Below are 57,671 nucleotides of genomic sequence, written 5' to 3'. Positions count from 1 at the left end.
CGCCAGACCGCCCTCCCGCCCCTACCGTGGGGCAGACACACCCCCATTTACATCTACTTCGGAAGGGCCGGGACATGACCTCCACCCACGCCTTCTGGCTCGCCGGCCGCCAGGCCACCGGCGAGGCCACCTTCGATGTCACCTCCCCCTGGGACGGACGCCTCGTCGGTCAGGTCGCTGTCCCGACCGACGCCCAGATCGAGGAGGCCGTCGCCGCCGCGCACGCCGTGCGGGACGAGTTCGCCGCGACCCCGGCACACGCACGCGCCGCAGCCCTCGACCATGTGTCGCGCCGCCTCGTCGAGCGCACCGAGGAGATCGCCCAGCTGATCTCCGCCGAGAACGGCAAGCCCGTCAAGTGGGCCCGCGGTGAGGTCGGCCGCGCCGTCTCCGTCTTCCGCTTCGCCGCCGAGGAGGCCCGCCGCTTCAACGGTGGCGAGGCACAGCGCCTCGACACCGACGCCGGCGGCGTCGGCCGGCTCGCGCTGACCCGCCGCTTCCCCAAGGGCGCAGTCCTCGGCATCGCGCCGTTCAACTTCCCGCTGAACCTCTGCGCCCACAAGATCGCCCCGGCGATCGCGGTCGGTGCGCCGATCATCCTCAAGCCCGCACCGGCGACGCCGCTGTCCGGCCTGATCATCGGCGAGCTGCTGGCCGAGACCGAGCTGCCCGCGGGCTCCTGGTCCGTGCTCCCGGTCCCGAACGACCGGATGCCCGCCCTCGTCCAGGACGAGCGCCTGCCGGTCATCTCCTTCACCGGCTCCGACAAAGTCGGTTACGCGATCATGGACTCGGTGCCGCGCAAGCACTGCACCCTGGAGCTGGGCGGCAACGGCGCGGCCGTCGTCCTCGGCGACTTCGGATCCGAGCAGGACCTGGACTGGGCGGCGACCCGTATCGCCACCTTCTCCAACTACCAGGGCGGCCAGTCCTGCATCTCCGTGCAGCGCGTGATCGCCGACGCCTCGGTGTACGACCGCCTGCTGCCGAAGATCGTCGCGGCCGTCGAGACCCAGGTCACCGGCGACCCGTCCGACTCCGCCACCGACGTCGGCCCGCTGGTCAGCGAGGACGCGGCCAAGCGCGTCGAGTCCTGGGTCGACGAGGCCGTAGAGGCGGGCGCCAAGCTGCTCGCGGGCGGCAAGCGCGACGGTGCCTCGTACGCGCCCACCGTCCTCGCCGACGTCCCCGCGGACACCACCCTCGCCTGCGAGGAGGTCTTCGGACCGGTCCTCACGGTGAAGAAGGTCGACGGCGAGGCGGAGGCCTTCGCCGCCGTCAACGACTCCAAGTACGGCCTGCAGGCAGGCGTGTTCACGCACGATGTGCAGACCGCCTTCCGCGCTCACCGCGCCCTCGAGGTCGGCGGCGTGATCATCGGCGATGTGCCGTCGTACCGCGCGGACCAGATGCCGTACGGCGGTGCCAAGCAGTCCGGCGTCGGCCGCGAGGGTGTGCGGTACGCGATGGACGACTACACCTACGAGCGGGTCCTGGTCCTCACTGGTCTGGCCCTGTAAAGCCCGTACGCCGAGGACGACGGCCGGAGCCCACTGTGCGGGGGCTCCGGCCGTTTTTCTGTGTTACGGAGTCGCCGCTGTGTGCGCACTGGTGGAGAGGGCAGGAATCGGGTACTACGGACGAGTAGCACCGGTCGGTACGGCGATCTCGCCCCGGCCCATGCCCTTGGATGTCCCCGACTCGCGGCGAGGTGAGCCTCATGTCCGCACCACTCGACAAGACACATGCTCCGAAGGTCAGTGAGCGCGAAGCACGACAGGTCGCCGAGGCCGCGCGCGAACAGGACTGGCGCAAACCCAGCTTCGCCAAGGAACTGTTCCTGGGCCGTTTCCGCCTGGACCTGATCCACCCGCACCCGATGCCCGCCGACGAGGACGCCCAGCGTGGCGAGGAGTTCCTGGCGAAGCTGCGCGACTTCTGCGAGACGCGGATCGACGGCGCCCGTATCGAACGCGAGGCGCGGATCCCGGACGAGGTGATCAACGGGCTCAAGGAGCTCGGCGCGCTCGGCATGAAGATCGACACGAAGTACGGCGGCCTCGGCCTCACCCAGGTGTACTACAACAAGGCGCTGGCCCTGGTCGGCTCGGCGAACCCGGCGATCGGCGCGCTGCTCTCCGCGCATCAGTCGATCGGCGTACCGCAGCCGCTGAAACTTTTCGGCACGCAGGAGCAGAAAGACATCTTCCTGCCGCGCCTCGCCCGTACCGACATCTCTGCCTTCCTGCTCACCGAGCCGGACGTCGGCTCCGACCCGGCCCGCCTCGCCACCACGGCCGTCCCGGACGGCGACTCGTACGTCCTCGACGGTGTGAAGCTCTGGACGACGAACGGCGTCGTCGCCGACCTCCTCGTCGTCATGGCCCGCGTCCCCAAGTCGGACGGCCACAAGGGCGGCATCACCGCGTTCGTCGTCGAGGCCGCGAGCGAGGGCGTCACGGTCGAGAACCGCAACGCCTTCATGGGCCTGCGCGGCCTCGAGAACGGCGTCACCCGCTTCCACCAGGTGCGCGTCCCCGCCGCGAACCGCATCGGCTCCGAGGGCGCCGGTCTCAAGATCGCCCTCACCACCCTCAACACCGGCCGTCTCTCGCTGCCCGCGATGTGCGTCGGCGCCGGAAAGTGGTGTCTGAAAATCGCCCGCGAATGGTCGTCGGTGCGCGAGCAGTGGGGCAAGCCGGTCGCCAGGCACGAGGCCGTCGGCGCCAAGATCTCCTTCATCGCGGCGACCACTTTCGCCCTGGAAGCCGTGGTCGACCTCTCCTCGCAGATGGCCGACGAGGACCGCAACGACATCCGTATCGAGGCGGCGCTGGCCAAACTGTACGGCTCCGAGATGGGCTGGCTGATGGCCGACGAACTGGTCCAGATCCGCGGCGGCCGCGGTTTCGAGACGGCGGACTCGCTGGCGGCCCGCGGTGAACGGGCCGTCCCCGCCGAGCAGATCCTGCGTGACCTGCGCATCAACCGCATCTTCGAGGGCTCGACGGAGATCATGCATCTCCTGATCGCCCGCGAGGCCGTCGACGCCCACCTCGCCGTGGCCGGGGACATCATCGACCCCGACAAACCCCTGTCCGCAAAGGCGAAGGCAGGCGCGAACGCCGCCGGGTTCTATGCCCGCTGGCTCCCGAAACTGGTCACGGGACGGGGCCAACTCCCGCGTACGTACAGCGAGTTCCACCCGTCCGGCCATCCGGACCTCTCCGGGCACCTGCGCTACGTCGAACGCTCGTCCCGCAAGCTGGCCCGCTCCACCTTCTACGCCATGACCCGCTGGCAGGGCCGGATGGAGACCAAACAGGGCTTCCTCGGCAGGATCGTCGACATCGGCGCGGAGCTGTTCGCGATGAGCGCGGCGTGCGTACGCGCGGAACTGTTGCGTACGTCCGAGGATTACGGTCGCGAGGCGTACCAGCTGGCCGACGTCTTCTGCCGGCAGTCCCGCATCCGCGTCGAGGAGCTCTTCACCCGCCTGTGGTCCAACACCGACGACCTCGACCGCAAGGTGGTGGAGGGCGTCCTGTCCGGTACGTACACCTGGCTGGAACAGGGCATCGTCGACCCCAGCGGGGAGGGCCCCTGGATCGCGGACGCGACCCCGGGCCCGGCCGAACGGGACAACGTCCACCGCCCGATCCGCTGAGAGACTCCGGGGCGTCCACGGACGCCCCGGAGCAACGTCCGCGGCGTGATGACTGCCGACGGCGTGCTGTCCGTACGACATGGCGCGGCTGCGCGAGCGCTTCGGCGTCCCCACGCACTTCTGGAACCTTCTCGACCGCACCGGTCCCCGTGCCCGACAATCGACCCTTGATCACGGTCAACACGGAATCGGGGCAGGGATGTTCGGGGCGGGGATGTTCGGGGCGGGGAATCAGGGCGTTCGGCGGCGGGTAGCTGCCCTCCTTGTGGCGGCCGTGCTCAGCGGCGTCGCCGCGTGCGGCAGCGGTGACGACAAGGGCAAGGAGAAGAAGGCCGACGGCAGACCCACCGCCTCCGTCCCCAAAGCCCTCACCGAGGCCCAGCTCAAGGCCGCCTCCTTCACCGACGGCGAGAAGGTCGGCAGCTACACCGCCTCCGAGTTCACCCTCGGGGCGCCGCTCGGCGAGGACTACACCGCCGATCCCGCCACCTGTCAGCCCCTCGTCAGCCTCGCCAAGGGCGCCACCAGCCACGACCCGGCCGCCGAGGTCAACCGCCAGGTCGACGTTCCCGACGAGATGGCCGGGCTCAGCGTCGCCGTACAACTGCGCTCGTACGCGAACGGCGAGGCCGCCGCCGTCATGAAGGCCCTCGGCGCCGCGGGGACCCGGTGCGCCGGCGGGTTCACCGAAGAACGCGCCATCGCGAAGGCCAAATACCTCAAGGTGGAGCCCGCCAAGGCGCCCGCCTTCGGGGACGAGGCGAAGGCGTTCCGCTTCACCATCCTCGATGTGAAGGGGAAGCTGAAGCTCTACGAGTACCTGACCGTCGTCCGCTCAGGCTCCAGCACGCTCTCGTTCCGCGCCGAGATCATCGGCACCAAGGACATCGGAGGAGTGCCCGAAGAGGTCATGAAGGCCCAGTGGGAGAAGTTCCGGGCGGGCTCGAACACCGGCGCGTAGGGACGCACTGTCCGGTCGGACAGGAGTTACGGCCACAATGGGGGGATGAGCGACAGCCCATCCCCCCTCGCCGACCCGCACCTCGTCTTCGACGCGACCGAAGGCCGCCGGGACATCGTCGTCCTCGGCTCCACCGGGTCCATCGGCACTCAGGCCATCGACCTGGTGCTGCGCAACCCCGACCGCTTCCGTGTCACCGCGCTCTCCGCTGCCGGCGGCCGCGTCGGACTCCTCGCCGAGCAGGCACGGCAGTTGCGGGTCGACACGGTCGCGGTGGCCCGCGAGGACGCCGTGCCCGCGCTGCGCGAGGCACTCGCGGAGCAGTACGGGGCCGAGCCCCTGCCCGAGATCCTGGCCGGACCCGACGCCGCCACCCAGCTCGCCGCCTCCGCCTGCCACACCGTGCTCAACGGCATCACCGGATCCATCGGTCTCGCCCCCACCCTCGCCGCCCTCGAAGCCGGCCGGACGCTCGCCCTCGCCAACAAGGAGTCGCTCATCGTCGGCGGGCCGCTGGTCAAGGCCCTCGCCAAGCCCGGCCAGATCATCCCGGTCGACTCCGAGCACGCCGCCCTCTTCCAGGCGCTGGCGGCCGGGACGAGAGCCGACGTACGCAAGCTGGTGGTGACGGCATCCGGCGGGCCGTTCCGTGGCCGTACGCGCGCCGAGCTGGCAGATGTCACCCCCGAGGACGCCCTCGCCCACCCCACCTGGGCCATGGGCCCGGTGATCACGGTGAACAGCGCCACCCTCGTCAACAAGGGGCTCGAGGTCATCGAGGCGCATCTTCTCTACGACATCCCCTTCGACCGCATCGAGGTCGTCGTACACCCCCAGTCCTACGTTCACTCCATGGTGGAGTTCACGGACGGCTCGACCATCGCCCAGGCCACCCCGCCCGATATGCGCGGCCCGATCGCCCTCGGAATCGGCTGGCCCCAGCGGGTGCCCGACGCCGCCCCCGCCTTCGACTGGACCAAGGCCTCGAGCTGGGAGTTCTTCCCGCTCGACACCGAGGCCTTCCCCTCGGTGGGACTCGCCCGGCAGGTGGGGGAGCTGGGCGGAACGGCCCCGGCGGTGTTCAATGCCGCGAATGAGGAGTGCGTGGACGCATTCCTCGCCGGGCGGCTGCCGTTCAACGGAATCATGGATACGGTCACCGGAGTCGTCGCCGAGCACGGCGTTCCCGCCTCGGGAACCTCACTTACGGTGGCAGACGTCCTGGAAGCGGAGACCTGGGCCCGGGCGAGGGCCCGGGAACTGGCAGTGAAGGCGACAGCGGAGGCTCGCGCATGACGATTCTGTTGACGGTCCTCGGCATAGCTCTTTTTGCTGTGGGACTGATGGTCTCGATCGCCTGGCACGAGCTGGGCCATCTGTCGACGGCCAAGCTCTTCGGTATCCGCGTGCCCCAGTACATGGTCGGCTTCGGACCGACCGTCTGGTCCCGGAACAAGGGCGAGACGGAGTACGGCATAAAGGCCATCCCCATGGGTGGCTACATCCGCATGATCGGGATGTTCCCGCCGGGGGAGGACGGCCGGATCGAGGCACGGTCCACCTCGCCCTGGCGCGGGATGATCGAGGACGCCCGCTCGGCGGCCTTCGAGGAGCTGAAGCCCGGCGACGAGAACCGGCTCTTCTACACGCGCAAGCCGTGGAAGCGCGTCATCGTGATGTTCGCGGGACCGTTCATGAACCTGGTCCTCGCCGTCGCGATCTTCCTCGGGGTGTCGATGTCCTTCGGCTTCGCCACCCAGACCACCCAGGTCGCCGGCGTCCAGCAGTGCGTCATCTCGCAGAGCGAGGACCGCGACAAGTGCCAGAAGGGCGACCCTGTCTCGCCCGCCCAGGCCTCGGGCCTGAAGAAGGGCGACAAGATCGTCGCCTTCAACGGCGAGCCCGTCGCCGACTGGTCCGAGCTGTCGAACCACATCCGCGAGACGATCGGCCCCGCCACCATCACCGTCGTGCGGGACGGCCGGCAGCAGGTGCTCAAGGCCACGCTCGCCAAGAACATGGTCGCCAAGAAGGACGCGCAGGGACAGGTCGTTCCCGGCAAGTACATCGCAGCCGGCTATCTCGGCTTCGCCGCGCAGACCGAGATCCAGCCGCTCTCCTTCGGCGCTTCCGTGAACCGCATGGGCGACATGATCGAGAACAGCGTCGATTCGATCGTCGCGCTGCCGTCCAAGATCCCCGACCTGTGGAACGCGGCCTTCAGCGACGGCGAGCGCAAGGCCGACTCCCCGGTGGGTGTCGTCGGCGCGGCGCGCATCAGCGGTGAGGTGCTGAACCTGGATGTCCCGACGCAGAGCATCATCGCGACCTTCCTGATGCTGCTCGCCACCTTCAACCTCTCGCTGTTCCTGTTCAACATGCTGCCGCTGCTGCCGCTGGACGGCGGGCATATCGCAGGCGCGCTCTGGGAGTCCGTACGCCGCAGCATCGCGAAGGTGTTCCGGCGTCCCGACCCCGGTCCCTTCGACGTGGCCAAGCTGATGCCGGTCGCGTACGTCGTGGCGGGAATCTTCATCTGCTTCACGCTGCTCGTGCTGGTCGCCGACATCGTCAATCCGGTCAAGATCAGCTGAGCGGGTCCCTTTCGTGGCGGCCGGACACCCTTTGTGTCCGGCCGCTCACCTTTGAGTGGACTTCGGGCAGCGATGTGCTGGGCCCAACCTCAGTGCCGTAATCTCGGAGGCTGGAGCCCGCCGATCTCGGGACCTCGATCCACACCTTGGGGTTGCACAGCAGATGACTGCAATTTCGCTCGGAATGCCGTCCGTTCCGACCAAGCTCGCCGACCGGAGGGTCAGCCGCAAGATCCAGGTCGGCACCGTGGCCGTCGGCGGGGACGCCCCCGTATCGGTGCAGTCGATGACGACCACGCGCACCTCCGACATCGGCGCGACGCTGCAGCAGATCGCCGAACTGACCGCGTCCGGCTGCCAGATCGTACGAGTCGCCTGCCCCACCCAGGACGACGCGGACGCGCTGGCCACCATCGCGCGCAAGTCCCAGATCCCCGTCATCGCCGACATTCACTTCCAGCCGAAGTACGTCTTCGCTGCGATCGACGCCGGCTGCGCGGCCGTCCGGGTCAACCCGGGCAACATCAAGCAGTTCGACGACAAGGTCAAGGAGATCGCGCGCGCGGCCAACGAGGCCGGTACTCCGATCCGTATCGGAGTCAACGCCGGATCGCTCGATGCCCGGCTCCTCGCCAAGTACGGCAAGGCGACCCCTGAGGCGCTTGTCGAGTCCGCGCTGTGGGAGGCGTCCCTCTTCGAGGAGCACGGCTTCCGCGACATCAAGATCTCGGTCAAGCACAACGACCCGGTCGTGATGGTGGGCGCCTACCGGCAGCTCGCCGCCCAGTGCGACTACCCCCTCCACCTCGGCGTCACCGAGGCAGGCCCCGCGTTCCAGGGCACCATCAAGTCCGCCGTCGCCTTCGGCGCCCTGCTGAGCGAGGGCATCGGCGACACCATCCGGGTCTCGCTCTCAGCCCCGCCCGCCGAAGAGGTCAAGGTCGGCATCCAGATCCTGGAGTCGCTCAACCTCAAGCAGCGCCGCCTGGAGATCGTCTCCTGCCCCTCCTGCGGCCGCGCCCAGGTCGACGTCTACAAGCTCGCCGACCAGGTCAGCGCCGGCCTGGAGGGCATGGAGGTGCCGCTGCGCGTCGCCGTCATGGGCTGCGTCGTCAACGGCCCCGGCGAGGCCCGCGAGGCCGACCTCGGCGTCGCCTCCGGAAACGGCAAGGGACAGATCTTCGTCAAGGGCGAGGTCATCAAGACCGTCCCCGAGTCGAAGATCGTCGAGACCCTCATCGAAGAGGCCCTGAAGATCGCCGAGCAGATGGAGAAGGACGGCATCGCGTCCGGCGAGCCCGAGGTCTCCGTCAGCTGACATATCCGTACCGGCCCCGCCACGCCCCCTGGCGCCTGGCGGGGCCTTGTGCTGGGCTCGGCACCCCGCAGACCTGCCAGGTACAGTGCGGAGATCAGCAGACCGCATGGTGAGGCCCCCTCGTGTTGACGCAGACCACCACCCGGGTCCTCGAACCCAGCGACCTCGGCGCAGCGCTCGCCATCCTCGAGAGCGAGCCCGTAGCGAATGCTTTTGTCACGTCCCGCGTCCAGGCCGCCGGGCTCGACCCCTGGCGCCTCGGCGGCGAGATGTGGGGCTGGTACGCGGGCGGGCGGCTGCGCTCGCTCTGCTATTCCGGCGCCAATCTCGTGCCGATCTGCGCCACCCCCGAAGCCGTACGCGCCTTTGCCGACCGGGCTCGCAGGACCGGGCGCCGCTGCTCCTCCATCGTCGGCCCGGCCGAGCCCACCGCCGAGCTGTGGCGGCTGCTCGAGCCCAGCTGGGGCCCGGCCAGAGACGTACGCGCCCAGCAGCCGCTCATGGTCACCGAGCAGCCGCCCGGCGACATCGAGGCCGATCCGTACGTCCGCCGCATCCGCAAGGACGAGATAGAAGTGATCATGCCGGCGTGCGTGGCGATGTTCACCGAGGAGGTCGGTATCTCGCCGATGGCCGGTGACGGCGGACTGCTCTACCAGGCGCGCGTGGCCGAACTCGTCGGCGCGGGGCGGTCGTTCGCCCGTATCGACGACGGCAAGGTCGTGTTCAAGGCCGAGATCGGCGCGGCCACCGGCCAGGCCTGCCAGATCCAAGGCGTCTGGGTCGCACCGGAGTTCCGCGGCCGCGGGCTGTCCGAGACGGGTATGGCGGCCGTGCTGCGCTATGCCCTGCAGGACGTCGCACCGGTTGTCAGCCTGTACGTGAACGACTACAACACCGCGGCCAGGGCGGCGTACCGGCGGGTCGGCTTCCGTGAGGTCGGCGCCTTCATGAGCGTGCTGTTCTGACTGCGCGCAGCGGGAAGTAGGGTTTCGCGCATGGCTGCACTTTCAGGAGGCGGACCCCAGACCCCCAGCGTTGTGGTCGGGCCGGTCAATCTCGCCGCGCGGATCGACGAAGCCCTCGCGGTGCAGGCCCTCGCCTTCGGGCTCACCGAGGACGAGATCGAGGTGCGCCGTCATATCGTCTACCGGCATCTCCTGCACCCCGGGGCCCGTGCACTCGGTGCGCTGACGAAGTCGGGCAGCCTTGTGGGCTTCGTCTACGGCATGCCCAACGACCGCACGCACTGGTGGTCCACCGTTGTCGAGCCGTATCTGCGCAGCACCGGCTCCGCCGGCTGGCTCGACGACTCGTTCGTGATCACCGAACTTCATGTCCACCCCGGCTTCCAGGGCCGGGGCATCGGCCGCTCGCTGATCACCACGATCACCGACAGTGTCGAGCAGCCGCGCTCCATCCTCTCCGCGATCGACGTCGAGAGCCCGGCCCGCGGGCTGTACCGAGCGCTCGGCTACCAGGACCTCGCGCGGCAGGTCGTTTTCCCCAGCGCACCCAGTCCGTACGCGGTGATGGGCGCCCCGCTGCCGCTGCTGCGCGGGAACTGATTTCCGCCTGCCGGTGCCCCCCGGCTAACCTCCTGCTCATCACACGTTCCGAGCAGGAGTTCACCATGGCCCAGGTCCAGCGCATGTCCCGTCTGATGGTCAAGACACTGCGCGACGACCCGGCGGACGCCGAAACGCTCAACCACAAGCTGCTCGTGCGCGCCGGCTATGTGCGCCGTACGTCCGCCGGCATCTGGAGCTGGCTGCCGCTCGGCAAGAAGGTGCTGGAGAACATCACCCGCGTCGTCCGCGAGGAGATGGACGCCATCGGCGGCCAGGAAGTGCTGCTGCCCGCGCTGCTGCCCAAGGAGGCGTACGACGCGAGCGGGCGCTACGAGGAGTACGGCGACCTGCTCTTCCGCCTCAAGGACCGCAAGGGCGCCGACTACCTTCTCGGCCCCACGCACGAAGAGATCTTCACCCAGATCGTCAAGGACCAGTGCTCGTCCTACAAGAACCTGCCGGTGATCCTCTACCAGATCCAGACGAAGTACCGCGACGAGGCCCGTCCGCGCGCGGGTGTGCTGCGCGGCCGCGAGTTCCAGATGAAGGACTCGTACTCCTTCGACACCACCGACGAGGGTCTCGTCGAGTCGTACCAGCTCCACCGCGACGCGTACATCCGGATCTTCGAGCGACTCGGCCTCGACCACCGCATCGTCTCGGCGGTCTCGGGCGCGATGGGTGGCTCGGCGTCCGAGGAGTTCCTTGCCCCGGCCCCGGCGGGCGAGGACACCTTCGTGGACTGCCCGGCCTGTGAGTACGCGGCCAACACGGAGGCGGTGACCTTCACCGCGGCCGCGGCGGACGCCACATCCCACGGGCCCGTCGAGGAACTGGACACCCCCGACACCCCAACCATCGAGACCCTCGCCGCGCACCTTGGCGTCCCGGCCTCGGCGACCCTGAAGAACCTGCTGGTCAAGGTGGACGGTGAGATCGTCGCGGTCGGTGTCCCCGGTGACCGTGAGGTGGACCTCGGCAAGCTCGGGGAGCACCTGGCCCCGGCGGAGGTCGAGCTGGTCACCGCGGAGGACTTCGTGGACCGCCCCGATCTCGTACGCGGCTATGTCGGCCCGCAGGGCCTCGCCAAGGTCCGCTACATCGCCGACCCGCGCATCGCGCCCGGCACGGCCTGGGTGACCGGCGCGAACAAGCCGGACACGCACGCGAAGAACGTTGTCTGCGGCCGCGACTTCGAGGTCGACGACTACCTCGACGTGGTCGTGGTCGAGGACGGCGACCCCTGCCCGAAATGCGGCACGGGCCTCAAGCTCGACCGCGCGATCGAGATCGGCCACATCTTCCAGCTGGGCCGCAAGTTCGCGGACGCCTTCCAGCTCGACGTCCTGGGCCAGAACGGCAAGCCGGTCCGGGTGACGATGGGCTCGTACGGCATCGGCGTCTCCCGCGCGGTGGCTGCCCTGGCCGAGCAGACGGCTGACGACAAGGGCCTGTGCTGGCCGCGCGAGATCGCCCCGGCGGACGTCCACGTGGTGGCGGCGGGCAAGGCACTCCAGACGGAGCTGGCGCTCGAGGTCGCGGAGAAGCTGTCCGCGGTGGGCCTGCGCGTACTGGTCGACGAGCGCCCCGGAGTCTCGCCGGGCGTGAAGTTCACGGACGCGGAACTGATCGGCGTCCCGAAGATCCTGGTGGCGGGCCGCCGCTCGGCCGAGGGCGTGGTGGAACTGAAGGACCGCCGCACTGGCGAGCGCGAAGAACTGACGGTCGCCGAGGCGATCGCGCGCCTCAGCGCCTGACCTGGGATGGCGCCTTGCGCCGCGAGGCGGCGTGGTGGGCCTGAGCGTCCATGCTGCGGGGCTGGGTTCCTGGGGTGTGGGCCTGAGCGCCTGTGCCGCGGGCCCGGCGCCCTGGGGTGTGGGCCTTGAGGCCCCCACGCCGTGAGGCTGGCGTCTCCGGGTGCAGGGCCTGAGCGCCCACGCCGCGAGGCAGGCATCCCTGGGGCCGTAGGGGCCCGAGCCCCCCTGCGCCGCGAAGCCGGCGTCCCGGGGGTGTGGGCGCGAGCGCCTGTGCAGCGGGGCCGGCGCCCTGCGGATGTGCGGCCTGGCCTCCACGCCGTGAGGATGGCGTCCTGCGGATGTGGGGCCTGAGCGCCCGTGCTGCGGGGCCGGCGCCCTGGGCCGTTGGGGCCCGAGCCCCCGTGCTGCGGCGCTGGGATCCCTGGGGCGGGGGCCCGAGCCCCCTGCTGCCGGGCGGGCGCCCTGCCCCTGCGCGCCTGTGCAGCGGGGCTGGCGCCCTGCGGATGTGCGGCCTGGCCTCCACACCGTGAGGATGGCGTCCTGCGGATGTGGGGCCTGCGCGCCCGTGCTGCAGGGCCGGCGCCCTGGGCCGTTGGGGCCCGAGCCCCCGTGCTGCGGCGCTGGGATCCCTGGGGCGGGGGCCCGAGCCCCCTGCTGCGGGGCGGGCGCCCTGCGAATGTGGGGCCTGAGCGTCCATGCTGCGGGCTTGGGATCCCTGGGGTGTGGCCCGAGCACCCGTGCCGTGAGGCCGGCGCCCTGCGGGTGTGGGGGCCGAGCCCCCTACGCCGCGAAGCCGGCGGCCCTGGGGTGTGGGGGCGTCAGCCTCCACGTATCTCTGCCCCCGGGGCCTTGGGGGCACCGCCCTCAGTTTCGGGAAGGGGCGGGTAGCGGCAAGCGCGCCGCAGGCTGCCCCGGCCCGCGCCCCGGAGCCGGGGCACCGACGGGACCCGCGGGCTACAACAGCCAGCCCGCGAACTCCAGCGCCAGTTCGCCCTCCCCGCGCCGCCCCGCCGCAATCGCCCGCGTGCCCGACTCCACCGCCCGGAACAACGTCCAGCCGCGCAGGCGTTCCCGGTCCACCTCCAGCGAGTCCGCCAGCTTGTTCACCCGGCGGCGGGCCGCAGACGCACCCGACGACGCCGCGATCAGGTCCTCGACCCGGTCGCGGACCATGCGCGCCAGGTCGTAGGCGCGTTCACCCACCAGCGGCTCCGGGCCGACCGAGAGCCACGGCGTGCGGTCGCCCGCGAGGACCTTGCCCTGGCGGAAGTTGCCGTGCAGCAGCAGGAGTTCGGGCGACAGGGCCGTGAGCTCGTCGCGCGCGTCAAGCGCCGCGGCGACCACTGAAGCCGCCGCCGGATCCGCGAACGCACGCACCGCGTCCGCCTGCCGCGCCGTCCGCTCCGCCACCGTCTCGAAGCCATGGTCCGCCGGCGGCTCGACCCACAGCCGCCGCACCGTCCCCGCCGCCTCCAGCAACGCCTTCGCCTCCGGCAGCGACCGCAGGGACACCTCCGGATGCAGCCGCTCCAGCAGCAGCGCGTCCTCCGACGACGCGAGCAGCCGCACCGCGCCCCAGCCGTCCCAGTGCTCCAGCGCCGCCCGCTCCAGTGCCGGCGCGGCGAAGGACGGGGCGGCCTTCAGCGCGGCGACCGTACCGTCGGGCTGTCGTACGAGGACGACCAGACTGCTCCTGCCGCCCGGCGCCACCACCCGCTCGACGTCCAGCTCCCACCGGTCCACCGACTCCTGGACGGTCTTGGGCAGTTGCCCGAGCCAGTCGTCCGCGGCCGTGTCCCCGTAGGTCTCACCGAGTGCCCGGACGAGCCGCTGCGGCGGTTCGAAAGCCATACGTCCGTTTTTCCCTTTCCGCTTCAGCGCGCTGGACGCCCACTCCGCTCGGCGAGCCCAGGAAAGGCTACGCCGCTGCCGCGCCAGCGCACCGCACGGACGGCCGCCTCGCGCAGCGAGCCCGCGGCCTCCCGCCGCAGCGGCCCTTCCGCGGCCCGTACGAGATCGGAGTAGACACCCGCGACCCGGTCCTCGAGCACCGCGGCGAGGCGCACCGCCGCGGCCGCGTCCGGCACCGGGAAGGGCAGCGCGTACGCAGGGGCCGCCGCAGCCGGCGCCCCGCCCAGATCGTGCACGGTGCGCACCAGCGCGTCCCGCTGGGCCCGGTGCGCGGCGTACGCGGCCTGGGCCTCGTCCTCCCGGTCCTCGCCGATCCGGCCGCCGACGACCCCGTACCCGTACACCGCCGCATGCTCCGCGGCGAGCGCGGCCTGTACGGCCTCCAGCGCGGCCTGTACGGCCGCCGGCGCGTCCGGCGTGCTCATCGCGCGCCACCCTTCGTCAGCAGATACGCATGCGCGGCGCCGGCCGCCGCGACGGAGGCGAGCAGCCGGGCCAGCTCGGGCTCCGCATCGACAAGGGCGGCCGTGTGCGCGTCGGAGGTACGGCGCTCAGTCGCGGCCAGTGCCTTGACCGCGGCCCCGGCATCGGCCGGAACCGGTACCGGTGGTGCCACCCGCGTCGTCCCCCCGAGCGCCGTCACGTGCTCGGCTACCGCCGTCCGCAGAGCGGTCAACTGCCCGGCCAGCGCTGGATGTTGCCTGATGGCGGCGTCGTACTGGTCACGCAGCGCGCCGCTCGTGGCGGCGAGCCTGCGCCGTAGTGCCGCCTCCGCGCGCGCCGCATCGGGCGCCGAGCCCGCCGTACGCCGTCCCTCGGGCTCATCCGTCGAACAGCCCGTCAACAGTGCGGTCGCCGCTGCCCCCGTCAGGATGAGCGCACGCCTCCGTGTTGTGCCCGTGCGCCCCACGCGTCTCTCCCTCGGGCCCGCAGTGATCATCGCCGCAGGCGAGCGTACCTGCGGGTCCGGAGCAGGTGGACGGCAACACCCCCTGGGACCGGATACCCTTTGATCTGACACGCGACGATCCCACAACAGCACACGCGGCCGAGGAGTCACCCGGATGAGCACCACCCAGAGCGAGAGGCTGCGCGGGCTGCTGGAACCGCTCGTCAGCGCCGCGGACCTGGATCTGGAAGAGATCGAGGTGTCCCGGGCGGGCAGGCGCCGCATGCTGAGGATCATCGTGGACTCCGACGAGGGCGTGGAGCTGGACGCCTGTGCCGAGCTGAGCCGCGCGATCTCCGAGAAGCTGGACGAGACGGACGCGATGGGCGAGGGCGAGTACGTCCTCGAAGTGAGCTCGCCGGGCGCCGACCGCCCCCTGACCCAGCACCGCCACTACGTACGCGCCGTCGGCCGACTGGTGAAGCTCCAGTTGCACGATGGCGAAACGGCCGAAGAGCTGGTGGCCCGCATCCTCACCGTGGACGACGAGGGACTCGACCTCGAAGTGCCGGGCGTGAAGGGGCGCAAGCCCACCGCCCGCCGTGTCACCTTCGCGGACATCGCCAAGGCACGGGTGGAGATCGAGTTCAACCGCAAGGACAAGAAGGAAGAGGAGGCGTAGCCGTGGACATCGACGTAAAGCTCCTGAAGGGCTTGGCACAAGAGAAGGAGATCCCCTTCGACCTGCTGGTCGAGGCGATCGAGTCGGCCCTCCTCATCGCGTACCACCGCACCGAGGGCAGCCGACGCCACGCGCGCGTCGTGCTCAGCCGGGACACCGGCCATGTGACGGTGTGGGCGAAGGAGGACGCGGCCGACCTCGAAGAGGGGCAGGAGGCCAAGGAGTTCGACGACACCCCCTCCGACTTCGGCCGTATCGCCGCGACCACCGCCCGTCAGGTCATCCAGCAGCGGCTGCGGGACGCCGAGAACGACGTCACCTTCGGTGAGTACGCCCGCCGTGAGGGCGATGTCGTCGCCGGCATGGTGCAGCAGGGCAAGGACCCGAAGAACGTCCTGGTGAGGCTGGACGACAAGCTTGAGGCGATCCTGCCGGTGCAGGAGCAGGTGCCGGGCGAGGAGTACACCCACGGTCTGCGGCTGCGTACGTACGTCGTCCGGGTCGCCAAGGGTGTGCGCGGCCCGTCCGTGACCCTGTCCCGCACTCACCCGAACCTGGTGAAGAAGCTCTTCGCGCTCGAGGTCCCGGAGATCGCGGACGGCTCGGTCGAGATCGCGGCGATCGCCCGCGAAGCCGGCCACCGCACCAAGATCGCCGTTCGCTCGACCCGCTCGGGCCTGAATGCCAAGGGCGCGTGCATCGGCCCGATGGGCAGCCGGGTGCGCAATGTCATGGCCGAGCTGCACGGCGAGAAGATCGACATCGTGGACTGGTCGGACGACCCGGCAGAGATGGTGGCCAACGCCCTCTCGCCGGCCCGCGTCAGCAAGGTCGAGGTCGTCGACATGGGCGCCCGTTCCGCACGGGTGACCGTCCCCGACTACCAGCTGTCGCTGGCGATCGGCAAGGAGGGGCAGAACGCCCGCCTGGCCGCCCGTCTCACCGGCTGGCGTATCGACATCCGCCCCGACACGGAGGAGAGCGACGACCAGGGTCCGGACCGGGACTCCGACCGGGACCGGGGCTCCGAACAGGGCTGAGGAATGCCGTGTCCTCCCGGGGGACACCCCCGGACCGTCGGGGCGGGCGGGATTCCGTTGCGTTGACGGCGGGATGTCACCTGGATCAAGACAACAACCGTTCGATTTTTGCCCCAAAGGGGTGAGGTCGGTCCGGGGAGGTAGACTTAGACGTGTCTGGTCGGACGCATGCCTGCGTATGCCCTGAGCGAACCTGTGTGGGATGCCGGGAGCGAGCGGCCAAGAGCGATCTGCTGCGCATCGTGATGATCGGAGACGCCTGCGTCCCCGATGATCGCGGTACGCTGCCCGGCCGGGGTGCGTATGTACACCCCGCCTTGGTCTGTCTCGACCTGGCGGTCCGCCGCCGAGCGTTCCCACGGGCCTTCAGGGCCAAGGGGCAGCTCGATACCGCGGATGTACGCCGGTATGTCGAGCAGGCAGCACCGTAAGAAGAAGTACGGCACGGAACCCCGTGCGGTCAGGTACCTCGCGAGTTGGAAGTAGGTCGAGATTGCGATGAGCACTCGATGAGTACGCGATGAGTACGCCCATGAAGTAGCGACGGTCCGGCGGTAACCCGGACCTAAAAGGAGCGAAGTGGCTAAGGTCCGGGTATACGAACTCGCCAAGGAGTTCGGGGTTGAGAGCAAGGTCGTCATGGCCAAGCTCCAAGAACTCGGTGAATTCGTCCGTTCGGCGTCCTCGACGATCGAGGCGCCGGTTGTACGCAAGTTGACTGACGCACTGCAGGGGCCCGGCGGCAACGCCGGCAAGTCCGCTGCGAAGCCCGGCGCGCCTCGTAAGGCCGCGCCCGCCAAGCCCGGCGCGCCCTCCCCGGCGTCGTCGGCCCGTCCCGCTGCCCCCAAGCCCGGCGCCCCGGCCCCCAAGCCGGCCGCAGCCGAGGTTCCGGCGAGCAGCACCCCCAGCACCCCGTCCGCCGCCCCGGCCTCTCCGGGTCCGCGTCCGGGTCCCAAGCCCGCACCGGCCAAGCCCGCTCCGGCGGCTCCGGTGCCCGCGGCCGAGTTCTCGGCCCCGGCTCCGGCCCAGCCCGCAGCGCCGCAGGCCCCCTCGCGTCCCGCGGGTGCCACCCCCGGGCCTCGTCCTGCCGGTGGCTCCGCCCGTCCGGCTCCGGCCGGCGGTCAGCGCGACGGCGGCCGTGACGGTGGCCGTGGTGGCGATCGTCCGGCGCGCCCCGCCGGTCAGGGCGCCCCGCGTCCCGGCGGCAACCGTCCGGCGGGTCCCCGTCCGGGCAACAACCCCTTCACCTCTGGTGGCTCCACCGGCATGGCGCGCCCGCAGGCGCCCCGTCCGGGTGGCGCCCCGCGCCCCGGCGGCGGTCAGGACCGTCCCGGTGCCCCGCGTCCGCAGGGTGGTCCCGGCGGCGCTCCCCGTCCGCAGGGTCAGGGCGGCGCCCGTCCGAGCCCGGGCGGTATGCCCCGCCCGCAGGGCGGCGCTCCGCGTCCTGGCGGTGCCCCCGGTGGTAACCGTCCGAACCCCGGCATGATGCCGCAGCGTCCTGCTGCCGGTCCCCGTCCTGGTGGCGGCCCCGGTGGCGGCGGTCGCGGTCCCGGTGGCGGTGGCGGCGGCGGTCGTCCCGGCGGCGCCGGTGCCGGTCGTCCCGGTGGCGGCGGCGGTTTCGCCGGTCGTCCCGGTGGCGGCGGCGGTGGCGGTCGTCCCGGTGGCGGCGGCGGTTTCGCCGGTCGTCCCGGTGGCGGTGGCCCCGGTGGTGGCGGCGGCTTCGGTGGCGGCGGTGGCCGTCCCGGCTTCGGCGGACGTCCGGGTGGTCCCGGCGGCCGTGGTGGCACGCAGGGCGCCTTCGGCCGTCCCGGCGGCCCGGCGCGTCGTGGCCGTAAGTCGAAGCGGCAGAGGCGCCAGGAGTACGAGGCCATGCAGGCCCCGTCGGTGGGCGGCGTCATGCTGCCTCGCGGCAACGGACAGTCCGTCCGTCTGTCGCGCGGTGCCTCGCTGACCGACTTCGCGGAGAAGATCAACGCCAACCCGGCGTCGCTCGTCGGCGTGATGATGAACCTCGGCGAGATGGTCACTGCCACGCAGTCCGTCTCCGACGAGACGCTGAAGTTGCTCGCGGACGAGATGAACTTCGTCCTCGAGATCGTCAGCCCCGAGGAGGAGGACCGCGAGCTGCTCGAGTCCTTCGACATCGAGTTCGGCGAGGACGAGGGCGGCGAGGAGTTCCTCGTGTCCCGTCCGCCGGTCGTGACCGTCATGGGTCACGTCGACCACGGTAAGACCCGACTGCTGGACGCGATCCGCAAGACGAATGTGGTTGCGGGCGAGGCCGGCGGTATTACGCAGCACATCGGTGCGTACCAGGTCGCCACCGAGGTCAACGGTGAAGAGCGCGCCATCACCTTCATCGACACCCCGGGTCACGAGGCGTTCACCGCCATGCGTGCGCGTGGTGCGAAGTCCACCGACATCGCGATCCTCGTGGTGGCGGCGAACGACGGTGTGATGCCGCAGACGATCGAGGCGCTGAACCACGCCAAGGCGGCCGACGTGCCGATCGTGGTCGCGGTCAACAAGATCGACGTCGAGGGTGCCGACCCGACCAAGGTGCGCGGTCAGCTCACCGAGTTCGGTCTGGTGGCCGAGGAGTACGGCGGCGACACGATGTTCGTCGACATCTCCGCCAAGCAGGGCCTCAACATCGAGAGCCTGTTGGAGGCCGTGGTCCTCACCGCGGACGCCTCGCTCGACCTGCGGGCCAACCCGGACCAGGACGCGCAGGGTATTGCGATCGAGGCTCACCTCGACCGCGGCCGCGGTGCCGTTGCGACCGTTCTGGTCCAGCGAGGCACGCTGCGCGTCGGCGACACGATGGTCGCCGGTGACGCGTACGGCCGTGTCCGCGCGATGCTCGACGACAAGGGCGAGAACGTGGAAGAGGCGGGTCCGTCGACTCCGGTCCTCGTCCTCGGTCTCACCAATGTCCCGGGTGCCGGCGACAACTTCCTGGTTGTCGACGAGGACCGTACGGCCCGTCAGATCGCCGAGAAGCGTGCCGCTCGTGAGCGGAACGCCAACTTCGCCCGCAAGGGTGTCCGGTTCTCCCTGGAGAACCTGGACGAGGCGCTCAAGGCCGGTCTGGTGCAGGAACTCAACCTCATCATCAAGGGCGACGCGTCCGGTTCGGTGGAGGCTCTCGAGTCCTCACTGCTCCAGCTCGACGTCGGCGAAGAGGTCGACATCCGCGTGCTGCACCGCGGTGTGGGTGCGGTCACCGAGTCGGACATCGACCTGGCGATGGGCTCCGACGCCATCGTCATCGGCTTCAACGTCCGCGCTGCCGGGCGTGCCCAGCAGATGGCGGAGCGCGAAGGCGTCGACGTCCGGTACTACTCGGTGATCTACCAGGCCATCGAGGAGATCGAGGCGGCCCTCAAGGGCATGCTCAAGCCGGAGTACGAAGAGGTCGAGCTCGGTACGGCGGAGATCCGCGAGATCTTCCGCTCGTCCAAGCTGGGCAACATCGCGGGTGTTCTCATCCGCTCCGGCGAGGTCAAGCGCAACACCAAGGCGCGCCTCGTCCGCGACGGCAAGGTCATCGCGGAGGACCTCAACATCCAGGGTCTGCGCCGCTTCAAGGACGACGTCACCGAGATTCGCGAAGGCTACGAGGGCGGTATCAACCTCGGAAACTTCAACGACATCAAGATCGACGACGTCATCGCGACGTACGAGATGCGCGAGAAGCCGCGCGGCTGACGCAAGAGCTGACGCACGGCATCCGGTCCGGGGCCGGTCGGCGGAGAGTATTTCCGTCGATCGGCCCCGGCCGTTCCGTGTACGGTTCTTGTGTCCCTGCCAAGAGCGGGCAGGGCCCTCTAACCCGTACCGGCGGGACATCCGGACATACATGTATGTGGGGACACTGTCCTTCGATCTGCTCCTCGGCGACGTACGTTCGTTGAAGGAGAAACGCTCCGTGATCCGCCCGATCGTTGCCGAGCTCCAGCGGAAATACGCGGTGAGCGCGGCGGAAGTGGGCGGTCAGGATCTTCACCGCCGGGCCGAGATCGGCCTGGCCGCGGTGTCCGGGGACACGGGGCACCTCGCAGATGTACTCGACCGGTGCGAGCGCCTTGTCGCCGCCCGGCCGGAGGTGGAGCTGCTGTCGGTTCGACGCAGACTCCACAGCGACGAAGACTGATTGAGCAAGGCAAAGAAGGAGAAGGACCAGTGGCCGACAACGCGCGGGCGAAGAAGCTGGCAGACCTCATCCGGGAGGTGGTCGCCGAGAAGCTGCAGCGCGGCATCAAGGACCCGCGCCTGGGTACGCACGTGACCATCACGGACACTCGTGTCACCGGCGACCTGCGGGAGGCCACGGTCTTCTACACGGTGTACGGCGACGACGAGGACCGGGCGAGTGCGGCAGCCGGGCTGGCGAGCGCCAAGGGCGTTCTGCGCTCGGCGGTCGGAGCGGCGGCGGGGACGAAGTTCACGCCGACCCTGACGTTCGTGGCGGACGCCCTCCCGGAGAACGCCAAGACGATCGAGGACCTGCTCGACAAGGCGCGTGCCTCCGACGCCAAGGTGCGTGAGGTGTCCTCGGGCGCCAAGTACGCCGGCGATGCGGACCCGTACCGCAAGCCGGAGGACGAGGACGCAGACGGGGACGAAGCCTCCGAATGACACAGCAGAACAAGACGCCGGACGGCCTTGTCATCGTCGACAAGCCGTCCGGCTTCACTTCGCACGACGTCGTCGCCAAGATGCGCGGGATCGCCAGGACCCGCCGCGTCGGACACGCGGGGACGCTCGACCCCATGGCAACCGGTGTACTGGTGCTGGGCGTGGAAAAGGCCACCAAGCTTCTCGGCCACCTCGCACTCACCGAGAAGGAGTACCTCGGCACCATCAGGCTGGGGCAGAACACCGTCACGGACGACGCGGAGGGTGAGATCACCTCCTCGGCCGATGCGTCCGCGGTCACCCGGGACGGCATCGACGCCGGCGTGGCCAGGCTGACCGGCGCGATCATGCAGGTTCCGTCGAAGGTCAGCGCCATCAAGATCGACGGAAAGCGGTCGTACGCCCGCGTCCGCGGCGGCGAGGATTTCGAGATCCCGGCCCGCCCGGTGACCGTTTCGTCGTTCCAGGTGTACGACGTCCGGGAGACCGTTGCCGAGGACGGGACGCCGGTTGTGGACCTGGTGGTCTCGGTGGTCTGCTCGTCCGGTACGTACATCCGCGCCCTCGCCCGTGACCTCGGCGCCGATCTGGGCGTCGGCGGGCATCTGACGGCGCTGCGGCGCACTCGGGTCGGTCCGTACGGACTCGATGCGGCGAAGACGCTCGACCAGCTCCAGGAGGAGCTGACGGTGATGCCGATCGCCGAGGCCGCCGCGGCCGCGTTCCCGCGCTGGGACGTGGACGAGAAGCAGGCGAAGCTCCTGACCAACGGCGTACGGCTGGACATGCCGGCGTACGACACTGCGCCGGTGGCGGTCTTCGGACCCGACGGGTGCTTCCTGGTGCTGGTGGAGGAGCAGAAGGGCAAGGCCAAGAGCCTCGCCGTCTTCGGCTGAGCTCGCGCGGCCGGTGGCCGCACCGTGGAACGGGCAGGGCCGCTGCCCGTTCCACGATCCCCCTCCGAAGGTGTCTATCCACCGCGGCCCCCGGATTCACCCCATCGGGCGGGCGCTCGGAGTGAACCGCGGGTGTATTCGGGGGCGCTTTCGGTACGCGTCCTTCTCCCGCTGATCACTGCCGACCTAACGTCGACAGCATGGGACGCGGGGACCTGGCGACGCTGGTACGTATCTGCGATCCGGCGGGGCGGCCGCGCGGGACCGGGTTCGTCGCCGACGACCGGGGCACGGTCGTGACCAGTCATGAGGCGGTCGACGGGCTGGTCCGGGTCGTGCTGCACGCGCCCGGCGGGCGTACCTGTCTCGCCGAGGCCGACGCCGTGGTTCCCCTGCCCGAGGCCGGACTGGCACTGGTACGCACCGAGGCTCGGGGTACGGCCGCTGCCGATCAGCACGCGGGAGCGGGTCGAGACGGGGACGTATGTACGGCTCGCGGCCCATGGCTGGCGGGAGGCGCGAGTGCTCGGGGCGGCGCAGGTGACGTACATCGCGACCGATCGCCTCCATCTGGTCGGCGACGCGATGGAGTTGGCGATCGGGACGGACGGCAGAGATGCCCTGCGGCTGGGTGGCGAAGCTGTCGGGGGGCCGGTGCTGGACGCCATGACAGGTGCGGTGCTGGGCGTCCTCGGCACCGCGCTGGAGGCGGGGCACCGGGCGGCGGGGTTCGCGCTGCCGCTGCGGGCCCCGGGCTTCCCGCCGGACGGGCCGCTCGCCGAGCTGCTGCGGCGCAATGCGGCGACGGTTCCCGGGTACGGGCACGACCTCAACCTGGCCGGCGTGCTGGAGCTCACCGCGACGTCCACGGGGTCGGTCGGCGGGCCGAGCGTGTGGCCCGATCCCGTTGAACGACCCGACAGCGTACGGGAGTTCGCGTCCTTCGCCGGGCTGGTCATGGGCCTGGTCGGCGATCCCGGGACGGGCCGTACGACCGAACTCTCGGCGCTCGCCGCCCGCCGTACCCGCGGTGCGGAACCGGCGCCCACCGTGTGGCTGCGCGGCGCCGATCTGCACGCCGACGACACCTCCGTCGCCAACGCGGTCGCCCGCGCGATCCGGCAGGCAGGACGTATCCTCGCCGCGTGGGCGGGGCCGCACCCGGCCCCGGTGGTGCTCCGGCGGGCGGGCACGCTCCCGGCTGCCCGTGGGCAGGGGGCTCCGCGGCCGAAGCAGGCGCGCAGAAGCTCGACGACGCTCAGTGGTGGGGTGCCCATCTCCTTGGGGAGGTCCTGTTGCGGGTGCCCGACGCCGGGACGTATCTCCCCACCCTGCGGCTGCTCGCTGAGCGGATCACCCAGCGTTCCGTACGCGAAGGCGGTCCCCAACACCTCGGTTCGGCGAGTTCGGGCCCTGGTTCTGGGACCGCTTGCGGGTGACCGAGGAGGAGCGGATCGATTTGTTGCGGCGGCTGGTGCCCGCCGACGGAGTGCCCGGGGGCCGGACCGGGCGCCGTTACCTCGATGCCGTCGCCGCGCGGCTCACCGCGGACCCCGGCGTCGTACAGCCGCTGCTGTGCCGCTGGTTCACCGACGGGACACCGCTGCCCTCGGGCCCGAACGCCGGGATACGGCCCACTGTCGCCGTCGCCGCGCAGGCGCTGCTGTATGCCTGCCGGGGCCTCGCACCCGACGACCTCGCCGAGGCTCTCGTCGCCACCGCCCACCCGCGCGCCGACGAGCTCCTCGCCGTGCTCGCGGAAGAGGAGCCGTCCGTCCTGCGCCGGGCCCTCGACCGCTGGGCCCACGACCCGCGGCCCGAGCGCCGCGCCGCGGCCGCCGCGTACGGACTGGCCACCGCTCCTCGTCCTTGATCCGGGAACCCGCGCCAGGTATCTCGAGAGGGCACTCGCGGCATTCCGCGGCGGCGACCCGGCTGCCCGCGAGCGCACTCGTGGCCGCGCTCACCACCCACCCCGAACCCGTCCTCGCCGCCTTCCAGGCCAGGCAGCCACCACCCGGGCGAGGGCGAGGGCGTCGGCGATGTGCTGCATGCCCTCGCGGAGGTCAGCACTCCGGCTCTCGCCCGCCGTGCCGCCGCGCTGGTCGGTGAGTACATCGACCACCGGCCCGACGGCGTGGCACAGGCCGCCGCGTACGTCGACCGACGCCTCGAGCAGCGCCCGCCCGCCCGCGCCGCACTGTTCCCGCTGTTCACCGGCCTGCGGCGCGGAGCGTTCCCGCCGGTACTCGCCGCGTCCGGCAGCCCCGCCCCGCGGTTGCTGCGGGTCGAGTCCTCGATGTACTGCTGGAGGAGTACGAGCGCGCGCAACCCCGAGCTTGCGCACCGCACCGGCCTGCTCCTCGTCCGTCCCCCCGAGGGCGCGACCTGCTACGACCGGCGGCTGGTCGAGCCGGCCCGCGAGGTCCCCGACGGCCGAGAGGCTCGGCAGTCCGGTGCCGATGCGAACCGAAAGCGACGGGCATGGCAGTCTTAGACCTGCGTAATCGGCAATCACGTACACAGGTTCGGGCGAGGAGCGGTCACAGTGCAGCGCTGGCGTGGCTTGGAGGACATCCCCCAGGACTGGGGACGCAGCGTCGTCACCATCGGCTCCTACGACGGCGTGCACCGTGGGCACCAGCTGATCATCGGGCGGGCAGTGGAGCGGGCGCGCGAGCTCGGCGTGCAGTCGGTCGTCGTCACCTTCGACCCGCACCCGAGCGAGGTCGTACGGCCCGGCAGCCACCCGCCGCTGCTCGCACCGCACCACCGGCGCGCGGAGCTGATGGCGGAGCTCGGCGTCGACGCGGTGCTGATCCTCCCCTTCACCACCGAGTTCTCGAAGCTGTCGCCGGCCGACTTCATCGTGAAGGTGCTGGTCGACAAGCTCCACGCATGCGCGGTCATCGAGGGGCCGAACTTCCGCTTCGGCCACAAGGCGGCCGGGAATGTCGCGTACCTGGCCGAGCTCGGCGAGACGTACGACTACGAGGTCGAGGTCGTCGACCTGTTTGTGAGCGGCGAGGCCGGCGGCGGCGAGCCGTTCTCCTCGACCCTGACGCGCCGCCTCGTCGCGGAAGGCGATGTCGAGGGCACCGCCGAGATCCTCGGCCGCCCGCACCGCGTCGAGGGCGTGGTGGTGCGCGGCGCGCAGCGCGGCCGCGAGCTGGGCTACCCGACGGCGAATGTGGAGACGCTGCCGCATACGGCGATCCCGGCGGACGGGGTGTACGCGGGGTGGCTGACCGCGGACGGCGAGCGGATGCCGGCGGCGATCTCGGTGGGCACGAACCCGCAGTTCGACGGCACGGAGCGAACGGTGGAGGCGTACGCCATCGACCGCGTGGGTCTTGATCTGTACGGGCTGCATGTGGCGGTGGACTTCCTGGCGTATGTGCGGGGCCAGGAGAAGTTCGACTCGATCGAGGCGCTGCTCGAGGCGATCGCCGATGACGTGAAACGCTGCCGCGAGATCATCGGCGTCGCCTGAGGACTCCTGTCCGGTGATCCTGGGCCCTGACCCCGGACCACCGGACAGTTTCTAGTCCCGCCCGGCCCAGTGACAGGCCACCTGGGCGCCCGCAGCACTCGCCAGTACGGGAAGGTCCCTCGTACGGCAGCTGTCCGCGACCCCTGCCCGCTCCGCCTCACCCGACGCCAGCACCTGGCAGCGTGCGTGGAAACGGCAGCCGGGCGGGATCCGGGACGGGTCCGGCGGCTCGCCCGTCAGCACCACAGGCGCACCGTCCGATTCCGGCAGTACCGACAGCAGGGCCTGCGTGTACGGGTGTTGAGGGTTCGTCAGTACGTCCTCGACCGAGCCCGACTCCACGATCCGGCCCAGGTACATCACCGCGACCCGGTCCGCGATGTTCCACGCGAGGCCCAGGTCATGGGTCACCACCAGTGCGGACAGACCCAGGTCGTCCCGCAGGCGCAGCAGCAGCGCCAGGATCTCGCCGCGTACGGACGCGTCCAGTGAGGCCACCGGCTCGTCGGCGACGATCAGCTCGGGCTGCAGAACCAGCGCGCCGGCGATGACGACGCGCTGGCGCTGACCACCGGAGAGCTCGTGCGGATACCGCAGGAAGAAGCGCTCGGGAGGCCGCAGCCCGGCCCGGGAGAGCGCCTCGGCGACGGCCTCGCGCTCGTCCCCGGCGTACCCGTGGATCCGCAGGCCCTCGGCCACCGCGTCGTACACGGTGTGCCGTGGGTTGAGGGAGCCGCTCGGATCCTGGAGCACCAGCTGGACGCGCTTGCGGTAGGTCTTGAGCGCGCGTGAGCCGTAGTCGAGCGGCTTGCCGCCGAAGGTGACCCGCCCCGACGTGGGCGGCACCAGGCCGAGCAGCGAGCGGGCCAGCGTCGTCTTGCCGCAGCCGGACTCACCGACCAGCGCGACGATCTCGCCCGCGCCGATGTCCAGGTCGACGCCGTCGACGGCACGGGCGGAAGGACCGCCGCGCCGCCCGGGAAACGTGACGTTCAGCCCGGCGGCCGAGAGCAGGGGAGTGGTGATCACGGCTGGCTCCTGACGGCGCTGCGGGTCGGGCGAGTACGGCAGCTCGGGCGAGTTCGCTGGCTCGGGCGGGTTCGGCAGCTCGGGCGGGTTCGGCAGCTCGGGCGATGTCACAGCCGCTCCTCCGCTCCCGCCGCGGCGCCCACGCGCACGCACGCCGCCCGATGCCCGTCGCCCGCCGTGGCCAGCACCTGGTCCCCCTCCGCGCACGCGTCCAGGGCGACCGGGCAGCGCGGGTGGAACGCACAGCCGCCCGGCAGCGCCGACGGGTCCGGCGGATCGCCGGGCAGGCCGCGCGGCGCCCGGCGCGACGCGGGATCGCCGATGCGTGGGAAGGCCGCGGACAGGGCCTGTCCGTACGGATGCTCCGCCGCGCCGTACACCCTCTGCGCCGGGCCCTCCTCCACGACCCGGCCCGCGTACATCACCGCCAGCCGGTCGCAGGTGTCGGCGAGCACCGCCAGATCGTGGCTGATCATCAGCAGGCTGATGTCCTGCTCGGCGACCAGCTGCTCGATCAGCCGCAGGATCTGCGCCTGGATCATCACATCCAGCGCCGTGGTCGGCTCGTCCGCCACGATGAGCTGGGGGTCGCAGGCGAGAGACATGGCGATCATCACGCGCTGGCGCTGGCCGCCGGACAGCTCGTGCGGATAGGCGTCAGCGCGGGCGGCGGGCAGGCCGACCTGGTGGAGGAGTTCGGCGACGCGCTTCTTCGCCGCCGCCGGGGTCGCCCTCCGGTGCAGCAGGATCGGCTCGGCGATCTGGTCGCCGATCCGGTGCACCGCGTTGAGCGAGTGCATAGCACCCTGGAAGACGATCGACGCGCCCGCCCACCGCACGGCCCGAAGCCGCCCCCACTTCATGGTGAGGACGTCCTCCCCGTCGAGCAGGATCTCGCCGGTCAGCCTGGCGGATGCGGGCAGCAGCCGGAGCAGAGCCAGGGCGAGCGTCGACTTGCCGCAGCCCGACTCGCCCGCGATGCCCAGCTTCCGGCCGGCCTCCAGGCTGAGGTCGACGCCGCGTACGGCGGGCACCGCCCGCGCCCCGGAGCCGTATGTCACATGCAGGTTCCTGACCTCGAGCAGGCTCAACGAGCCACCCCCAGCTTCGGGTTGAGCACGGACTCGATCGCGCGCCCGCACAGCGTGAAGGCGAGCGCCACCAGCGCGATGGCGATACCGGGCGGCGCCAGATACCACCAGTGGCCCGACGAGACCGCGCCCGCCTCCCGCGCGTCCTGGAGCATGCCGCCCCAGGAGACGATCGTCGGATCACCGAGGCCGAGGAACGCAAGCGTCGCCTCGGTCAGGATCGCGCTCGAGATACCGAGCGTCGTCTGGGCGAGGACCAGCGGCATCACATTGGGCAGCACATGACGGCTCATGATGTGGCCGTGTCCGCCGCCGAGCGCCCTCGCGCGTTCGATGTACGGGCGGGACTCGACCGCGATGGTCTGTGCGCGCACCAGCCGTGCCGTCGTCGGCCAGCTGGTCACGCCGATCGCGATGACGACCGTCCACACACTCCGGGACATCACGGTCGCCAGCACGATCGCCAGCACCAGCGTCGGCATCACCAGGAACCAGTCCGTGATCCGCATCAGGACGGTCGAGAACCAGCCGCCGTAGTGACCGGCGATGATGCCGACGAGGGTGCCGATGGCCACCGACAGGGTGGCCGCCAGCAGTCCCACGGTGAGCGAGATCCTCGCTCCCCACACCAGCAGCCCGAGCAGTGAGCGCCCGAACTGGTCGGTGCCGAGGGGGAATTCACCGCTCGGCCGCTCCAGCGCCGTCCCCGGTGCGTTGGTCACGCTCTGCACATCGGCGCCGACGAGCAGCGGAGCGGCCAGCGCCACCAGCGCGATGAGCGCCAGCGCGCCGAGGCCGAAGAGTCCCGTCCGGTGGGTGCGGTACGAGCGCCAGAAACGCGCCACCGAGTCGCGGCGGCGCGCCCAGGAGAGCGAGGACGCGGTCTGTGTGGTCTTGGTGACCGGGGTCGTTGTCATCGGCCCACCCGGGGATCGAGCAGTGGATAGAGCAGGTCGGCGAACAGGTTCATCAGGATCATCGCGCCGGCGAAGACCACGAAGAGGCCCTGGACAAGCGGCAGGTCGGGCACGCTCAGCGCCTGGTAGAAGAGCCCGCCCAGGCCCGGCCAGGAGAAGACCGTCTCGACGAGGATCGAACCGGCCGCCACATGGCCGAGGTTGATGAAGACCATGGTGACGGTGGGCAGCAGCGCGTTCGGAACGGCATGCCGGCGGCGTACGACGTCGTCCCGCAGCCCCTTCGCCCGGGCCGTCGTCAGATAGTCGCTGCCCATCTCGTCCAGCAGCGAGGACCGTGTCACCAGCAGCGTCTGGGCGTATCCGACCGCGACCAGAGTGGTGACCGGCAGCACCATGTGGTGCGCGACATCGGTGACGTACGCGAAGCCGGTCCTGTCACCGGACTCCATGCCGCCGGTGGGGAACATTCCCGGGACGGGACCGACGCCCACCGAGAAGGTGATGATCAGCAGCAGGCCGAGCCAGAACGCCGGCACGGACCACAGGGTCAGCGCCACACCGGTGTTGAGCTTGTCGCCGAGGCTGCCGTGGCGCCACGCAGAGCGGGTGCCGAGCCAGAGCCCGAGCGCCGAGTAGATCATCACGGCGGCACCGGTGAGCAGGAGCGTCGCCGGCACCTTCTGCGTGATCAGTTCGCCGACGGGCGCGTGGAACTGGTACGACGTACCGAGATCGCCCGTCAGCGCCTTGGCGCAGTAGTCGGTGAACTGCTGCCACATCGGCTGGTCGAGACCGAACTGGCGGCGCAGTGTGGCCAGTTGTTCGGCGGACGTCGGCATGCCATGGGTCATGGCCTTCACCGGGTCGCCCGGGATGATCCGGAAGAGGAAGAAGCTGGTGACGAGCACAGCGAGCAGCGAGATCGCCGCGCCGCCCAGCTTGCCCGCCACATAGAGGAGATAGGCGCGTACGTTGCCGCTCGCGGCGCGGGCCTCGGGGACCCGCGCCACAGCGGTGGTGCTTGTCGTGCTCGTAGTGCTCATCGACTATTCACGGTCCTCCGCGCTGGAACGGCGGCGCATCATCACGAAGAGCCCGAGTCCGGCGGCGAGGACGACAGCCGCGCCGATGCCGATCACGACGCCTTTGGAAGCGCCGCTGTCGGAGCTGCCGTCACCGGCGGCCGGCTCGGCCGACCACCAACTCCAGTAGCCGTCCTGACCCCAGAGATTGCCCGCGGCCTCCGGCATCGTCTTGATGGACTTGATCTGGTCGGTACGGTACGCCTCGACGGCGTTCGGATACGCGAGGACATTCATGTAGCCCGTGTCGTACAGCCGGGATTCCATCTGCCTGACCAGGCCGGTCCGCCTGGCGGCGTCGTACTCCGCGGTCTGCTGCGCGTACAGCCCGTCGAACTGCTTGTCGCAGATGAAGTTGTCGGTCGCGCCGGTGTCCTTGGGCGTGGCAGGCAGTGCGGAGCAGGTGTGGATGGAGAGGACGAAGTCCGGGTCCGGGTTGACGGACCAGCCGTCGAAGGCCAGGTCGTAGTCGCCCTTGACCCACGGGTCGGAGACATTGTCGAGACAGTCGACCTTGAGCCCGATGCCGAGCTCGCCCCACCACTCCTGCAGATACTTGCCGATCGCCTTGTCGTTGGGGTCGGTGGCGTGGCAGAGGATACGGAGGTCGAGCGCCTTGCCGTCCTTGCCGACGCGCTTGCCGCTGCCGTTCTTCTTGTAGCCGGCCTGGTCGAGGAGCGTGGCAGCCTTCGCCGGGTCGTACGCGATCCTCTGGCTCGCGTCCGGCTTCCAGAAGTACGACTCGAAGCGCGGCGGGATATAGCCTTCGCCCTCCACGGCGTGCCCCTGGAAGACCTTGTCGACGATGGTCTTGCGGTCGGTGGCGTGGAAGAGGGCCTTGCGGACGGACGGGTCGAGCAGCGCCGTATGGCCGCTGCCGAAGGTCTTGCCGTCCTTCGACCTGGCGCCCGGGTTGGTGGCCAGGGCGAAGAAGCGGCGGCCCGGCGCGTCGTTGACCTTGATGTTGTCGGCGCTCTTGAGGGCGGTGGCCTGGGCGGGCGTGAGGCCCTGGACGAAGGAGACCTCGCCCTTCTGCAGCGCGGCGACCGCCGCGTCACCGTCCTTGTAGTACTTGAACACCAGCTCGTCGAACTTGGGTGTCCCACGCCAGAAGTCCTTGTTGGGCTTGAGCTTGACGAACTGGTCGACCTTGAAGTCGGTGACGATGAACGGGCCGTTGCCGACGATGGGGAACTTCTTGTCGTTGTTGAACTTCGAGAAGTCTCCGACCTTCTCCCAGACGTGCTTGGGCACGATCGGGACGTCGAGCGCCGCCATGGTGGCCTGCGGCTTCTTCAGCTCGATGACCAGTGTTTCGGGGTCCGGTGCGGTGACCTTCTTGAAGTTGGCCGTGAAGCTGCCATTGGCGGTGGCCGCGTTCTCGTCCGTCATCATCTTGTTGAAGGTCCAGGCGGCGTCCTCGGCGGTGGCCTGCTTCCCGTCGGACCACTTGGAGTTCTTCCGGATGGTGTACGTCCACGTCAGCTTGTCCGGGGACGGCTTCCACGCGGTGGCGAGGCCGGGGATCGGGTGGGCGTCCTTGACGTCGTAATTCGTCAGGTACTCGTAGGCCAGTCGGTGGATGGTGGTGCTGACCAACTTCTGCGCCAGGAACGGGCTCAGGGAGTCCACGCTCTGCGAGACGGCGACGGTGAGGACTTTCTTGCCTCCGTCGTCGGCGGCTTGGGCCGAGGGGGTTGCCGAGCCGGCCACCAACAGGGCGGCGGCGCCGTAGGCCAGAAGCAGTCGGATACGGGGTGGAACCTTTGTGGCCATGGGACGGGCACCTCGCGTCATCAGTCGCTCGGAGAAGGTGAAGCGAAGGTTTATCAGCGGTGGCGAGTTGCGTCAACGATCCGTCAAACCCCGTGTGGGCTGCGGGAATGCAATGAGGGCCCGCACCGTGGAGACGGTGCGGGCCCTCATTGGTTGAGACCTCTGTCGCGCTACTGCTGAGGGGCTGGCGGTGCCTGTGGAGGCTGCTGCTGCGGCCATCCGGCGGGCGGTACGGGCCCCTGCAGATCCGGTTGTCCCGGACCACCCGGCTGGCCCTGCGGACCGGGCTGGACCGGCTGGCCGGGCTGTCCGGGCTGTCCGTGGAAAGGTGCGGGCGGACTCGCGGGGGACTGCGCCTGGGAGGGCAGCGACTGCTGCCAGCCCTGCGGCGGATAGGGCTGCTGACCCTGCGGCGGCTGCTGGCCACCGTACGGCTGCTGGCCACCGTACGGCGGCTGGCCACCGTACGGCGGCTGGCCACCGTACGGCGGCTGCGGCTGACCCTGCGCGTACGGCTGCTGCGGCGGGTACGGCTGTCCGGGCATGGGCTGTCCGGGCATCGGCTGCCCCGGCGCCTGCTGGTGGCCCGGCATCGGCGGGGCCAGGTGCGGCGGCGGGTTGCCGTCCGCGGTCCACAACCCCTGCTGCTGCTGAGCGCGTACGAAGTCCTCGGCGATCAGCGCGGACAGGTTGAAGTACGCCTCACGGGTCTTGGGGCGCATCATGTCGAGGTCGACCTCGGCGCCGGCCGACAGGTGCTCGTCGAAGGGCACCACGATCACACCGCGGCAGCGCGTCTGGAAGTGCTGAACGATGTCATCGACCTTGATCATCTTGCCGGTCTCGCGGACCCCGGAGATGACCGTGAGAGAACGCTGCACCAGCTCGGCGTACCCATGGGCGGAAAGCCAGTCCAGTGTCGTCGACGCACTGCTCGCGCCGTCCACGGACGGCGTCGAGATGATGATCAACTGGTCGGCCAGATCCAGCACTCCGCGCATCGCGCTGTAGAGCAGACCGGTACCGGAGTCGGTCAGGATGATCGGGTACTGCTTGCCCAGTACGTCGATCGCACGCCGGTAGTCCTCGTCGTTGAACGCCGTGGAGACCGCCGGGTCCACGTCGTTGGCGATGATCTCCAGACCCGAGGGCGCCTGCGAGGTGAACCGGCGAATGTCCATGTACGAGTTGAGGTACGGGATCGCCTGGACCAGGTCACGGATGGTGGCCCCGGTCTCGCGCCGCACCCGGCGGCCGAGCGTGCCGGCGTCCGGGTTGGCGTCGATCGCCAGGATCTTGTCCTGCCGCTCGGTGGCCAGGGTCGAGCCGAGCGCGGTCGTCGTCGTGGTCTTGCCGACGCCGCCCTTGAGGCTGATGACCGCGATCCGGTAGCAGGACAGCACCGGTGTACGGATCAGGTCGAGCTTGCGCTGCCGCTCCGCCTCTTCCTTCTTGCCGCCGAGCTTGAAGCGGGCGGCGCTGGAGGGATTGCGGCTGCTCTTGGCCTTCTGCTTGCCCCGGACCAGACGGTCGGAGGAGAGCTCGACGGCGGCGGTGTACCCGAGCGGGGCGCCGGGCACGGAACGCTCGCGCTGGTCGTGCGTGACCGGCGTGGGCCAGGCGGCACCGGTCCGCGGGTCGGTGGGCGCGGCCTGCGGCTGCTGAGGAGCCTGTGGCTGGCCCTGCTGCGCGGGCAGATAGGGCGTGGCGGGCGCGGGCAGGTTCGGCGTCTGCGGCGGTACGGGCGCGTGTGCTGCGGGCTGGCCGGGCTGTCCGGGCTGGGGGAAGCCGTAGCCGCCGTGCGGGGCCTGTGCATTGGGGCCAGGGACGGCCGGGGGCAGCGGCACGGCGGGCGCGGGCGACGGCGGAACGGGCTGGCCCTGCTGCGGGAACCCGTAACCGCTCTGCGGCGCGGCGTGAGGGGGTGTGGCGGGCGCGGGCAGGTTCGGCGTCTGCGGCGGTACGGGCGCGTGTGCTGCGGGCTGGCCGGGCTGTCCTGGCTGCGGGAAACCGTAGCCGTGCGGGGCGGGCTGTCCCGGCACCGGCTGTCCGGGCTGGGGGAAGCCGTAACCGCCGTGCGGGTTCTGCGCGTCGGGGGCCGGGACGGCCGGGGGCAGCGGCGCGCCGGGCGCGGGCTCACCGGCCCGGCCCTGCTGCGGGAACCCGTAACCGCCCTGCTGCTCAGGAACAAAGGGAACGGGCGCGGCTGCCGGGGCGGGCGTCTGCCACGCGGGCGCGGCCTGAGGACCGTTCTGCGCCGGCAGCTGAGCCTGCGGCGGGGCGGACTGGTCGTTGGTCTGCGCGGATACCGGCCACTGCGGCGCGGACGTCGGTGCGGCCGGCTGGAAGGCGGGCGGCAGCGGCGGCAGTCCGGTGCTCTGTGCCGGGGGCGTCGGGGACCACGGCTGAACCGGCGCGGGCGCGGGCGGAGCGTCCTGGGGTACCGAGTCGGCCGGGGCGGCGTCCTGGGGTACGGAGTCGGCCGGGGCGGCGTCCTGGGGTACGGAGTCGGCCGGGGCGGCGTCCTGGGGTACGGAGTCGGCCGGCTCCTCGGCCGGTACCTCCGCGTCCGCCGGTACCTCCGCGTCGGCCGGGGCGGCCTCGTTACGGCGCTCGGCGTCGTCGCCGTCGGAGTCCTGCGGCTCGTCGCCGACCGAGTCCGCGGTGTCATCCACGGAGGCGGCCTCGGACGCGTCGGCTTCGGCGGCACCGGCCGGAGCCTCGCCCTGGGGTTCGGCTTCGGCGTCGGCGGAATCGTCCGCTGCGCCCTCCGAACCAGTGCCGGAGACAGAACCAGGGCCGGAACCGGAGTCGGAACCGATACCGGAGCCCGACTCCTCCGTCTCCTTTGCCGCGGCCCGCTCCTCCATCTCGCGCTTCAGCGCGGCCGGGGAGAACCGCATGGTCGCCCCGCTCTCGATATCGCCGCCCCCGAAAGGCTGCGGCGCGGGCTCGGCGGCCGCCTCAGCAGCCGGAGCCGGAGCCGGCGGCACAGCAGCGGGCGTGGGCGCAGGGGCAGGGGCAGGGGCAGGAGCAGGCGCCGGCACGGGTGCCTGAACCTGTGCCGGAGGAGGCGTCGGCGCCCAGCTCGGCTCGAAGCCACTGCCCGCGGGCAGCCCCGGCACCGCCACCGGCGGACCGTTGGGCGGCGCGGGAGGAGGCGTGAGCCCCTGCTGGCCCGCACCCCCGCCCGATGTGTCGCCCGACGCGTTCTGCGTGTACCAGGCCGGCGGGGTGTAGTCGATGGTGAACTCACCCGTCATCTCGGCGGGCTCCGCGTCGGACTGATCATCGACGGGAATGTTCCAGCCCCCGTGGATCTCGTCCCGATCGCCGTTCACTTTGCCTCCTGGTGTGGTCGAGCACCCTTGTGCCGTGGTGGGTGGGGGCGACCTGTTCGTCCGATCGGCCCGGCTCTCCCCCTGTAGGACGCGGCCAACATGCCCGCAGGTTCTTCTGCCGCTCCCTGTCCCACCCTAATCGTCAACAACCTCGGTACGGCAGGCCCGACCACGCGTCGGCGACTGTCCCGTACGTCACGCGCTGCCCCCAAGTGAACCGAGTGCGGCGGAGTGTAAGAAGTCGATAGGTCAAAATGGTACAACTGCGTACGGACTGATGGCCGCTCAGTCCATCCGGCGAGCGCTGCCCAACAATCCGGTCTCGGCGTCCGTGGCCTGCGTCATGACGAACTGCCGGTCGCGCGCAGTGCACCAGAGCGTGACGCCGTCCGCAAGAGTGGACAGCGCCTCAGTCTCGGGCCGCGGGAGATGCATGATGCGCCCGATCTGCGCGGCTTCGTCCGGCGAGACGCGCTGTATCCCGACCAGACCGGACTTCTCCATCAGCCGCGGTGCCACCGGGCTCAGATACGGCAGCAGCGTCACCACCGACTGCCAGGGACCCGAGACCACCCGCCCGCGCGGCGGCCGCATCCCGCAGTCCCGCACCACCACGACCGGACTGCCGGCCGAAGCGCCCTGCGGCGGCACCCGCCCCACATCGTGCAGCGATATGCACTGCTGTCCGCCGCCCGCCGCCTGGGCCAGCGTCGTCCAGGCGTGCGCCCGGCCCGTCTCCACGGTGACCCGCGCACCCGTCGCGGCCGCCCGCAGCGCGAGCACCTGCGCCGTCCACAGGCCGCCGATCAGCGTGACGTCGTACGCCGTGGGGCGGTTGATGCCCAGCACCGCGGGCTTGCTCTCGGCATCGACGCCGACGACCACTCCGTCGTCGCCGACCGGCAGCGCCAGCGAGGACAGTTGGTCCATCGAGAGCGCATGACGGTCCCGGCGCGGTCCGATCAGTCCGAAGCCGATACGAGGCTTGGCGGCAGGCACAGACATCAGCGGGCTCCCCCGAGCGGCAGTGTGGCGAGCATGCCGGGCAGTTGCTCACGGTCGAGCCGTACCAGCCCGGTCTTGACCCCGCGAGCGGCGCGCTCCAGTTCATGGCGCGCGGCGACCAGTTCCTCGTCGCTGCGCCCCGTGATGCGGACATGCCCGCTGACCGTCACGCCCTGCCGGTCGCCATGCCCCAGCGTGAGGCTGAAAGTGGTGGCCAGCGCGGGGATGGAGGTGAGCAGGGCGACGAGCTGCGGCATCGGGGCCCCGCCGCCGCCCAGTTGGGGCCAGCGGCTCACCCAGTACGTGGTGTGGCGGCGGTCGTCGACACGCCAGGTGCGCGAGGTCTCCTGGGTGCGCGACGCGGGTGTCTCCGCCCGGCTCGCCTGTGCGATGGCCATCGGGCTGGCGCAGGAGGAGGTGGCGATGGCCGCCGTCAGCTCTTCCTCGGTCAGCACGGTGGCCCGGAATCCGGCGCCGGTCAGCCGGCTCGCCAGCTGGTCGGCGGTCCGCACGAGGCACTTCTGCGCGCCATCGAGGCCGCCGCCGCGCGCCGCCACCGCTTCCGGGCAGAGTTCAGGGTCGAGCTTGAGCGCGATCCAGGTGATCCGTATCGCGGGTGACCCGGTCTGCGCCTGCAGCGGTGCGTAGTTGCGCGCGGCGACCGACTGCTGCGGCAGATGCGGTGCGGGCGCGGGCTGGGTGTGCTGGACGATCTGTGCCGACTCCAGCCGGATCCCGTCGACGTCGAGCACATCGCGCAGCAGAGCCATCGGCAGCGGCCTGGCGGTACGGTCCGGCCGCAGGGCGGTGGCGTCCGACTCGACCTGCAGCACGGCCGTCAGGAAGGTCCCGTCGCCGATCATGCCCACCGGTCGCCGGTCGCGGTCGCTGTAGGTGTACGTCCGCAGGGCGGGGTCGCACTCGACGGCGGGCGCGAGCCCCGGTTCCGTATCGGGCGGGAGGACCAGCGATGCGGCCCTGCGCCTGCGCGCGCGGAGGGCGAAGACGGTGGCGAGCCACTCGGGCATCGAGCGCCGGTGCCTGCGCAGCAGGGCCAGCAGCACCAGCAGCGCGGCGACCACAAAAGCGGGAACCAGCATCAGCGGATCGATCACCCAGGCCACAAGGAGCAGCGCCGCGGCGATCTCGATCAATACGAGCTGTTGCAGTCGGAACGAACCGAAGTGCCCCGGTCGTGCCTTGAGTCGGGGTGCCGCCGGTCCCTGGGACGGTGCGGTGGGCCGTACCGAGGCCTGCCCGTGGGGTGCCGGCCGCACCCGCGTCGCGGAAGCCATTAATCCGCCACCCCCCAGTTCATTAGGCCCCAATTCATCCCGATCACCCCTGTCCGGCCCTGCGCAGCAAGGCTCCTGGCGGCTGGATCACCCTACCCGCCCCACAAGCACCGTCGATCAACAGGCATAGTAGGGGGCCGGTCCGACAACCAGGGCCCGGGGACCGTGCTCATCACAAGGTCCCCACGGGGAGAATCAGTGCCTTCTTTACCAATGGGGACTCATGGCATCACGGCGGGATGAGCTCAACGCGTACACCTTTGCGAAGAAGCGCACGGTGGCGGCATTCCTCCAACCGTCCACCACGGGTACGGAGGAGGGGGCACCGCGCCCGATGCGGGCCGTCATACCCAGCATCATCGTCGGTGCGCTGGTCGTGGCGGGGTTCGGGGCCTTCGGCATGTTCAAGCCCGTGGCTCCCAAGGACTGGGCCCAGCCCGGCACCAAGGTGATCGTCGGCAAGGACTCCACCACGCGCTATGTCGTCCTCGCCACCGGCAAGGGCAAGAACCAGAAGGTCCTCCTCCACCCCGTGCTGAACCTCGCGTCCGCGCGACTGCTGCTCACCCCCCAGCAGTTCAAGGTGATCCAGGTCAGCGACGACATCCTGGACTCGGGCAAACCCCCGCGCGGCCCGATTCTAGGCATTCCGTACGCACCCGACCGACTGCCGTCCGCCAAGGAGGCCGCCGAGTCCAAGCGCTGGGCGGTCTGCGAGCAGCCCGGCGGCGGTAAGGGCGGCACCGTGCAGAAGGCGACCTTCGTCCTGGGCGACCGCGATCTGAAGCGGACCGAGGGCGAGCAGCGCCTCAGCGGTGGCCAAGTCCTGTACGTCAAGGGCCAGAACGGGCTGCGCTACCTCGTGGACGCCGGCGGCACCAAGTACCTGGTGCGCGGCAGCCAGAGCGATGCCGGGTTCCTCACCCGCGCCCTGGTCGGCAGCAAGGAGCCGCAGTCCGTCACCGACGACTGGCTGGCGACGCTGCACGACGGCACCCCGGTCGACTTTCCCGCCATCCCCGGCCAGGTCGGCGCGAGCGCGGGCATCGGCGGCGGGCTGACGGGCGAACAGGACCAGGTCGGCATGGTCCTCCAGGCCCAGACCGGCTCCGGGCCGCAGCACTACGTCGTGCTGCCCGGCAAGGTCCAGCCGGTCTCCGACTTCACCGCCTGGCTGCTCATCAACTCCCCGCTGACCGACAAGCTCAACATGCGCGGCGAGGCGGTCAGCGTCGACGCGGCGTCGTTCGCCCCGGAGAGCGACTTCTTCGGCGCTCAGTACCACTGGCCCTCGCTCAGGTCGAAGCAGGTCAACTCCCGGGGCGGCGACCGCGACACGGTCTGCAGCGTGCTGCGCAAGGTCGACGACAAGGGCCGTACGACCCTGTCCACCTGGGCCGGCTCCGAGTACCCCGCGGAGATAACCGCAGGCGGCACCAGCACCTATGTCACCCCCGGAACCGGCCTTCTCTACACGCAGGTCCAGGGCAAGCAGACCAAGCCCGACGGCTCGCTCTTCCTGGTGACCGACACCGGACTGCGGTACGCCGTCCAGGCGAACGGCGACAGCGACGCGAACCGCTCCGACATTGGCACGGGCGACCAGCAGAAGCAGCAGGACGGCCGCCCCGAGCCCAGCCAGGCGCAGATCCGGCTCGGATACGAGAAGGTCACTCCGACCCTCGTGCCGATCAACTGGTCGGAGTTCCTGTCCAAGGGACCCCGGCTCGACACCAACAGCGCGCGTCAGCCGCAGGGTTCGTAGGGGGTGCGACCGATGCTGCACCTGCGCAGGAAGACCGCGCTGCTGACCGCCGCGGCGGCGCTGACGGGTCTGTCGGCTGTGTCCCCGGCCGCATACGCCGACGAAGTCCCGCACCAGCTGGGCATCAACGGCAGCGGCGAGTGCACCTTTCCGATGAAGAAGCAGATCGAGGGGATCCCCTGGCCGCTCCAGCGGGTGCTGCTCGACGAGTTGTGGCAGGACACCAAGGGCAAGGGCGTCCGGGTCGCGGTGATCGACACCGGCGTGGACAACGCCAACGTCCAGCTCAAGTCCGCCGTCGACGCCTCCGCGGGGAAGGACCTCCTCAAGCCCGACAAGAACAGCCCGAGCGACGACAAGCGCGGCAAGACCGACGGCACGGTCGACGAGGTCGGCCACGGCACCAAGGTCGCCGGGATCATCGCCGCGCGCCCCCGCAAGGGCACCGGCTTCGTCGGACTGGCGCCCGAGGCCACGATCATCCCCATCCGCCAGAACGACGAGAAGAACAGCGGCAACGACAAGACGATGGCCACGGCGATCGAGCACGCCATCGCCAAGGGCGCCGACGTCATCAACATCTCCCAGGACACGACGAAGCCGCTCTCGCTCGACTCGACCCTCAACAAGGCGATACAGCAGGCGATCCAGAAGAAGATCGTCGTGGTCGCCTCCGCCGGCAACGACGGTATGGACGGCAAGCTGAAGGATACCTACCCCGCCGCGTTCCCTGGCGTTCTCGCCGTCGCCTCCTCCGACCGCAACAACGAACGGGCGGTCTTCTCGCAGGCGGGCGGCTTCGTCGGCATCGCCGCCCCCGGAGTCGACGTCGTCTCCACCGTCCCCGGCAACGGGCAGTGCGTCGACAACGGCACCAGCTTCTCCGCGCCGTACGTCGCCGGTGTCGCGGCGCTGCTCAAGGCCAAGTACCCCGGCTGGACCGTGCCCCAGATCATCGCGCAGATCGAGCAGACCGCCGAGCGCAGCATCAACGGCAAGGACAGCTTCGTCGGTTGGGGCGTGATCGACCCGGTGCGCGCGCTCAGCGGCGACGGCCTCCCGATCGACGCACCGCACGCCGACCCCGGCCCGCCGAAGCCGCCCGCGCCGGAGCCCGCGCATCTTGCGATGACCGAGACCGCTCAGGAACGCAAGGAGCGTTACGCAACCTACGTGTTGGGCATCGGCGTCGTACTGGTGGCAGTGGTCGCGGGGGCGGCAACGGTCATCCGGGACACCCGGCGCAAAAGGGCCCAGTGAGCCAAGTCTCCATACAGGACTTTGCAGTTGGAACTGTCGTATCAAGTGGATAGAGTGGCTGTAGGACTCAGTGAGGACTGTGTCCGTACGGGGGCGGCATCCAATCGGCTTCCGTCTACATCACCGTCGTAGGAAGAAGGGGCACGATGTCGGGTAGCGGCAAAGACCTGAATGTAACAAGTGGCGATATCACCGGTCTGTCCAAGCAGATCGACAAGTTCCAGACCGAGCTGAACAGCCGGATCGTGTCGCTCAACAGCGTGGTGGACCAGATCCAGACCGGCTGGAAGGGTGCGGCGAGCCAGGCGTACGACCAGGCTCAGAAGGACCTGAACCTGCGTATGCGGAACGTGCAGCGCGACCTGGAGAACCTCCAGAACCTCGTGAAGATGAGCGCCGACGGCTTCGATGCGCAGGAGACCGAGCGCATTCAGACCTTCCGCAAGATGGAAGCCTCGCAGGGCAGCAGCGCCATCCTCAGCATCTGAGCCGTCCGGATCCTCCGCAGAATCGCCACTAGGAGTAAAGCATGACGACTGCTGTCAATTACGACACAGTGACCACCGCGGCCGGTGACGTCCGCGGCACCTCGAAGTACCTGAACGAGCAGCTCCGGGACCTGATGACACACGTCAAGAACGTTGCGGGCAACTGGGACGGTGACGCCAAGCAGGCCTACATCGAGGTCCAGGCCAACCTGGCCCGGGACATGGACGGCCTGAACGCGGACCTGGCTCAGATCGCGCGTCTGCTCGACCAGTCCGTTGTCGGCTACCAGGACACGGACAAGGACAATGCCACCCGTTTCCGCATGATGCACTGACGAGCATCGAGCGAACGTCCAAGGGGGGTTGCCCGCGCAGGCGGGCAACCCCCCTTGCCGTACAAGCTCCTACCTGAGATCGAACTCGCCGTCACGCGCACCGAGTACGAACGCGCGCCACTCGGCCTCCGTGTACCGCAGCACCGTTTCCGGCTCCAGCGACGAGCGCATCGCGACCGCCCCGCCCGGCAGATGAGCGATCTCGACGCGCTCCTCGTCCTTGCTGGTGCCGGGCGCGCTGAGCCACTCCACACCGGAGATGTCGAGGGCGTACAGCTCTTCCTTCTGGCGTTCCTTCTCGCTTGCGTCAGCCATCGGCGCGGTCCCTCCCAGGTGCGATGAACGAGGTGCGCAACCACACTACTTGGTGCGTCCCGGCAGCCTTGACGGCTGCCGGGACGTGTGCCGGCACGTGCCGGACGTGTGCCTCGACGGACTACTGATCCGGCAGCCAGCCCACCTGGACCAGCGGTGCGCCCCGCTTGCGGGACACGAAAGTGCCACGTCCCGGCGGCATCGGACGCGCCCGGACATTGCCGAGGATGTCTCCCTCGCCCGGGTCGCCGGAGAGGATGACGCCCTGCGCGCCCAGCTCCTTGATCCGCTGCATGAACGACTCGTACATCGCCCGTGAAGCTCCGGCCGCACTGCGCGCGATGATGAAGCGGATGCCGACATCACGCGCGAACGGCAGATTGTCCACCAGTACCGACAGCGGATTGCCGGAGTTGGTGGCGACCAGCTCGTAGTCGTCGATGAGGACGAAGAGCTGCGGCCCGGTCCACCAACTGCGGTCGCGCAGCTGCTGCGGTGTGATGTCCGGCTTCGGCGCGCGCTTGCCCATCACCGTGTTGATGGCGTCCATGTGCATTTCCATCGCGGACGTCATCGGCGCGTACTCCAGCAGATGGGAGGCCGGTACGGCCTCCAGCATCGTGCGCCGGTAGTCGCCGACCACGATCCGCGCCTGCTCCGGGGTGTAGCGCTCGGAGATCTGCTTGGCGATCAGCCGCAGCAGCGCCGTCTTCCCGGACTCGCTCTCGCCGAAGATCAGGAAGAACGGGTCGCTCTCGAAGTCGACGAACACCGGCTCCAGGTTTGTCTCGTCGATGCCGATCGCGATGCCGTGCTGCGGATACTCGAAGCCCTTGGGCAGCTGCTCGGCGGGCAGCCGGCGCGGCAGCAGCCGGACGGTCGGCGCCGCAGGCCCAGCCCAGTTCCCCTTGACCGCCTGCACAAAGGCAGCCGTGCCCTCCGACAGATCGCCGGAGCTGCTGATCGAGTCGATACGAGGCAGAGCCGTCATGAAGTGCAGCTTCTCCGGGACCTGGCCACGGCCCGGCACGCCGGACGGGACGTTCGCCGCGACCTTGCGGTCGAACTCCGAGTCCATGACGTCACCGAGCCGCAGCTCCAGCCGCCCCAGCATCTGGTCCTTCAGCGCCGCACGTACCTCCATGTAGCGGGCGGCGGTGATGATGACATGGATGCCGTAGCCCAGGCCGCGCGCCGTGAGGTCGGCGACGACCGGCTCCAGCATCTCGTAGTCGTTCTTGAAACCGCCCCAGCCGTCGATGACCAGGAAGACATCCCCCCAGGCCTCGCCGGGCAGCTCGCCGGCGGCGCGCCTGCGCCGGTAGGTGGCGATGGAGTCGATGTTGTTGGCGCGGAAGAACTCCTCACGCCGGTTGAGTACGCCCATCACCTCGGCGACCGCACGGCGCACCCGCTCAGGGTCGAGCCGCGAGGCGATACCGCCGACATGCGGCAGGTCGGAGAGTGAGGACAGGCCGCCACCGCCGAAGTCGAGCGCGTAGAACTGCACTTCGGCCGGGGTGTGGGTGAGCGCGAACGACGAGATCAGCGTCCGCATCAGCGTCGACTTGCCGGACTGCGGACCGCCGACGACCATCATGTGGCCCGCCGCTCCGGAGAAGTCCCGGTACAGCACCTCACGGCGCTGCTCGAAGGGCTTGTCGATCAGGCCGAGCGGGACGGTGAGACCGCCCGGACGCGTGTACTCGGTCGCGGTGAGACCGCGGTCCGCGGTCGGCGCCAGACCGGGCAGCAGCTGGTCCAGCGTGGGCGCCTGGTCCAGCGGCGGCAGCCACACCTGGTGGGCGGGCACACCCTGACCCTCCAGCTTGCGCACGATCACATCCAGCACCGTGTCGGCGAGCGCCTCGTCCTCGGCGGCGTTGGCGGCGGCCAACGCGGCGGGATCGGGTGCCGCGTACACCACCGGCACCGGAGTCGCGGTGAAGACCACGGGCCGTCGCTCGATGGGCAGCTGGCCCACCGACAGATCCGGACCACTGGTGCGGTACGTGCCGGAGACGTACGCCGCCTTGAAGCGGGTCATCTCGTCCGTACCGAACTTCAGATAGCCGGAACCCGGCACCGACGGCAGGTGGTACGCGTCGGGCACACCCAGCGCCGTGCGCGACTCGGCCGCCGAGAAGGTCCGCAGACCGATCCGGTACGAGAGATAGGTGTCGAGGCCGCGCAGCTTGCCCTCCTCCAGGCGTTGCGAGGCCAGCAGCAGATGCACACCCAGCGAACGGCCGATACGGCCGATCTGGATGAACATGTCGATGAAGTCGGGCTTGGCGGTGAGGAGTTCGGAGAACTCGTCGATGACGAGGACGAGCGAGGCCAGCGGCTCCAGTGGGGCTCCCGCCGCGCGCGCCTTCTCGTAGTCGTGGATGTTGGCGTAGTTGCCCGCCGAGCGCAGCAGCTCCTGCCGGCGCTGCAGCTCACCGCGGATCGCGTCACCCATGCGGTCGACCAGCGTGAGGTCGTCCGCCAGGTTGGTGATCACGGCCGCGACATGCGGCATCTGCGACATTCCGGTGAAGGTCGCACCACCCTTGAAGTCCGCGAGGACGAAGTTCAGCGTCTCCGACGTATGCGTGACCGCGAGGCCGAGAACCAGGGTGCGCAGCAGCTCCGACTTACCGGAACCGGTGGCGCCGATGCACAGACCGTGCGGGCCCATGCCCTCCTGTGCGGCCTCCTTGAGGTCCAGCATCACCGGCTGGCCGTCCTCACCGACACCGATCGGCACCCGCAGCCGCTCGGCGACCGACCGCGGCCGCCAGGTTCGGGCCACGTCTATGGACCCGGCGTCCCCCAGGTTCAGCAGATCGGTGAAGTCCAGGTTGGCGAGCAGAGGTTCGTCGTCGTCGCCACCGCCCATCCGCAGCGGCGCGAGCTGACGTGAGAGCGCCTCGGCGGCCGGCAGCGAAATCCCGTCAGGCACACCCTCGTACGCCACCCGTGAACCGGACTCGAGACGCAGCCGCCCCGGCCGTACGACCACCGAAAGACCGCCGCGCGGCTCGTCCAGATCGCCGGAGACGACCTCGACGATGGTCACGCCCTGCAGGCCCTCGGCCGCCGCGAACAGCGAGTCCGGCGGCACCATCCCGCCGTCCAGTACGACGACGATATGCGGCTGGTCCAGGACCGGCTGGTTCTCCCGGCTGAACCGCGGCCGCCCGTCGAGGCGGCTGTGGAGCAGCTGCTCCAGCTCACCGAGGTCGTCGCCGAACAGCCGCTTCGTACCGGCGCCGTCCACCTGACCGGGCACCTGCGTATGCGGCAGCCACTTCGTCCAGTCCCAGCGCGGGACGGCTCCCGGCGCAGCCACCACCACGACCATCAGGTCCTCGGGGGAGTGCAGCGTCACCAGCTGGGAGACCAGCGCCCGCGCCGCGGACTGCGCCGACTCCGGCTCACCGGAGACCGTCACGTGGTAGAAGGCGCGGATCGAGACTGCCATCGGCAGCCCGTCCAACGAGCCGTGCACCGCGAGGAACTGCTGCATCGCACCGGCCGAGAGCGGCTCCAGCTCGTCCACCGGCGCGGTGTCCGGCGCTACGAGCGGCGTGGCCAGCTGCTGCGCGCCGAGACCGATGCGCACCTGCCCGAAGTCGTTGTCGCCCACACGCCGTTCCCAGACCCGCGAGCCCTCGGCCACCACGGACCAAAGCTGCTCGGGGGAGGGGTGCAGATAGAGCTGGGCATCGCGCTGCTTGCGCGCGGTCTTGCGCACCGTACGCCGGGTCTGTGCGAGGTATTTGAGGTAGTCGCGGCGGACATCTGCCATTTGCCCCTGCGTACCCTTGCGGAACCTGACGATCTGGGCGACGACCATCCCGACGGTCGAGACCAGCATCATCACGCCCATGATGCGCATGAACGGAGGCGCCTGCGGCGAGAAGAAGAAGACCACCGAAGAGCCCATGCCGAGGACCGGCAGGATCTGCATCAGCATGCCCTCCTGCTGACCCCGCGGCAGCTCCGGAGGTGCCTCCAGAGCCAGCTCCTCCGTGGGCACTTCAGGCGGCAGCGACCTCGGCGGGCGTTTCACGACGATCTGGCTCACCGGAGCATCAATCCCTCGATACGGACGGAAGACGGACGGGCTGATTCCGCGCCGGCGCCCCCGTGACTGCCTTTGCTGCGGACTTCCCTCCGCGCGACGGTGATCCTACTTGCAGGCCCCTGCCCCGTGTCCCGGTAGGGTGTCGCGCGCACCGTGCGCAACCGCGAATCAGGGCGAACCAGGGGGTCCAGACAGTGAGTACGACCGCAGCGACCGGCTTCTGCCGCGTCACCGTCGTGGCGCCGGACAGCCGAATCGATGTTGCCCTCCCGGAGGACATCGCCGTCGCCGACGTCTACCCGGAAATCCTGCGTCTGACCGGCCAGACGCAGTCCCCGGGCGCCCCGACCGGCTACCACTTGGTACGCCGCGACGGCACCGTACTCGAGGGCGCCCGCTCACTCAGCGCCCAACAGGTGCTGGACGGCGAGGTCTTGAGCCTGCGTCCCTTCGCCGAGTCACTGCCGCCCGCCGTCTTCGACGATGTCTCCGACGCCGTCGCCTCCGCGGTCACCCGCGACCGCCATCTGTGGAGCGACGACCTGCTGCGCGGTGCCGGCCTGGTCGGCGGTGTCCTGCTGCTCGTCCTGATGGGCTTCGTGCTCTGGTTCGCCGACCCGGTCCGCCACGACATGCACAGCCTGCCGGGCATCATCGCGGGCGCGGGCGGTCTGCTGCTCACCGCCTTCGCGGGCGTACGGGCCAGGGTGTACTCGGACCGCGCCACCGCCGTCGCTCTCGGACTCGGCGCGCTGCCGCTGCTGCTCATCGCGGGCTCCGGAATCATCGGTCCGGACGCCGGTGCCGGCCCCGGCCGGCTGCAGTTCCTGCTCGGCTGCGTCACCGTGCTGGTCGCCTCGGTCGCCCTGGTCGCGCTCACCCCCAGCGGCGACGCCCCCTTCGTGGCGGCCACCTTCCTGGGAGCCACCGGCACCCTCGCGACGTTCCTGATGATCCTCACCAAGGCCTCCGCCACCGAGACGGCGGCCGTCGTCGCCCCGGTCGCCATCGGCCTCGTCGCCTTTCTGCCCGGCCTCTCCGCCCGCTTCGCCCGGCTGCCCATCGGCTACGCATCCCCGCGCAGCGCAGCCGAGGGCTACGACGACTCCTTCGCCGACCCCAACGAGACGCCCGAGGCCCAGCCCGTCGACGCCGAGCGGATCGCAGCCCAGGCGCGCCGCGGCCACGAGATGCTGCTCGGCCTGGTCGGCGGCTGCGCCGCTGTCGTCGTCGGCTGCGCCGCCGTACTCGGCTTCTCCAACAGCATCTGGGGTCAGTTCCTCGCGCTGGCCGCCGGCCTCGCGATGCTGCTGCGCGCCCGGCTCTTCCGCTACACCTCGCAGGTCGCCTGCACCCTGGTGGCGGGCATCGCCGCGATCGCGCTGCTGGTCCTCGGCCTCTCCCTGAACCCGCCCGTCGACCTGGTCAAGGACCTCCTGATGTACGGGGACCGCGGCGGCCTGGACATCCGTACGATCTGGCTCACCGCTGCCGTCGCCGCCGGCGCGGCCGTGATCACCGCGATCGGCCTGGTCATCCCGAGGAAGGGCCTCTCGCCCTTCTGGGGCCGGCTGCTCGACCTCACCGAGAGTCTGGTGCTGCTCTCGCTGGTCCCGCTCTGCCTGGCCGTACTCGACATCTACAGCGCGGCCCGCTCGCTGACCAGCTAGGAGCACCCGCCGGAGGCGGCGGTGGCACTCGCCAGAGGCGCCGCCGCGGGCTGGTACGCTGTGTGACGGCCGTTTGTGTACGCGACCTCCGGAGCTTCCAGGAAACTCTGCGGTCTGCGCTCATCGGACCTTCGCCTCCGAGTCACGGAAGCTCCCCTGAGATCAAGACCAGGGGCACTCGTGGGCGCATCGAACATCAAAGAGGAGTACCGAGTGTCTCTCGACGCCGCTACGAAGAAGCAGATCATGACCGAGTTCGGCACCAAGGAGGGCGACACCGGCTCCCCCGAGGTCCAGGTGGCGATGCTCTCCCGCCGTATCTCGGACCTGACCGAGCACCTCAAGACGCACAAGCACGACCACCACTCCCGCCGTGGTCTGCTGATCCTGGTCGGCCAGCGCCGCCGTCTGCTGCAGTACCTGGCCAAGAAGGACATCCAGCGCTTCCGTGCGCTCGTCGACCGCCTCGGCATCCGCCGTGGTGCGGCCGGCGGCGCCAAGTAAGACGTTGGTGGAGGGAGCGGTTCCCACTCTTAGGGGGCCGCTCCCTTTGCTGTACGTGCGCTACGTACCGGACGCCAATTAGTCTGGATCGCGTAGAGCAAAACTGAACGAGCGAGAAGCCGTCTCCCCGCCGCCGGTCCTCGGTAGTGGCCCCCGGAGAACAACACCCCGGGTGCTTCGATCGAAGACCGGCCCGCAGAACGAGAGCTTCTCCGCCACGTCCTCCGCCACACGGGCGAGGGGACGAAGACGAGGAGAAAACGCTAGTGGAGAACGAGACCCACTACGCCGAGGCCGTTATCGACAACGGAACCTTCGGCACCCGCACCATCCGCTTCGAGACGGGCCGCCTGGCCAAGCAGGCCGCCGGTTCCGCCGTGGCGTACCTGGACGACGACACCATGGTGCTGTCGGCCACCACCGCTTCCAAGAAGCCCAAGGACCAGCTCGACTTCTTCCCCCTGACGGTGGACGTCGAGGAGCGGATGTACGCAGCCGGCAAGATTCCCGGCTCCTTCTTCCGTCGTGAGGGCCGGCCCTCCGAGGACGCGATCCTCACCTGCCGCCTGATCGACCGCCCGCTGCGCCCCTCCTTCAGGAAGGGCCTGCGCAACGAGATCCAGATCGTCGAGACGATCATGGCGCTCAACCCCGACCACCTGTACGACGTGGTCGCGATCAACGCCGCCTCCTGCTCCACGCAGCTGGCCGGCCTGCCCTTCTCCGGCCCGATCGGCGGCACCCGTGTCGCCCTGATCAAGGGCCAGTGGGTCGCCTTCCCGACGCACACCGAGCTCGAGGACGCCGTCTTCGACATGGTGGTCGCCGGTCGCGTCCTCGAGGACGGCGACGTCGCGATCATGATGGTCGAGGCCGAGGCCACCGAGAAGACCATCGAGCTCGTCAAGGGCGGCGCCGAGGCGCCGACCGAGGAGATCGTCGCCGCTGGTCTCGAGGCCGCGAAGCCCTTCATCAAGGCGCTGTGCAAGGCCCAGTCGGACCTCGCCGCCAAGGCAGCCAAGCCCACCGGCGAGTTCCCGGTCTTCCTCGACTACCAGGACGACGTCCTGGAGGCGCTGACCGCCGCCGTCAAGGGCGAGCTCACGCAGGCGCTCACCATCGCCGGCAAGCAGGAGCGCGAGGCCGAGCTCGACCGCATCAAGGAGATCGCCGCCGAGAAGCTGCTCCCGCAGTTCGAGGGCCGCGAGAAGGAGATCTCCGGTGCCTACCGGGCGCTGACCAAGAAGCTGGTCCGCGAGCGCGTCATCAAGGACAAGGTCCGTATCGACGGCCGTGGCGTCACGGACATCCGTACGCTGGCCGCCGAGGTCGAGGCCATCCCGCGCGTGCACGGCTCGGCGCTGTTCGAGCGTGGCGAGACCCAGATCCTGGGCGTCACCACCCTCAACATGCTCCGTATGGAGCAGCAGCTGGACACCCTTTCCCCGGTGACCCGCAAGCGCTACATGCACAACTACAACTTCCCGCCGTACTCCGTCGGTGAGACCGGCCGCGTCGGTTCGCCGAAGCGCCGCGAGATCGGCCACGGTGCGCTCGCCGAGCGCGCCATCGTGCCGGTGCTGCCGACGCGCGAGGAGTTCCCGTACGCCATCCGCCAGGTCTCCGAGGCGCTGGGCTCCAACGGCTCGACGTCCATGGGCTCGGTCTGCGCCTCCACCATGTCGCTGCTGAACGCCGGTGTGCCGCTCAAGGCCCCCGTCGCCGGTATCGCCATGGGCCTGATCTCCGAGGAGATCGACGGCAAGACCCACTACGTCGCCCTCACCGACATCCTCGGTGCGGAGGACGCCTTCGGTGACATGGACTTCAAGGTCGCCGGTACGAAGACCTTCGTCACCGCGCTTCAGCTCGACACCAAGCTCGACGGCATCCCCGCCTCGGTCCTGGCCGCCGCGCTGAAGCAGGCCCGCGACGCCCGCCTCCACATCCTCGATGTGATGAACGAGGCCATCGACGTCCCGGACGAGATGTCCCCGAACGCCCCGCGGATCATCACCGTCAAGATCCCGGTGGACAAGATCGGTGAGGTTATCGGCCCCAAGGGCAAGATGATCAACCAGATCCAGGAGGACACCGGCGCCGACATCACGATCGAGGACGACGGCACCATCTACATCGGTGCCCAGCAGGGCTCGCAGGCCGAGGCCGCCCGCGCCACGATCAACTCGATCGCCAACCCGACCATGCCGGAGGTCGGCGAGCGCTACCTGGGTACGGTCGTCAAGACCACCACCTTCGGTGCCTTCGTCTCGCTGATGCCCGGCAAGGACGGTCTGCTGCACATCTCGCAGATCCGCAAGCTCGCCGGTGGCAAGCGCGTGGAGAACGTCGAGGACGTGGTCGCGGTCGGCTCCAAGGTCCAGGTCGAGATCGCTGAGATCGACTCCCGCGGCAAGCTCTCCCTGATCCCCGTGATCGAGGGCGAGGACGCCGAAGACAAGAAGGACGACACCGACAAGTGACGTCGCGTAGTTCCACGACGACGGCCCGCACCTCCTCGGAGGCGCGGGCCGTCGCCCGTACCCAAACGCTTCTCAAGGGCGAGCACGGCATCGGCACGGTCCGCCGCACCGTCCTCCCCGGCGGCCTGCGCGTCGTCACCGAGACCCTGCCATCCGTACGCTCCGCCACCTTCGGGATCTGGGCGAACGTCGGCTCCCGAGACGAGACGCCGTCGCTGGGCGGCGCCACGCACTACCTCGAGCACCTCCTCTTCAAGGGCACGCACAAGCGCTCCGCCCTCGACATCTCCTCGGCGATCGACGCGGTCGGCGGCGAGATGAACGCCTTCACGGCGAAGGAGTACACCTGCTACTACGCACGGGTGCTCGACACCGACCTGCCGCTCGCCATTGACGTGGTCTGCGACATGCTCACCGGCTCGCTGATCCAGCAGGAGGACGTCGACGCCGAGCGCGGTGTCATCCTCGAGGAGATCGCGATGACCGAGGACGACCCGGGCGACTGTGTGCACGACCTGTTCGCGCACACCATGTTCGGAGACACGCCTCTCGGCCGCCCGGTCCTCGGCACGGTCGACACCGTCAACGCGCTCACCGCGGACCGCGTCCGCCGCTTCTACAAGAAGCACTACGACCCGACCCATCTGGTCGTAGCCGCCGCGGGCAACATCGACCACGCCACGGTCGTACGCCAGGTCCGTCAGGCCTTCGAGAAGGCCGGCGCCCTGTCCCGTACGGACGCGGCCCCGACCCCGCCCCGCGACGGACACCGCTCCCTGCGCACGGCCGGCCGCGTCGAACTGCTCAACCGCAAGACCGAGCAGGCCCATGTGGTCCTCGGCATGCCGGGTCTGGCCCGCACCGACGAGCGCCGCTGGGCGCTGGGTGTAGTGAACACGGCTCTCGGCGGCGGCATGTCGTCCCGCCTCTTCCAAGAGGTACGGGAGAAGCGCGGCCTCGCCTACAGCGTGTACTCGTACACCTCGGGCTTCGCCGACACCGGCCTCTTCGGCGTCTACGCAGGCTGCCGGCCCAGCCAGGTCCACGACGTCCTCAAGATCTGCCGCGATGAGCTCGACCGCGTCGCATCGGACGGTCTGTCGGACGAGGAGATCGGCCGCGCCGTCGGCCAGCTCTCCGGCTCGACAGTGCTGGGCCTCGAGGACACGGGCGCGCTGATGAACCGTATCGGCAAGAGCGAGCTGTGCTGGGGCTCGCAGATGTCGGTCGACGACATGCTCGCGCGGATAGCCGCCGTCACCCCTGACGAGGTGCGCGCGGTGGCCGGCGAGGTCCTGGGACAGCGCCCGTCGTTGTCGGTGATCGGCCCGCTCAAGGACAAGCAGGCGGACCGACTCCACGAAGCGGTCTCCTAACCGTAAGGAAGAGAGCAATGAGCAAGCTGCGCGTGGCCGTTCTCGGCGCCAAGGGCCGTATCGGCTCGGAGGCGGTACGAGCCGTCGAGGCCGCCGACGACATGGAACTGGTCGCGGCACTCGGCCGGGGCGACAAACTGGAAGCCCTGGTGGATTCCGACGCCCAGGTCGTGGTCGAACTGACCACGCCGGCCTCGGTGATGGGCAATCTCGACTTCTGCGTACGCCACGGCATTCACGCGGTGGTCGGCACCACCGGCTGGACCGACGAACGCCTCGCGCAGCTGAACACCTCGCTCGCCGCATCGCCAAGGACCGGCGTGCTCATCGCGCCGAACTTCTCCATCGGAGCGGTCCTCACCATGAAGTTCGCGCAGCAGGCGGCGCGTTACTTCGAGTCCGTCGAGGTTGTCGAGCTGCACCACCCGAACAAGGCCGACGCCCCCAGCGGCACCGCCACCCGCACCGCCCAGCTCATCGCGGCGGCCCGCGCCGAGGCGGGCTGCGCACCGCAGCCCGACGCGACCGTCACCGCGCTAAACGGCGCCCGCGGCGCGGACGTCGACGGCGTCCCCGTGCACGCCATCCGGCTGCGCGGACTCCTCGCCCACCAGGAAGTCCTGCTCGGCGGCGAGGGCGAGACGCTGACCATCCGGCACGATTCCCTGCATCACAGCAGCTTCATGCCGGGCATCCTGCTCGGCGTCCGCCGTGTGGTGTCCACCCCAGGCCTCACCTTCGGCCTGGAAAACTTCCTCGACCTCGGCTGACGGCCATGGGCGGAAAGATCACGTACTTCTTCCTCGCCACTGTGCTGGTCATCGTCTTCGGCGTGGTGGCGCTGGAGGGGGTGCTGCTCATGCTGACCGGTGAGCCGGCCGCCATGGGGATGGGCGCGGTGGCCTTCCTGCTGCCGTGCATCGGCGTCTGGTTCCTCCGGCACAACACGCGCTTCGCGCGCGACGCTCATCGGCTGGCCCGTGAGCTGGAGGCCGAAGGCGGCCTGCCGGTCGATGAGTCGAGGCACACGCCGGGCGGCCGTATCGACCGGGACTCCGCGGACGCCGTGTTCGCCGAGCGCCGCGCCGAGACCGAGGATTCACCGGACGACTGGCGCAGCTGGTTCCGCCTCGCCGTCGCCTACCACGATGCCCGTGACACCCCGCGCGCCCGCAAGGCGATGCAAAGGGCGATCGCGCTGCACGATCGCCCGGCCACGACAAGCCCCTCCACATCAAGCCCCTCCGGCGATTGAGGAGCGGGGGGTCCGGGGGGGCGGAGCCCCCGAAGCGGGTTCCAAGCGGGTTCCGGGGCGAAGCCCCGAAAGCTCCCGGACTCACCGCCCCCGGTCAGGCGCGGCGGTACTCCGCCCCCCACGCCTCGACCGTGTCCGCCGCCCGGTCAAACGCCTCGGCGCGCGACAGGAAGTCCGCGTTGTGGTCGGTGAGCAGCGGCAGCGGCTCGGCGCCCTGTCGTACGACGACGAGCGCCTGGCCCTGCACGGTGCGCGGCAGCCCGAGCCAGCGCACCGGCTGCTGCACGGTGCGTACCGCGGAAGCGCGGTTCCACGGCACCGTGGTGGTCGAAAGGAATCCCACGCGCCGTACCCCGTGCCGGCTGACCCAGGCACCCGCACGCAGCAGCCGCAGTGCGGCGGCGACCAGCGCGAGCCCCACGCCCAGACACAGTCCCGCCCCGGGCAGCGCAACCGCGAACGCGATGATCATCGCCGCGATGAGCACGAACGAGGCGAGCAGCAGCAACAAAGCCGCCGCCGCGACCCGCCAGGGGCCCGGACGGTACGGACGCCGCCAGTTGTCGTGATCGTCGAAGGGCAGCGCGATGTCGCCGGCGTTCTCGGCGTCTGTGCCAAATGCGCGGTCGGCTGTCAGAAAGGGCAGGGGCACGACTGATCCTCACTCACCAGCACACTCGATTGGGCTGTGCCTGGTGAGGCTACCGAGGACGCCCCTGACCGACCACTCCAGGGGGTCCGTACGGGTCAGCGGCTGTCGGATGCCTGGGACTGCTGCGAATGCCCCGCCGCACGGCCGGTTTCCAGCGAGGGAAGCCCGAAGAGCAGCGAGCCGACCAGTCCACAGGCGATGGTCAGCCCGAGCAGCGTACGGCCGGCGAGCTGCGAGACGCCGGGGCGTTCGCGGGGCGGGGGAGTGACGTTACTGCGGAAGCGATCGGCCTCGGCGACGAACGCGAAAGGGACGGCCTCTCGCCGGCGGAACATCAGGGCACTCTCCTTGACTGCTAATGACGGAACGCTGCTATCGGTACAGACGAGCGGAAGGCCACATCGGTGCCCGATTTCGCCGAAATAGCAGAAGATTGTCGATGCGCAAGGTGGTCTAGAGTGGGCGCCGCCCGAGCGAAGACGTTGGAAGGACCCTGTCGGTGACCGACACCCCCGCCGAGACCGCCACGCCCAGTTTCCGCAGCGATGTCACCGTTGAACTGGTGAAGCACACCGCCGGCGACTCCGACGTGCTGTGGGCCGCCCGAGTCTCCACGGCGGGCGAGCAGTCTCTGGAGGAGCTGCAGAGGGACCCGGAGCGCTCCAAGGGACTCATCAACTTCCTGATGCGGGACCGCCACGGCAGCCCCTTCGAGCACAACTCGATGACCTTCTTCATCAGCGCCCCGATCTTCGTCTTCCGTGAGTTCATGCGGCACCGCGTCGGCTGGTCGTACAACGAGGAGTCCGGCCGCTACCGCGAGCTGCAGCCGGTCTTCTACGTCCCGGGCGCGGACCGCAAGCTGGTCCAGGAGGGCCGCCCCGGCAAGTACGTCTTCGTCGAAGGCACATCGGAGCAGCAGAAGATCGTGACCGAGTCCATGGAGGACTCGTACCGCCGGTCGTACGAGACGTACCAGGAGATGCTGGCCGCGGGCGTCGCCCGCGAGGTCGCCCGTGCCGTCCTCCCGGTGGGCCTGTTCTCCTCCATGTACGCCACCTGCAACGCCCGCTCGCTGATGCACTTCCTCGGCCTGCGCACCCAGCACGAGCTGGCAGCGGTCCCGTCCTTCCCGCAGCGGGAGATCGAGATGGTCGGCGAGAAGATGGAAGCGCACTGGGCGAAGCTCATGCCGCTCACCTACGCAGCCTTCAACGCCAACGGCCGCGTCGCTCCGTAGGGCACAGATGTACGGCCAGCCCGATGAAGTGTCCGGATTGCGGCGTTTCGAGAACTTCATCTAGGCTGATCAAACGGACCCGGCACTGCTTGAACCCCCGAGCAGGCAGTGCCGGGCTCCGCTTGTCGGGTTGTACGTCACGTCCCCCCGAGGGGACACTGCGTACTGAGCAGCGAGTAGCGTGTTACCCATGGCTCCGATCTCCACTCCGCAGACCCCGTTCGGGCGGGTCCTCACCGCTATGGTCACGCCCTTCACGGCGGACGGCGCACTCGACCTTGCCGGCGCCCAGCGACTGGCCACCCATCTGGTGGACGCAGGCAACGACGGCCTGATCATCAACGGCACCACCGGTGAGTCGCCGACCACCAGCGACGCGGAGAAAGACCAGCTCGTACGGGCTGTACTGGAAGCGGTCGGAGACCGGGCCCATGTCGTGGCCGGCATCGGCACCAACGACACCCGCCACAGCATCGAGCTCGCCCGCACCGCCGAACGCTCCGGCGCGCACGGCCTGCTGGCTGTGACGCCGTACTACAACAAGCCTCCGCAGGAGGGCCTGTTCCGGCACTTCTCGGCCATCGCGGATGCCACGGAACTGCCCGTGATGCTCTACGACATCCCCGGCCGCAGCGGCGTCCCGATCGACACCGAAACTCTCGTGCGCCTTGCCGAGCACCCGCGTATTGTCGCCAACAAGGACGCCAAGGGTGACCTGGGCCGCGCCAGCTGGGCCATCGCCCGCAGCGGTCTCGCCTGGTACTCCGGCGACGACATGCTCAACCTCCCGCTGCTCTCGGTCGGCGCAATCGGCTTTGTCTCCGTCGTCGGCCATGTCGTCACCCCGGAGCTCCGCGCCCTCCTCGATGCCCACCTCACCGGTGACGTCCAGAAGGCCACCGAGATCCACCAGCAGTTGCTTCCGGTGTTCACGGGCATGTTCCGTACGCAGGGCGTCATCACCACCAAGGCGGCACTGGCCCTCCAGGGCCTCCCGGCCGGACCGCTCCGGCTCCCCCTGGTGGAGCTCTCCCCAGAGGAAACCGCGCAGCTCAAGATCGACCTCGCTGCCGGTGGGGTACAGCTCTAACACACAGACTTCACAACTGAATACGCAGAGAAACCCGACCGAAACGGTCGGTCCAAGACAACAGCAAGTGCACGAATGTCATGTACGCCACGTGCCTCAGCGGTACGTGGCGTGCGTGGTGAGGAGAGTCTTTTGAGTCATCCGCATCCTGAACTCGGCGCCCCGCCGCAGCTGCCCAAGGGCGGCCTGCGCGTCACCCCGCTCGGCGGCCTCGGCGAGATCGGCCGCAATATGACGGTCTTCGAGTACGACGGCCGGCTGCTGATCGTCGACTGCGGCGTCCTCTTCCCCGAGGAGGAGCAGCCTGGTATCGACCTGATCCTGCCGGACTTCACCACCATCCGGGACCGTCTCGACGACGTCGAGGGCATCGTGCTCACGCACGGCCACGAGGACCACATCGGCGGCGTCCCGTTCCTGCTCCGGCTGAAGCCCGACATCCCGCTGATCGGCTCCAAGCTGACCCTCGCCCTGATCGAGGCGAAGCTCCAGGAGCACCGCATCCGCCCGTACACCCTCGAGGTGACGGAGGGCCACCGCGAGCGCATCGGCCCGTTCGACTGCGAGTTCGTCGCGGTCAACCACTCCATCCCGGACGCGCTGGCCGTCGCCATCCGTACTCCTGCGGGCATGGTGGTCCACACCGGCGACTTCAAGATGGACCAGCTCCCGCTGGACCGCCGCCTCACGGACCTCCCGACCTTCGCCAAGCTGGGCGAAGAGGGCATCGACCTGCTGCTCTCGGACTCCACCAACGCCGAGGTCCCGGGCTTCGTCCCGCCCGAGCGGGACATCTCCAACGTCCTGCGGACGGTGTTCGCGAACGCCCAGAAGCGGATCATCGTGGCGAGCTTCGCCAGCCACGTCCACCGCATCCAGCAGATCCTCGACGCGGCCCATGAGTACGGACGCCGCGTGGCATTCGTCGGGCGCTCCATGGTCCGCAACATGGGCATCGCCCGTGACTTGGGATATCTGAAGGTTCCGGCCGGCCTCGTCGTCGACGTCAAGACACTCGACGACCTTCCGGACGACGAGGTCGTACTCGTCTGCACCGGCTCTCAGGGCGAGCCGATGGCGGCGCTCTCCCGGATGGCCAACCGCGACCACCAGATCCGCATCGTCCCTGGCGACACGGTGATCCTGGCGTCGTCCCTCATCCCAGGTAACGAGAACGCGGTCTACCGCGTGATCAACGGCTTGACCAGGTGGGGCGCGGACGTCATCCACAAGGGCAATGCCAAGGTCCATGTCTCGGGCCACGCTTCGGCCGGCGAGCTCCTGTACTTCTACAACATCTGCAAGCCGAAGAACCTGATGCCGGTCCACGGCGAATGGCGCCACCTCCGGGCCAATGCCGAACTCGGCGCACTGACGGGTGTGCCGAAGGACCGCATCGTCATCGCCGAGGACGGCGTCGTCGTCGACCTCGTCGACGGCAAGGCCAAGATCGTCGGCAAGGTCCAGGCGGGCTACGTGTATGTCGACGGCCTCTCGGTCGGCGATGTCACCGAGGCCTCTCTGAAGGACCGCCGCATTCTGGGAGACGAGGGCATCATCTCGGTCTTCATCGTGGTCGACAGCACCTCCGGCAAGATCGTCGGCGGCCCGCACATCCAGGCCCGGGGTTCCGGTATTGACGACTCGGTGTTCAGCGGCGTCGTGCCCAAGATCGAAGAGGCGCTCAACAAGTCCGCACAGGACGGCGTCGTAGAACCCCACCAGCTGCAGCAACTCGTCCGCCGCTCGGTGGGCAAGTGGGTCTCCGACACCTACCGCCGGCGCCCGATGATCCTCCCTGTCGTCGTCGAGGTCTGACGCGTCAACCACGGGGCGGGGCCCTCGATTTGCATCGGGGCGCCCCGCTCCAGTACGTTTACGTCTCCACCTGAACGGGAACCAAACGCACTTGTGCGCTCGGTTGCAGTCCCCGAACGGGGCGGGAATTCCGACTCGGAATCTCTGATAAAGTCGGATCAGCCGAAAGGCAAAAGGCCCCCAACGGCTACTGGAATCAAATTCCGAACCGGAAACGGAACGGAAAAGGATCTGGTAAAGTTGGAAACACGAAGGGAAGCGCCCGGAGGAAAGCCTCAGACAATGTTCTGTGGGTGAGTACAAAGGAAGCGTCCGTTCCTTGAGAACTCAACAGCGTGCCAAAAGTCAACGCCAGATATGTTGATACCCCGGCCTGTTTCGGCAGG

Annotated in this window: 49 protein-coding genes and 1 pseudogene; 34 read left to right on the top strand and 16 right to left on the bottom strand. The window is 69.8% G+C overall.

Translation table 11 applies throughout. The annotated features are described in order from the left end of the window. The first annotated feature begins 74 nt into the window (after positions 1 to 74). The 9 genes from AB0D12_RS26095 to AB0D12_RS26055 all read left to right on the top strand — a co-directional run bounded on the left by AB0D12_RS26095 (position 75) and on the right by AB0D12_RS26055 (position 11,868). Complete coding sequence (locus tag AB0D12_RS26095; protein ID WP_327326389.1) at positions 75 to 1,520, top strand: aldehyde dehydrogenase family protein; 1,446 nt, start codon at positions 75 to 77, stop codon at positions 1,518 to 1,520. Positions 1,521 to 1,720: 200 nt separating this feature from the next. After that, positions 1,721 to 3,667 carry an acyl-CoA dehydrogenase family protein gene (locus tag AB0D12_RS26090; RefSeq protein ID WP_362687486.1) on the top strand — a complete coding sequence of 649 codons (1,947 nt, stop codon included), beginning with the start codon at positions 1,721 to 1,723 and terminating at the stop codon, positions 3,665 to 3,667. 274 nt (positions 3,668 to 3,941) lie between these two features. Beyond that, positions 3,942 to 4,628, top strand: a complete 687-nt coding sequence (locus tag AB0D12_RS26085; RefSeq protein ID WP_362687483.1) for a hypothetical protein — start codon at positions 3,942 to 3,944, stop codon at positions 4,626 to 4,628. Positions 4,629 to 4,673: 45 nt separating this feature from the next. Further along, the gene (gene dxr / locus AB0D12_RS26080) at positions 4,674 to 5,924 is read left to right on the top strand and encodes a 1-deoxy-D-xylulose-5-phosphate reductoisomerase (protein ID WP_327326392.1); all 1,251 of its coding nucleotides are present in this window, start codon (positions 4,674 to 4,676) and stop codon (positions 5,922 to 5,924) included. Beyond that, positions 5,921 to 7,222, top strand: coding sequence for a site-2 protease family protein (locus AB0D12_RS26075; RefSeq protein ID WP_362687480.1), 1,302 nt, complete (start codon positions 5,921 to 5,923; stop codon positions 7,220 to 7,222). The genes dxr and AB0D12_RS26075 overlap by 4 nt, the downstream gene beginning before the upstream one ends. A gap of 163 nt (positions 7,223 to 7,385) precedes the next feature. Further along, the gene (gene ispG / locus AB0D12_RS26070) at positions 7,386 to 8,540 is read left to right on the top strand and encodes a flavodoxin-dependent (E)-4-hydroxy-3-methylbut-2-enyl-diphosphate synthase (RefSeq protein ID WP_362687477.1); all 1,155 of its coding nucleotides are present in this window, start codon (positions 7,386 to 7,388) and stop codon (positions 8,538 to 8,540) included. Positions 8,541 to 8,662: 122 nt separating this feature from the next. After that, positions 8,663 to 9,508, top strand: coding sequence for a GNAT family N-acetyltransferase (locus AB0D12_RS26065; RefSeq protein WP_362687474.1), 846 nt, complete (start codon positions 8,663 to 8,665; stop codon positions 9,506 to 9,508). Positions 9,509 to 9,538: 30 nt separating this feature from the next. Continuing rightward, positions 9,539 to 10,108, top strand: coding sequence for a GNAT family N-acetyltransferase (locus tag AB0D12_RS26060; RefSeq protein WP_362687471.1), 570 nt, complete (start codon positions 9,539 to 9,541; stop codon positions 10,106 to 10,108). Positions 10,109 to 10,173: 65 nt separating this feature from the next. Further along, a complete protein-coding gene (locus tag AB0D12_RS26055) occupies positions 10,174 to 11,868 on the top strand; it encodes a proline--tRNA ligase (RefSeq protein WP_362687468.1) in 1,695 nt (564 codons plus the stop codon). Positions 11,869 to 12,822: 954 nt separating this feature from the next. Here the strand turns inward: AB0D12_RS26055 and AB0D12_RS26050 are convergent. The 3 genes from AB0D12_RS26050 to AB0D12_RS26040 are packed head-to-tail and all read right to left on the bottom strand — an operon-like array spanning position 12,823 to position 14,689. Beyond that, positions 12,823 to 13,719: an aminoglycoside phosphotransferase family protein gene (locus AB0D12_RS26050; RefSeq protein ID WP_362687465.1), complete on the bottom strand. Its 897-nt coding sequence runs from the start codon at positions 13,717 to 13,719 to the stop codon at positions 12,823 to 12,825. Between the two features lie 23 nt (positions 13,720 to 13,742). Continuing rightward, positions 13,743 to 14,204, bottom strand: coding sequence for a DUF4439 domain-containing protein (locus AB0D12_RS26045; RefSeq protein ID WP_362687462.1), 462 nt, complete (start codon positions 14,202 to 14,204; stop codon positions 13,743 to 13,745). Then, a complete protein-coding gene (locus AB0D12_RS26040; protein ID WP_362687459.1) occupies positions 14,201 to 14,689 on the bottom strand; it encodes a hypothetical protein in 489 nt (162 codons plus the stop codon). The genes AB0D12_RS26045 and AB0D12_RS26040 overlap by 4 nt, the downstream gene beginning before the upstream one ends. Positions 14,690 to 14,843: 154 nt before the next feature. On the opposite strand from AB0D12_RS26040, the gene rimP reads away from it, so the two are divergent. The 12 genes and pseudogenes from rimP to AB0D12_RS25980 all read left to right on the top strand — a co-directional run bounded on the left by rimP (position 14,844) and on the right by AB0D12_RS25980 (position 25,420). After that, positions 14,844 to 15,350 carry a ribosome maturation factor RimP gene (gene rimP / locus AB0D12_RS26035; protein ID WP_362687456.1) on the top strand — a complete coding sequence of 169 codons (507 nt, stop codon included), beginning with the start codon at positions 14,844 to 14,846 and terminating at the stop codon, positions 15,348 to 15,350. A gap of 2 nt (positions 15,351 to 15,352) precedes the next feature. After that, on the top strand, positions 15,353 to 16,390 hold the full coding sequence (gene nusA, locus AB0D12_RS26030; protein WP_362687453.1) for a transcription termination factor NusA: 1,038 nt from the start codon (positions 15,353 to 15,355) through the stop codon (positions 16,388 to 16,390). A gap of 152 nt (positions 16,391 to 16,542) precedes the next feature. Further along, complete coding sequence (locus tag AB0D12_RS26025; protein WP_362687450.1) at positions 16,543 to 16,821, top strand: YlxR family protein; 279 nt, start codon at positions 16,543 to 16,545, stop codon at positions 16,819 to 16,821. A gap of 148 nt (positions 16,822 to 16,969) precedes the next feature. Next, positions 16,970 to 20,101, top strand: coding sequence for a translation initiation factor IF-2 (gene infB, locus AB0D12_RS26020; RefSeq protein ID WP_362687447.1), 3,132 nt, complete (start codon positions 16,970 to 16,972; stop codon positions 20,099 to 20,101). A 151-nt stretch (positions 20,102 to 20,252) separates the two neighbouring features. Continuing rightward, positions 20,253 to 20,546: a DUF503 domain-containing protein gene (locus tag AB0D12_RS26015; RefSeq protein ID WP_362687444.1), complete on the top strand. Its 294-nt coding sequence runs from the start codon at positions 20,253 to 20,255 to the stop codon at positions 20,544 to 20,546. Between the two features lie 29 nt (positions 20,547 to 20,575). After that, complete coding sequence (gene rbfA, locus AB0D12_RS26010; RefSeq protein WP_327326406.1) at positions 20,576 to 21,031, top strand: 30S ribosome-binding factor RbfA; 456 nt, start codon at positions 20,576 to 20,578, stop codon at positions 21,029 to 21,031. Next, complete coding sequence (gene truB / locus AB0D12_RS26005; protein ID WP_362687441.1) at positions 21,028 to 21,927, top strand: tRNA pseudouridine(55) synthase TruB; 900 nt, start codon at positions 21,028 to 21,030, stop codon at positions 21,925 to 21,927. The genes rbfA and truB overlap by 4 nt, the downstream gene beginning before the upstream one ends. A gap of 200 nt (positions 21,928 to 22,127) precedes the next feature. After that, positions 22,128 to 23,073, top strand: a pseudogene (locus tag AB0D12_RS26000) (trypsin-like peptidase domain-containing protein); the annotation flags it as partial. Further along, a complete protein-coding gene (locus tag AB0D12_RS25995) occupies positions 23,073 to 23,366 on the top strand; it encodes a hypothetical protein (RefSeq protein ID WP_362687766.1) in 294 nt (97 codons plus the stop codon). The pseudogene AB0D12_RS26000 and the gene AB0D12_RS25995, both read left to right, overlap by 1 nt. After that, on the top strand, positions 23,363 to 23,800 hold the full coding sequence (locus tag AB0D12_RS25990; protein ID WP_362687763.1) for a hypothetical protein: 438 nt from the start codon (positions 23,363 to 23,365) through the stop codon (positions 23,798 to 23,800). The genes AB0D12_RS25995 and AB0D12_RS25990 overlap by 4 nt, the downstream gene beginning before the upstream one ends. 171 nt (positions 23,801 to 23,971) lie before the next feature. After that, positions 23,972 to 24,424, top strand: a complete 453-nt coding sequence (locus AB0D12_RS25985) for a hypothetical protein (RefSeq protein WP_362687438.1) — start codon at positions 23,972 to 23,974, stop codon at positions 24,422 to 24,424. Positions 24,425 to 24,475: 51 nt separating this feature from the next. Then, on the top strand, positions 24,476 to 25,420 hold the full coding sequence (locus AB0D12_RS25980) for a bifunctional riboflavin kinase/FAD synthetase (RefSeq protein ID WP_362687435.1): 945 nt from the start codon (positions 24,476 to 24,478) through the stop codon (positions 25,418 to 25,420). A gap of 51 nt (positions 25,421 to 25,471) precedes the next feature. Here AB0D12_RS25980 and AB0D12_RS25975 read toward each other — a convergent pair whose 3' ends face one another. The 8 genes from AB0D12_RS25975 to eccE all read right to left on the bottom strand — a co-directional run bounded on the left by AB0D12_RS25975 (position 25,472) and on the right by eccE (position 36,959). Next, positions 25,472 to 26,449 carry an ABC transporter ATP-binding protein gene (locus AB0D12_RS25975; protein ID WP_362687740.1) on the bottom strand — a complete coding sequence of 326 codons (978 nt, stop codon included), beginning with the start codon at positions 26,447 to 26,449 and terminating at the stop codon, positions 25,472 to 25,474. A gap of 107 nt (positions 26,450 to 26,556) precedes the next feature. Then, positions 26,557 to 27,540, bottom strand: coding sequence for an ABC transporter ATP-binding protein (locus AB0D12_RS25970; RefSeq protein ID WP_362687432.1), 984 nt, complete (start codon positions 27,538 to 27,540; stop codon positions 26,557 to 26,559). Beyond that, a complete protein-coding gene (locus AB0D12_RS25965; RefSeq protein WP_362687429.1) occupies positions 27,537 to 28,457 on the bottom strand; it encodes an ABC transporter permease in 921 nt (306 codons plus the stop codon). Before AB0D12_RS25965 ends, AB0D12_RS25970 begins: the two co-directional genes overlap by 4 nt. Then, a complete protein-coding gene (locus tag AB0D12_RS25960; protein WP_362687426.1) occupies positions 28,454 to 29,503 on the bottom strand; it encodes an ABC transporter permease in 1,050 nt (349 codons plus the stop codon). The genes AB0D12_RS25965 and AB0D12_RS25960 overlap by 4 nt, the downstream gene beginning before the upstream one ends. A 3-nt stretch (positions 29,504 to 29,506) precedes the next feature. Beyond that, positions 29,507 to 31,318: an ABC transporter substrate-binding protein gene (locus AB0D12_RS25955; RefSeq protein WP_362687423.1), complete on the bottom strand. Its 1,812-nt coding sequence runs from the start codon at positions 31,316 to 31,318 to the stop codon at positions 29,507 to 29,509. A gap of 170 nt (positions 31,319 to 31,488) precedes the next feature. Next, on the bottom strand, positions 31,489 to 34,659 hold the full coding sequence (locus AB0D12_RS25950) for an SCO5717 family growth-regulating ATPase (RefSeq protein WP_362687420.1): 3,171 nt from the start codon (positions 34,657 to 34,659) through the stop codon (positions 31,489 to 31,491). Positions 34,660 to 34,944: 285 nt separating this feature from the next. Then, positions 34,945 to 35,664: a hypothetical protein gene (locus AB0D12_RS25945; RefSeq protein ID WP_362687417.1), complete on the bottom strand. Its 720-nt coding sequence runs from the start codon at positions 35,662 to 35,664 to the stop codon at positions 34,945 to 34,947. Further along, on the bottom strand, positions 35,664 to 36,959 hold the full coding sequence (gene eccE, locus AB0D12_RS25940) for a type VII secretion protein EccE (RefSeq protein ID WP_362687414.1): 1,296 nt from the start codon (positions 36,957 to 36,959) through the stop codon (positions 35,664 to 35,666). Before eccE ends, AB0D12_RS25945 begins: the two co-directional genes overlap by 1 nt. Before the next feature lie 223 nt (positions 36,960 to 37,182). Here eccE and eccB point away from each other — a divergent pair, with 223 nt between their 5' ends. The 4 genes from eccB (at position 37,183) to AB0D12_RS25920 (ending at position 40,807) form a co-directional block, all read left to right on the top strand. Further along, the gene (gene eccB, locus AB0D12_RS25935) at positions 37,183 to 38,724 is read left to right on the top strand and encodes a type VII secretion protein EccB (protein ID WP_362687412.1); all 1,542 of its coding nucleotides are present in this window, start codon (positions 37,183 to 37,185) and stop codon (positions 38,722 to 38,724) included. A gap of 12 nt (positions 38,725 to 38,736) precedes the next feature. Beyond that, the gene (gene mycP / locus AB0D12_RS25930) at positions 38,737 to 39,984 is read left to right on the top strand and encodes a type VII secretion-associated serine protease mycosin (RefSeq protein WP_362687410.1); all 1,248 of its coding nucleotides are present in this window, start codon (positions 38,737 to 38,739) and stop codon (positions 39,982 to 39,984) included. Positions 39,985 to 40,130: 146 nt separating this feature from the next. Then, a complete protein-coding gene (locus tag AB0D12_RS25925) occupies positions 40,131 to 40,472 on the top strand; it encodes a WXG100 family type VII secretion target (protein WP_362687407.1) in 342 nt (113 codons plus the stop codon). 41 nt (positions 40,473 to 40,513) lie between these two features. Continuing rightward, a complete protein-coding gene (locus AB0D12_RS25920) occupies positions 40,514 to 40,807 on the top strand; it encodes a WXG100 family type VII secretion target (protein WP_362687404.1) in 294 nt (97 codons plus the stop codon). 69 nt (positions 40,808 to 40,876) lie between these two features. Here the strand turns inward: AB0D12_RS25920 and AB0D12_RS25915 are convergent, their stop codons facing one another. Both AB0D12_RS25915 and eccCa read right to left on the bottom strand, forming a co-directional pair. Next, entirely contained in the window at positions 40,877 to 41,122 is a 246-nt protein-coding gene (locus tag AB0D12_RS25915) for a DUF397 domain-containing protein (RefSeq protein WP_362687401.1), read from the bottom strand. 121 nt (positions 41,123 to 41,243) lie between these two features. Then, the gene (gene eccCa / locus AB0D12_RS25910; protein WP_362687398.1) at positions 41,244 to 45,197 is read right to left on the bottom strand and encodes a type VII secretion protein EccCa; all 3,954 of its coding nucleotides are present in this window, start codon (positions 45,195 to 45,197) and stop codon (positions 41,244 to 41,246) included. Between the two features lie 194 nt (positions 45,198 to 45,391). Between eccCa and eccD the strand changes: the two genes are divergently transcribed. From eccD to AB0D12_RS25880, 6 genes are all read left to right on the top strand, one after another. Then, the gene (eccD, locus tag AB0D12_RS25905) at positions 45,392 to 46,867 is read left to right on the top strand and encodes a type VII secretion integral membrane protein EccD (protein ID WP_362687395.1); all 1,476 of its coding nucleotides are present in this window, start codon (positions 45,392 to 45,394) and stop codon (positions 46,865 to 46,867) included. A gap of 213 nt (positions 46,868 to 47,080) precedes the next feature. Continuing rightward, the gene (rpsO, locus tag AB0D12_RS25900; RefSeq protein WP_093600212.1) at positions 47,081 to 47,371 is read left to right on the top strand and encodes a 30S ribosomal protein S15; all 291 of its coding nucleotides are present in this window, start codon (positions 47,081 to 47,083) and stop codon (positions 47,369 to 47,371) included. A gap of 266 nt (positions 47,372 to 47,637) precedes the next feature. Continuing rightward, on the top strand, positions 47,638 to 49,854 hold the full coding sequence (locus tag AB0D12_RS25895) for a polyribonucleotide nucleotidyltransferase (protein WP_362687392.1): 2,217 nt from the start codon (positions 47,638 to 47,640) through the stop codon (positions 49,852 to 49,854). After that, the gene (locus AB0D12_RS25890; RefSeq protein WP_362687389.1) at positions 49,851 to 51,230 is read left to right on the top strand and encodes a pitrilysin family protein; all 1,380 of its coding nucleotides are present in this window, start codon (positions 49,851 to 49,853) and stop codon (positions 51,228 to 51,230) included. Before AB0D12_RS25895 ends, AB0D12_RS25890 begins: the two co-directional genes overlap by 4 nt. Before the next feature lie 17 nt (positions 51,231 to 51,247). Then, positions 51,248 to 52,000 (top strand): 4-hydroxy-tetrahydrodipicolinate reductase, encoded by a 753-nt coding sequence (gene dapB, locus AB0D12_RS25885; RefSeq protein ID WP_362687386.1) that lies wholly within the window; start codon positions 51,248 to 51,250, stop codon positions 51,998 to 52,000. Positions 52,001 to 52,005: 5 nt separating this feature from the next. Then, positions 52,006 to 52,485 (top strand): hypothetical protein, encoded by a 480-nt coding sequence (locus tag AB0D12_RS25880; protein WP_362687383.1) that lies wholly within the window; start codon positions 52,006 to 52,008, stop codon positions 52,483 to 52,485. A 94-nt stretch (positions 52,486 to 52,579) separates the two neighbouring features. Here AB0D12_RS25880 and AB0D12_RS25875 read toward each other — a convergent pair whose 3' ends face one another. Continuing rightward, positions 52,580 to 53,137: a hypothetical protein gene (locus tag AB0D12_RS25875; RefSeq protein ID WP_362687380.1), complete on the bottom strand. Its 558-nt coding sequence runs from the start codon at positions 53,135 to 53,137 to the stop codon at positions 52,580 to 52,582. Positions 53,138 to 53,232: 95 nt separating this feature from the next. Then, positions 53,233 to 53,472: a hypothetical protein gene (locus tag AB0D12_RS25870; protein ID WP_362687377.1), complete on the bottom strand. Its 240-nt coding sequence runs from the start codon at positions 53,470 to 53,472 to the stop codon at positions 53,233 to 53,235. A gap of 164 nt (positions 53,473 to 53,636) precedes the next feature. On the opposite strand from AB0D12_RS25870, the gene thyX reads away from it, so the two are divergent. From thyX to AB0D12_RS25855, 3 genes are all read left to right on the top strand, one after another. Next, entirely contained in the window at positions 53,637 to 54,377 is a 741-nt protein-coding gene (gene thyX / locus AB0D12_RS25865; RefSeq protein ID WP_327326431.1) for an FAD-dependent thymidylate synthase, read from the top strand. A 190-nt stretch (positions 54,378 to 54,567) separates the two neighbouring features. Continuing rightward, positions 54,568 to 55,467, top strand: a complete 900-nt coding sequence (dapA, locus tag AB0D12_RS25860; protein WP_362687374.1) for a 4-hydroxy-tetrahydrodipicolinate synthase — start codon at positions 54,568 to 54,570, stop codon at positions 55,465 to 55,467. 132 nt (positions 55,468 to 55,599) lie between these two features. Further along, a complete protein-coding gene (locus AB0D12_RS25855) occupies positions 55,600 to 57,285 on the top strand; it encodes a ribonuclease J (protein WP_362687372.1) in 1,686 nt (561 codons plus the stop codon). A 196-nt stretch (positions 57,286 to 57,481) separates the two neighbouring features. On the opposite strand, the gene AB0D12_RS25850 is transcribed toward AB0D12_RS25855, so the two are convergent. Continuing rightward, on the bottom strand, positions 57,482 to 57,671 hold a 190-nt coding region (locus tag AB0D12_RS25850; RefSeq protein ID WP_362687370.1), incomplete at its 5' end, for a hypothetical protein.

The sequence above is a fragment of the Streptomyces sp. NPDC048479 genome, from assembly GCF_040651435.1.
GTDB lineage: Bacteria > Actinomycetota > Actinomycetes > Streptomycetales > Streptomycetaceae > Streptomyces.
Note: the sequence above shows the minus strand (reverse complement) of the source record. Positions and strands in the feature narration are given on the sequence as shown.

Bases quoted from the DNA above. Each gene is read 5' to 3' on its own strand.
- AB0D12_RS26095 (WP_327326389.1), top strand. From the start codon at position 75: ATGACCTCCACCCACGCCTTCTGGCTCGCCGGCCGCCAGGCCACCGGC.
- AB0D12_RS26090 (WP_362687486.1), top strand. From the start codon at position 1,721: ATGTCCGCACCACTCGACAAGACACATGCTCCGAAGGTCAGTGAGCGC.
- dxr (WP_327326392.1), top strand. From the start codon at position 4,674: ATGAGCGACAGCCCATCCCCCCTCGCCGACCCGCACCTCGTCTTCGAC.
- AB0D12_RS26075 (WP_362687480.1), top strand. From the start codon at position 5,921: ATGACGATTCTGTTGACGGTCCTCGGCATAGCTCTTTTTGCTGTGGGA.
- ispG (WP_362687477.1), top strand. From the start codon at position 7,386: ATGACTGCAATTTCGCTCGGAATGCCGTCCGTTCCGACCAAGCTCGCC.
- AB0D12_RS26060 (WP_362687471.1), top strand. From the start codon at position 9,539: ATGGCTGCACTTTCAGGAGGCGGACCCCAGACCCCCAGCGTTGTGGTC.
- AB0D12_RS26055 (WP_362687468.1), top strand. From the start codon at position 10,174: ATGGCCCAGGTCCAGCGCATGTCCCGTCTGATGGTCAAGACACTGCGC.
- AB0D12_RS26050 (WP_362687465.1), bottom strand. From the start codon at position 13,719: ATGGCTTTCGAACCGCCGCAGCGGCTCGTCCGGGCACTCGGTGAGACC.
- AB0D12_RS26045 (WP_362687462.1), bottom strand. From the start codon at position 14,204: ATGAGCACGCCGGACGCGCCGGCGGCCGTACAGGCCGCGCTGGAGGCC.
- rimP (WP_362687456.1), top strand. From the start codon at position 14,844: ATGAGCACCACCCAGAGCGAGAGGCTGCGCGGGCTGCTGGAACCGCTC.
- AB0D12_RS26015 (WP_362687444.1), top strand. From the start codon at position 20,253: ATGTATGTGGGGACACTGTCCTTCGATCTGCTCCTCGGCGACGTACGT.
- truB (WP_362687441.1), top strand. From the start codon at position 21,028: ATGACACAGCAGAACAAGACGCCGGACGGCCTTGTCATCGTCGACAAG.
- AB0D12_RS25965 (WP_362687429.1), bottom strand. From the start codon at position 28,457: ATGACAACGACCCCGGTCACCAAGACCACACAGACCGCGTCCTCGCTC.
- AB0D12_RS25960 (WP_362687426.1), bottom strand. From the start codon at position 29,503: ATGAGCACTACGAGCACGACAAGCACCACCGCTGTGGCGCGGGTCCCC.
- AB0D12_RS25955 (WP_362687423.1), bottom strand. From the start codon at position 31,318: ATGGCCACAAAGGTTCCACCCCGTATCCGACTGCTTCTGGCCTACGGC.
- AB0D12_RS25945 (WP_362687417.1), bottom strand. From the start codon at position 35,664: ATGTCTGTGCCTGCCGCCAAGCCTCGTATCGGCTTCGGACTGATCGGA.
- eccE (WP_362687414.1), bottom strand. From the start codon at position 36,959: ATGGCTTCCGCGACGCGGGTGCGGCCGGCACCCCACGGGCAGGCCTCG.
- eccB (WP_362687412.1), top strand. From the start codon at position 37,183: ATGGCATCACGGCGGGATGAGCTCAACGCGTACACCTTTGCGAAGAAG.
- mycP (WP_362687410.1), top strand. From the start codon at position 38,737: ATGCTGCACCTGCGCAGGAAGACCGCGCTGCTGACCGCCGCGGCGGCG.
- AB0D12_RS25925 (WP_362687407.1), top strand. From the start codon at position 40,131: ATGTCGGGTAGCGGCAAAGACCTGAATGTAACAAGTGGCGATATCACC.
- AB0D12_RS25920 (WP_362687404.1), top strand. From the start codon at position 40,514: ATGACGACTGCTGTCAATTACGACACAGTGACCACCGCGGCCGGTGAC.
- AB0D12_RS25915 (WP_362687401.1), bottom strand. From the start codon at position 41,122: ATGGCTGACGCAAGCGAGAAGGAACGCCAGAAGGAAGAGCTGTACGCC.
- dapB (WP_362687386.1), top strand. From the start codon at position 51,248: ATGAGCAAGCTGCGCGTGGCCGTTCTCGGCGCCAAGGGCCGTATCGGC.
- AB0D12_RS25880 (WP_362687383.1), top strand. From the start codon at position 52,006: ATGGGCGGAAAGATCACGTACTTCTTCCTCGCCACTGTGCTGGTCATC.
- AB0D12_RS25870 (WP_362687377.1), bottom strand. From the start codon at position 53,472: ATGTTCCGCCGGCGAGAGGCCGTCCCTTTCGCGTTCGTCGCCGAGGCC.
- dapA (WP_362687374.1), top strand. From the start codon at position 54,568: ATGGCTCCGATCTCCACTCCGCAGACCCCGTTCGGGCGGGTCCTCACC.